The organism is Paenibacillus sp. YIM B09110 (assembly GCF_037167145.1).
GTDB lineage: Bacteria > Bacillota > Bacilli > Paenibacillales > Paenibacillaceae > Pristimantibacillus.
Window position 1 is genome coordinate 1 of the sequence record NZ_JBANSP010000036.1, and the last position, 55,805, is coordinate 55,805.

The 55,805-nt window shown below is 50.8% G+C and carries 38 protein-coding genes and 1 rRNA gene; 4 read left to right on the forward strand and 35 right to left on the reverse strand.

Going from position 1 to position 55,805, the window contains the following annotated elements; translation table 11 throughout:
- A 16S ribosomal RNA gene (locus V8F51_RS28960) occupies positions 1 to 71 on the reverse strand; the annotation flags it as partial.
- A gap of 654 nt (positions 72 to 725) precedes the next feature.
- Between V8F51_RS28960 and V8F51_RS28965 the strand changes: the two genes are divergently transcribed.
- Entirely contained in the window at positions 726 to 2,594 is a 1,869-nt protein-coding gene (locus V8F51_RS28965; protein ID WP_337103989.1) for a sensor domain-containing protein, read from the forward strand.
- 90 nt (positions 2,595 to 2,684) lie between these two features.
- Here the strand turns inward: V8F51_RS28965 and ligA are convergent, their stop codons facing one another.
- From ligA to V8F51_RS29010, 9 genes are all read right to left on the reverse strand, one after another.
- Entirely contained in the window at positions 2,685 to 4,694 is a 2,010-nt protein-coding gene (ligA, locus tag V8F51_RS28970) for an NAD-dependent DNA ligase LigA (protein WP_337103990.1), read from the reverse strand.
- A gap of 50 nt (positions 4,695 to 4,744) precedes the next feature.
- On the reverse strand, positions 4,745 to 7,081 hold the full coding sequence (pcrA, locus tag V8F51_RS28975) for a DNA helicase PcrA (protein ID WP_442956506.1): 2,337 nt from the start codon (positions 7,079 to 7,081) through the stop codon (positions 4,745 to 4,747).
- Positions 7,082 to 7,259: 178 nt separating this feature from the next.
- Positions 7,260 to 7,979: a heptaprenylglyceryl phosphate synthase gene (locus V8F51_RS28980; RefSeq protein ID WP_337103991.1), complete on the reverse strand. Its 720-nt coding sequence runs from the start codon at positions 7,977 to 7,979 to the stop codon at positions 7,260 to 7,262.
- Positions 7,980 to 8,095: 116 nt separating this feature from the next.
- On the reverse strand, positions 8,096 to 9,574 hold the full coding sequence (locus V8F51_RS28985) for a hypothetical protein (protein ID WP_337103992.1): 1,479 nt from the start codon (positions 9,572 to 9,574) through the stop codon (positions 8,096 to 8,098).
- Positions 9,571 to 9,819: a hypothetical protein gene (locus V8F51_RS28990; protein ID WP_337103993.1), complete on the reverse strand. Its 249-nt coding sequence runs from the start codon at positions 9,817 to 9,819 to the stop codon at positions 9,571 to 9,573. The genes V8F51_RS28985 and V8F51_RS28990 overlap by 4 nt, the downstream gene beginning before the upstream one ends.
- Positions 9,820 to 9,862: 43 nt before the next feature.
- A complete protein-coding gene (locus V8F51_RS28995; RefSeq protein ID WP_337103994.1) occupies positions 9,863 to 10,498 on the reverse strand; it encodes an RNA polymerase sigma factor in 636 nt (211 codons plus the stop codon).
- A gap of 114 nt (positions 10,499 to 10,612) precedes the next feature.
- Complete coding sequence (locus tag V8F51_RS29000) at positions 10,613 to 13,135, reverse strand: U32 family peptidase (RefSeq protein WP_337103995.1); 2,523 nt, start codon at positions 13,133 to 13,135, stop codon at positions 10,613 to 10,615.
- A gap of 259 nt (positions 13,136 to 13,394) precedes the next feature.
- A complete protein-coding gene (locus tag V8F51_RS29005; RefSeq protein WP_337103996.1) occupies positions 13,395 to 15,308 on the reverse strand; it encodes a stalk domain-containing protein in 1,914 nt (637 codons plus the stop codon).
- A gap of 47 nt (positions 15,309 to 15,355) precedes the next feature.
- On the reverse strand, positions 15,356 to 16,474 hold the full coding sequence (locus tag V8F51_RS29010; RefSeq protein ID WP_337103997.1) for a S1C family serine protease: 1,119 nt from the start codon (positions 16,472 to 16,474) through the stop codon (positions 15,356 to 15,358).
- A gap of 278 nt (positions 16,475 to 16,752) precedes the next feature.
- Between V8F51_RS29010 and V8F51_RS29015 the strand changes: the two genes are divergently transcribed.
- Entirely contained in the window at positions 16,753 to 17,721 is a 969-nt protein-coding gene (locus V8F51_RS29015; RefSeq protein WP_337103998.1) for a sugar phosphate isomerase/epimerase family protein, read from the forward strand.
- A 149-nt stretch (positions 17,722 to 17,870) separates the two neighbouring features.
- On the opposite strand, the gene V8F51_RS29020 is transcribed toward V8F51_RS29015, so the two are convergent.
- The 4 genes from V8F51_RS29020 to uvrB form a co-directional block, all read right to left on the reverse strand.
- Positions 17,871 to 18,092: a hypothetical protein gene (locus tag V8F51_RS29020; protein ID WP_337103999.1), complete on the reverse strand. Its 222-nt coding sequence runs from the start codon at positions 18,090 to 18,092 to the stop codon at positions 17,871 to 17,873.
- A gap of 312 nt (positions 18,093 to 18,404) precedes the next feature.
- Positions 18,405 to 18,785: a VOC family protein gene (locus tag V8F51_RS29025; protein ID WP_337104000.1), complete on the reverse strand. Its 381-nt coding sequence runs from the start codon at positions 18,783 to 18,785 to the stop codon at positions 18,405 to 18,407.
- A 4-nt stretch (positions 18,786 to 18,789) separates the two neighbouring features.
- The gene (uvrA, locus tag V8F51_RS29030) at positions 18,790 to 21,675 is read right to left on the reverse strand and encodes an excinuclease ABC subunit UvrA (RefSeq protein WP_337104001.1); all 2,886 of its coding nucleotides are present in this window, start codon (positions 21,673 to 21,675) and stop codon (positions 18,790 to 18,792) included.
- A 16-nt stretch (positions 21,676 to 21,691) separates the two neighbouring features.
- Positions 21,692 to 23,692 carry an excinuclease ABC subunit UvrB gene (gene uvrB / locus V8F51_RS29035; RefSeq protein ID WP_337104002.1) on the reverse strand — a complete coding sequence of 667 codons (2,001 nt, stop codon included), beginning with the start codon at positions 23,690 to 23,692 and terminating at the stop codon, positions 21,692 to 21,694.
- Between the two features lie 453 nt (positions 23,693 to 24,145).
- On the opposite strand from uvrB, the gene V8F51_RS29040 reads away from it, so the two are divergent.
- Positions 24,146 to 27,961 carry a collagen binding domain-containing protein gene (locus V8F51_RS29040; protein WP_337104003.1) on the forward strand — a complete coding sequence of 1,272 codons (3,816 nt, stop codon included), beginning with the start codon at positions 24,146 to 24,148 and terminating at the stop codon, positions 27,959 to 27,961.
- A gap of 56 nt (positions 27,962 to 28,017) precedes the next feature.
- Here the strand turns inward: V8F51_RS29040 and V8F51_RS29045 are convergent, their stop codons facing one another.
- The 5 genes from V8F51_RS29045 to ftsE all read right to left on the reverse strand — a co-directional run bounded on the left by V8F51_RS29045 (position 28,018) and on the right by ftsE (position 33,890).
- Positions 28,018 to 29,322 (reverse strand): PDZ domain-containing protein, encoded by a 1,305-nt coding sequence (locus V8F51_RS29045; protein ID WP_337104004.1) that lies wholly within the window; start codon positions 29,320 to 29,322, stop codon positions 28,018 to 28,020.
- Between the two features lie 93 nt (positions 29,323 to 29,415).
- Positions 29,416 to 30,876, reverse strand: a complete 1,461-nt coding sequence (locus tag V8F51_RS29050; protein ID WP_337104005.1) for a S41 family peptidase — start codon at positions 30,874 to 30,876, stop codon at positions 29,416 to 29,418.
- 196 nt (positions 30,877 to 31,072) lie between these two features.
- Positions 31,073 to 32,284: a murein hydrolase activator EnvC family protein gene (locus tag V8F51_RS29055; RefSeq protein ID WP_337104006.1), complete on the reverse strand. Its 1,212-nt coding sequence runs from the start codon at positions 32,282 to 32,284 to the stop codon at positions 31,073 to 31,075.
- 12 nt (positions 32,285 to 32,296) lie between these two features.
- On the reverse strand, positions 32,297 to 33,214 hold the full coding sequence (gene ftsX, locus V8F51_RS29060) for a permease-like cell division protein FtsX (protein ID WP_337104007.1): 918 nt from the start codon (positions 33,212 to 33,214) through the stop codon (positions 32,297 to 32,299).
- Positions 33,204 to 33,890 carry a cell division ATP-binding protein FtsE gene (ftsE, locus tag V8F51_RS29065; protein WP_337104008.1) on the reverse strand — a complete coding sequence of 229 codons (687 nt, stop codon included), beginning with the start codon at positions 33,888 to 33,890 and terminating at the stop codon, positions 33,204 to 33,206. Before ftsE ends, ftsX begins: the two co-directional genes overlap by 11 nt.
- 248 nt (positions 33,891 to 34,138) lie before the next feature.
- Here ftsE and V8F51_RS29070 point away from each other — a divergent pair, with 248 nt between their 5' ends.
- Complete coding sequence (locus V8F51_RS29070) at positions 34,139 to 35,569, forward strand: VanW family protein (RefSeq protein ID WP_337104009.1); 1,431 nt, start codon at positions 34,139 to 34,141, stop codon at positions 35,567 to 35,569.
- Positions 35,570 to 35,731: 162 nt separating this feature from the next.
- Here V8F51_RS29070 and V8F51_RS29075 read toward each other — a convergent pair whose 3' ends face one another.
- The 16 genes from V8F51_RS29075 to V8F51_RS29150 all read right to left on the reverse strand — a co-directional run.
- Positions 35,732 to 37,204: a WG repeat-containing protein gene (locus V8F51_RS29075; protein ID WP_337104010.1), complete on the reverse strand. Its 1,473-nt coding sequence runs from the start codon at positions 37,202 to 37,204 to the stop codon at positions 35,732 to 35,734.
- Positions 37,205 to 37,355: 151 nt separating this feature from the next.
- The gene (gene argH, locus V8F51_RS29080; protein ID WP_337104011.1) at positions 37,356 to 38,771 is read right to left on the reverse strand and encodes an argininosuccinate lyase; all 1,416 of its coding nucleotides are present in this window, start codon (positions 38,769 to 38,771) and stop codon (positions 37,356 to 37,358) included.
- Positions 38,772 to 38,890: 119 nt separating this feature from the next.
- Positions 38,891 to 40,120, reverse strand: a complete 1,230-nt coding sequence (locus V8F51_RS29085) for an argininosuccinate synthase (RefSeq protein ID WP_337104012.1) — start codon at positions 40,118 to 40,120, stop codon at positions 38,891 to 38,893.
- Between the two features lie 35 nt (positions 40,121 to 40,155).
- Positions 40,156 to 41,115, reverse strand: coding sequence for an ornithine carbamoyltransferase (gene argF, locus V8F51_RS29090; protein ID WP_337104013.1), 960 nt, complete (start codon positions 41,113 to 41,115; stop codon positions 40,156 to 40,158).
- Positions 41,116 to 41,190: 75 nt separating this feature from the next.
- The gene (locus V8F51_RS29095) at positions 41,191 to 42,390 is read right to left on the reverse strand and encodes an acetylornithine transaminase (RefSeq protein WP_337104014.1); all 1,200 of its coding nucleotides are present in this window, start codon (positions 42,388 to 42,390) and stop codon (positions 41,191 to 41,193) included.
- A gap of 5 nt (positions 42,391 to 42,395) precedes the next feature.
- Positions 42,396 to 43,199 (reverse strand): acetylglutamate kinase, encoded by an 804-nt coding sequence (gene argB, locus V8F51_RS29100; protein WP_337104026.1) that lies wholly within the window; start codon positions 43,197 to 43,199, stop codon positions 42,396 to 42,398.
- A gap of 31 nt (positions 43,200 to 43,230) precedes the next feature.
- Positions 43,231 to 44,469, reverse strand: a complete 1,239-nt coding sequence (gene argJ / locus V8F51_RS29105; protein WP_337104015.1) for a bifunctional ornithine acetyltransferase/N-acetylglutamate synthase — start codon at positions 44,467 to 44,469, stop codon at positions 43,231 to 43,233.
- 101 nt (positions 44,470 to 44,570) lie between these two features.
- A complete protein-coding gene (gene argC, locus V8F51_RS29110; protein ID WP_337104016.1) occupies positions 44,571 to 45,620 on the reverse strand; it encodes an N-acetyl-gamma-glutamyl-phosphate reductase in 1,050 nt (349 codons plus the stop codon).
- Between the two features lie 369 nt (positions 45,621 to 45,989).
- A complete protein-coding gene (locus tag V8F51_RS29115) occupies positions 45,990 to 47,045 on the reverse strand; it encodes a hypothetical protein (RefSeq protein ID WP_337104017.1) in 1,056 nt (351 codons plus the stop codon).
- 12 nt (positions 47,046 to 47,057) lie between these two features.
- Entirely contained in the window at positions 47,058 to 48,488 is a 1,431-nt protein-coding gene (locus V8F51_RS29120; protein ID WP_337104018.1) for an MBOAT family O-acyltransferase, read from the reverse strand.
- Positions 48,489 to 48,501: 13 nt separating this feature from the next.
- Entirely contained in the window at positions 48,502 to 49,386 is an 885-nt protein-coding gene (locus V8F51_RS29125; protein ID WP_337104019.1) for a polysaccharide deacetylase family protein, read from the reverse strand.
- Positions 49,387 to 49,598: 212 nt separating this feature from the next.
- Positions 49,599 to 50,426, reverse strand: a complete 828-nt coding sequence (locus V8F51_RS29130; protein ID WP_337104027.1) for a YitT family protein — start codon at positions 50,424 to 50,426, stop codon at positions 49,599 to 49,601.
- Between the two features lie 177 nt (positions 50,427 to 50,603).
- A protein-coding gene (prfB, locus tag V8F51_RS29135; RefSeq protein WP_337104020.1) for a peptide chain release factor 2 occupies positions 50,604 to 51,711 on the reverse strand; the annotation gives its coding sequence in 2 pieces (ribosomal slippage) (positions 50,604 to 51,638 and positions 51,640 to 51,711; 1,107 coding nt in all).
- 91 nt (positions 51,712 to 51,802) lie between these two features.
- Positions 51,803 to 54,310, reverse strand: coding sequence for a preprotein translocase subunit SecA (gene secA / locus V8F51_RS29140; RefSeq protein WP_337104021.1), 2,508 nt, complete (start codon positions 54,308 to 54,310; stop codon positions 51,803 to 51,805).
- A gap of 141 nt (positions 54,311 to 54,451) precedes the next feature.
- A complete protein-coding gene (gene hpf, locus V8F51_RS29145; RefSeq protein ID WP_337104022.1) occupies positions 54,452 to 54,997 on the reverse strand; it encodes a ribosome hibernation-promoting factor, HPF/YfiA family in 546 nt (181 codons plus the stop codon).
- Between the two features lie 198 nt (positions 54,998 to 55,195).
- Positions 55,196 to 55,805: IMP dehydrogenase (locus tag V8F51_RS29150; RefSeq protein ID WP_337104023.1), on the reverse strand; the 610-nt coding region annotated here is incomplete at its 5' end.

The following is a 55,805-nucleotide window of genomic DNA, read 5'->3' on the forward strand; positions in this document are numbered from 1 at the left end:
CTCCGCTCGACTTGCATGTATTAGGCACGCCGCCAGCGTTCGTCCTGAGCCAGGATCAAACTCTCCATAAAGGTAGTTCGACTTGCTCATTACTTAACTAGCTAGAAGTTTTCTTTTGGCCGAAGCCAAGAAGAAATCTTCAAATTTTTGTTTGGATTTTGACGTGATCCATTTGTTCAGTTTTCAAAGAACTTGCTGTCACATTTTGTCGTGACAAGAATTCATGATATCAGCTTTCGTCCATCGTGTCAACAGCTTGTTTTACTTTTTTAAAAAGCGTTTCAAACCGTTTTTCGCAATGCCTCCGAAGCGACAAGAAATAATTTAACACATCCGCAAACGAAATACAACTTGTATTTTTTTACAATCGTTTCTATTCGATATGAGATGTATCCTTCATGATCCGCATCCACTAATTGACAATGATTCTCATTGCACATATCATGATGGATAATGCTTGCATCATCTATGATCAGCTCGTCAGTTGGGAGTGTCCTTCATTGCATAACCTCTTTATCAATCCTGTTTCTCAGCTTGTTTTTAACCATATGAATGAAGGGGTCGTGATCTACGATCCGTCTGCCCGGCTCATTCTTTGTAATATAACTGCAGCAAAATACGGATTCGCAGCTACATCGGATAACGCTAACCAGCGTAATCCGCTATTTTTTGAAGTAAACGGTGTAACGCCATTAACAAAAGAGGACCTTCCTCTCCGGCGCCTTATGCACGAGCAGCGAGAAACGAGTCAGGAAATGTGGCTCGTCCCTGAAGAAGGGAAAGCCGGCAGCATCGTTCGTATCGTCGGCAAACCTCTGCTTTCAGAGAGCGGAAGCACTTACGGATATATGCTTGTCATTCATGATATTACGATCAGCAAATGGGCCGAGAAACGGCTTGAAGTAAGCGAGCAACGTTTCAAATCACTATACGACCACAATCCCGATATCGTTTTTTGGTTCGATCTGCATGGACGGTTGCTCAGTGCCAATCCAGCCGCGCAGCGGATAACCGATTTCTCTCAGCAGGAATTGCGAGACAAAACGATAGAGCAACTTCTCGGGGCTATAGGCAGTCAGCATATAAGCAACATTTACGCAAAGGTTCGAGAGGGCAACCCTCTGCACGAGGAGACAACGGTTACCCATTCGAACGGAAGCACTCTTTATCTCCAATCAACGTTCATTCCCATTATGGTGGACGGACAGCTTGTTGGAATCTATGTCATCTCGCAAGATATTACGTCTCAGAAGCAAGCGCTGGAAACGATACGGCGGATCGCCTATTTCGATTCTTTGACCGGATTGCCGAACCGCCATCATTTTTTCGAGCTTCTCACGGATACGATCGTCAATAGCACTTCCCCCTCCATTCGCGATGTTCAGTCTTTCGCATTGTTATTCGTCGACTTGGACCGTTTCAAATGGATCAATGACACGCTTGGCCATCTAGCCGGAGATCTGCTGCTGGAGCAGACCGCCGCAAGGATGAAGCAATGCATCGGTACTCGCGGCGTCATTGCAAGGCTGAGCGGAGACGAGTTCATCGTGCTATTATACGACGCCTTGGGCGAAGAAGCGCAGCATAGTGCGCAGCAATTAATTGAAGCCGTCGCGTCGCCGGTATTCTATGAGAACAATCACATTCATACGACGATCAGCATCGGAATAAGCCTGTATCCCGAGCACGGCTCGTCTGCCGAGGAGCTTATTCAATTTGCCGATATAGCGATGTATCGCGTGAAGGAGAGAGGGAAAAACGGATTCCAGTTGTTCGATTCCGAGATGAATGCCGCCATGGTTCGCAGAGCTTTTCTAGAAAATGAAATGAGAAAAGCCATTCACGATCAACAGTTCACGCTGCATTACCAACCGCAGACGGATGCGCGAAACGGAAAAATCAGCGGTTTCGAAGCGCTCGTAAGATGGCAGCACCCTGGCCGCGGTCTCGTATCCCCGCTCGAATTCATTCCGCTCGCCGAAGAAACGGGACTTATTACGGCTCTTGGCGAATGGGTGCTTCGACAAGCCTGCGTTCAATTGAAACGATGGATTAAGGAAGGTTTCGATTCCGTTACAATGGCTGTTAATATATCAATGAAACAGTTCCAGGATGATCATTTGTTCACGATGATCGAAACGATATTGAAGGAAACAGAACTCGATCCCGCTTTGCTAGAGCTGGAGATCACCGAGAGTATCGGCCTGCAAGGCGCAGACCAAGTGATCAACAAGCTGTTTCAACTAAAGTCGCTTGGCATTCGAATCGCGATCGACGACTTCGGTACCGGATATAGCTCTCTGCACTATTTGCGCAAGCTGCCGCTGGATACGCTCAAGATCGACAAGTCTTTCATTCGCGATATGATGTCCGAAACTAAAGGCAGCTCGATCGTTCATTCTATTATTGAATTGGCGCATAGTCTGCAGCTCGATGTTCTCGCAGAAGGTGTCGAGAAAACCGAGCAGCTAGAGAAGCTCGTTTCCTTCGGCTGCGATCGGCTGCAAGGTTATCTATTCTCGCCTCCCATCCCGCCCGAGCAAGTTCACAAGCTGCTCTTCCCTCCTCAAACAGGGGACCATTCTTCATTCTAAAAACAAAAAGGGTGCAAGGCATAGAAGCCGCAGGACTGGTTCACTACCAGGCTCTGCTAACGCTTCATTGCCATGCACCCTTCTTCATGCTTACTCTTCTCCCAACAATCGAAGAAGCTCCGCTTCATCATCAATAACGGCAATACCCAGCTCGCGCGCTTTGGTCAGCTTGCTGCCGGCGCTGTCGCCCGCTACGACGAAATCGGTTTTTTTCGATACGCTTCCCGAAATCTTAGCGCCGCAGGCTTCAAGTTTCTTAGCCGCTTCGTCTCTCGACATCGTCGGGAGCGTTCCCGTCAGTACTACGGTCTTGCCGCTAAAGATACTGTCCTCGCGAACGACGACTGCCTGCTCGGCTTCCGCCTTCACGCCTAGCTCGCGCATGCGCGCAATACTGGCTGCGATGATCGGATCCGTGAAGAAGCCGACAATACTATCCGCCACGATACCTCCAATGTCCGGGAGCGTAACAAGCTCCTCCGCGGTAGCCGCCATAATCACATCGAGGCTGCCGTAGTGATCGGCGAGCATCTTGGTCGTTGCTTTGCCCGTATTCGGAATGCCTAGCGCGAATAGGAACGATGCCAGCTCGCGGGACTTCGACTTCTCGAACGCATCCAACAGCTTGCGGGCTTTCTTCTCGCCGAAACGGTCAAGCTTAATCAGATCATCATATTGCAAAGCATACAAGTCCGCAGGATCGCGAACTTCGCAATCGGTGTAGAGCTGGTCTGCCGTCATTACGCTGAACGTCTCGATATCCATCGCATCGCGCGATGCAAAGTGTGTAATACGCCCGATAATCTGCGGCTGGCAGCCTAGCTTATTGTTGCAGAACAGATGTGCTCCGCGCTGCTCGAGCTCCGTACCGCAGGATGGGCAAACCGTCGGAAAGACGATCTCCGAGCCCGGTTCGTCGTCGGCTTTGCCTAGTATTTCCGGAATCACATCATTGGAGCGTCGAATGATAACCTGCGCGCCCAGCGCATGCTTCAAGTTCTTGCGTTCAATGTCGCCAATATTGTTAAGGGTACAGTTCTGAACCGTCACACCCGCCAGCTCAACCGCCTCTACACGCGCTACCGGTGTTATTTTGCCCGTGCGGCCTACCTCCCAGGAGACAGACTCCAGCACGGTCGTTGTTTCTTCAGCCTCGAACTTGAAGGCAACCGCCCAGCGCGGGAACTTGTCTGTGTAGCCAAGCGCCTCTCTTGTGCGCATGTCAACAAGCTTAACGACCGCCCCGTCGATCAGGAAGTCCAGCTTGTCGCGCTGCTCCGTAATGCGGCCAAGCTCCTCCTGAACCTCTTCAATGGTCCCCATATAAGTCACATAAGGGTTCACTTTGAATTTGTTATCACGCAGAAACTGCTGCATTTCTCGATGATTCTCGAATGACACGCCGTCCGTGTAGCCCACATTATAGAAGAAGGCGTTAAGCTTTCTCTCCGCCGTCACCTTTGGATTCAAGTTGCGAAGCGCTCCTGCTGCCGCATTTCGGGCATTCTTAAGCGGTTCAACTGCCGTTTCGTTGTACTTGGCAAGTACAGACAGCTGCATAATTCCCTCACCCTGAACCTCAACAATGCCGTTCGTGAAAGGAATCGTCAGCGGAACAGAACGAATCGTTCGCACCTGCGCCAGAATACCTTCGCCGACCGTTCCGTTGCCGCGCGTCGACGCCTGCGTAAGCTGTCCGTCCTCGTAAGTCAAATTAAGCGTTAAGCCGTCGAACTTCAACTCGACAACATAGCTTGGATCGGGGAGCGTTTCTGGATTTTTGGCATTGTAATCGGTGATAGCCTTCACGACACGGGCATTCCATGCGAGCAAGTCCTCTACGTTTTGCGCCTTGTCCAGACTCCACAATCTTGCGCGGTGACGATACGGCTCGAAGCCGGTGAGCAATTCACCGCCAACACGCTGCGTCGGCGATTCCGGCTGTACAACACCCGTCGATGCTTCCAGCGCAACGAGCTCATCATACAATTTGTCGTAATCCGCATCAACAATCGACGGTTCATCCAAGGTGTAATACTTGTAGTTGTGCTCCGTAATGATCGCGATGAGCTCCTGCATTCTTTCTAATTGAGCGCTCATACAGGCGGTCTCCTCTCCTAATAGGCAACTTTCGAATCTATAAACTTAGTCTACACCTTTGTAATCGGCGCGAAACCTGCCAGAAGCCGCTTAATTCCGGTCGGCGCCGGGAAAGCGATCTGCAGCTCCATGTCATTGCCCGTACCCTTCACGGACACAATGACGCCTTCGCCCCACTTGCCGTGCGCGACGCGGTCGCCAGCGGCAAAGCTGCCTGAGGCGGCTGCGCTTCCGCCAGCAGCCGCTCCGCCTTGGGCCGCCTTGGCGGCATCGAGCGGCGTGCTCACGCGCACGCCGGCTCTGCCGCCTGCCGCGGCCGGCCCGCTCCCCGCCATGCCGGGGGAGCGGCCTCCTGCGCTAGGCGTGCCATAGGCTGGCGCGCGCCCTGCGACAGGGCGGATCGCCGCGCGGGCGAAGCTGCCCGCGGCGGACGCGCTTTCCCTCACGGTGTCCGGGATTTCCTGCAGGAAGCGTGAGGGCATGTTCGAAGCCGTGCGCCCGAACAACGTGCGCATGCGAGCGCAGGTCAAGTACAGGCGCTCTTCGGCGCGCGTAATGCCGACATAAGCGAGGCGGCGTTCCTCTTCGAGCTCCTCATTATCGGCAAGAGCGCGGCTGTGCGGAAATACCGACTCCTCCATGCCGATAATGAAGACGAACGGAAACTCTAGCCCCTTCGCGCTATGCATCGTCATTAGCGTCACGGCATCGCTCAACTTCTCCTTCTCTTCCTCGTCTTTGCCAAGCGAATCAATATCGGCAATGAGCGCAAGATCCGTCAAGAATGCGATAAGCGTACGATCCTCGTTGCGCTTCTCGAAATCCATCGTCACCGAGAGAAACTCGTCGATATTCTCGAGGCGGGCTTTCGACTCCAACGTATTCTCGCGCTGCAGCTCCATCCGGTATTGCGATAGCTCCAATATTTTCTCCGTCAGCTCCGTCACAGACAAATATTCAACCATACGCGTTAAGTTATCAATGATGCCGTAAAATTCGTTCAATAGAGTGCGCGTACGCCCGTTCACTTCGACATCGCCGAGATCAGCAAGCACTCGGAATACGGAAGTGCCGCGACGCGCCGCTTCCTCTTCCAGCTTCGATACCGTCGTATCGCCAATGCCCCGCTTCGGCACATTAATAATCCGCACCAAGCTAATATCGTCGTCCGGGTTCGAAATCAGCCGCAAATACGCGAGTATATCCTTAATCTCTTTGCGATCGTAGAACTTCACTCCACCGACGATCTGGTACGGGATATCCGACTTGATCAAAATTTCCTCGATGACCCGGGACTGGGCATTCGTACGATACAAAATCGCATGATGAGAAAACTTCCGCCCTTTGTTCACGTTCTTGCGAATCTCGCCCGTAACGTAGTAACCCTCTTCATGCTCGGAGTCGGCCTGGTACAGCGAAATAAGATCCCCTGCTCCTTGATCCGTCCACAGCTTCTTCGGCTTGCGGCCCGTATTCAGCTTAATGACCGCATTGGCCGCATCAAGAATGTTAGCTGTCGAGCGATAGTTCTGCTCCAGCATGATCGTGCGCGCTTCTGGATAATCGCCCTCGAAGTTCAAGATATTCGTTATGTCCGCGCCCCTCCAGCGATAAATCGACTGGTCGCTGTCGCCGACGACGCAAATATTATGATGCTTATCGGCCAGCATGCGGCACAGCATATACTGGGCTCTGTTCGTATCCTGATATTCGTCGACATGAATGTAGCGGAACTTGTTCTGATAGAAATCAAGCACCTCTGGCTCATCCTTGAACAGCTGGATCGTCATCATAATGAGATCGTCAAAGTCGAGCGAGTTGTTGTTTCTAAGACGCTTCTGGTACTTATCGAAAACTTTGGCTACGATGTCATCAAAGAAATCGCCAACCTTTTCTCCGAAGCGCTCCGGTGTAATGAGCTCATTCTTCGCTCCGCTGATCGCCGCTTGAACGGCCTTCGGTTCAAATTTCTTCGTATCCAAATTCATATCCTTCATGCAGCCGCGAATAACGGACAACTGATCGGACGAATCCAAGATCGAGAAGTTTGTCGTATACCCGATACGATGAATATCTCTGCGCAAAATACGGACACACATAGAGTGGAACGTCGATACCCAAATGTCCCGTCCTGTCGGTCCGACAAGAGCGCTAACCCGATCCTGCATTTCACGTGATGCTTTATTCGTAAACGTAATAGCGAGGATGCTCCATGGAGCTACCCGCTTCTTCTCGATTAAGTATGCTATACGATGCGTGAGGACGCGCGTCTTGCCGCTTCCCGCGCCGGCCATAATCAGCAGCGGTCCATCCGTCGCTTGTACGGCTTCCCGTTGCGGCGGATTAAGCTTCTGCACCGCTTGCTCGATGCCGATATGATTCAACATGCTTTTGCTCCTTTGTTCGCATTTGTTCGCCTATCCTCAGTGTAGACAACGACCTGCCGTGTGTCAATTTGAACCCTCAACTATTTTAGCAAAATAGTTCCATCGGTTGTACCCGTAAAAAAAGGCTGCTACAGTGTCGGATGAGACACGCAAGCAACCTTATCTGTTCTGTTCCTCTTCACCTTTCAACATTCGCTATCAGGTCGACTTCCCGCACAGCCTCGACCGTAGACAAGGCCGCAGCAAGATCGCTGTACACAACATTGCCGACGACTACCGTATGAGCGGCAAGCGCCGCCTCGCGGGCTTTGTCTTCATTGTCGATACCGCCTCCATAGAACAATTGAGCGTCTTCGATAACCGCTTTCGCCCGTTTCACTAGCCGCATATCGCCATACGTCCCGCTATACTCGAGATAGACGACCGGCAGGCGCATAAGACGATCTGCCATCCTCACATGAGCAATGAGCCCATCCTCATCAAGCTCGGTATCCGCTCCGGTCAACTTCGCCGCCGTTGCTTCGGCGTTCAATATAATATAGCCTTGAGCCGCCGTAGACTCCCAAGGCACGAAAGTGCCATACTCCTTCAAACCCTCGGTCTGTCGGCCATTAATCCATTCCGCCCGATCCGTATTTAATACGATAGGCACGAAGTAACCGTCAAAGCCGGGAACGGCGCCTTCCATCGTCGATACTTCAAGCGCGCAATCGACTTCAAAGCGGCGAATTCGCGACATGAGGTCAACTGTATTTTCGAATGTTACACCGCTCGATCCGCCAACAATAATCGCATCCGTACCAGACATACAGATCGCCTCAAGCGCCTCGTCCGACAGCTCGCGCTCTGGATCAAGCTTGAATACATGCCTCCAACCGGAATACCAAGCACCGTTCATCAATAATTACGCCTCGCTTTATTGTAAAATCGCCCTACTCCTAAAGCCTGTATGCTTCTATGCTAAGTCAGGGCGATTAGCGTGTCAAACATTACTCTCGGCAATGAGGCGCCTGCCTATTCCTTCTGCAGTCTTTCGCGAAACTCTGCCTGCAGCTGGCGATCGCTATCGCTCGGATCGACGATTTTGTCCACATATCGTAGCGCTTTGTCCAAATCTCCTTCTTTATCATCAAAGCCGTAACCAATTAGCCGCGCGAGCGCGCGTAGAGCCGCATCTTTGTCCTCGTCTTGCTTATAAGCTTCGATCGCTTCCTCATACCGGTTCTCCATGACAAGCTTATCGCCCTCCAGCATTCCTTCCTCCGATACGGTGAAAAAAGGTGCGGCATAGGTAAGCATCGTGTAATAGCCGCTGGAGCTGGACAGCTTTCGGCCGTCAGCCGTATAAGCATCGACCGACCAAATAAAGTCGCCCCCAGGGTAAACGATGCCTAATATACTTGAATGCCATAGCCGGACAAACCCATTCGCATCGATCGATTTGCCATAGCTGTTAATACTGCCTCGCAGCTCTTCCATCCTATACTCGGCGAACGTTGTCCGGTGGCGATCATCGAGCAGCGGAGATGAGGTCGAGCCCGTGGCGTTGCCTTGTTTATCCCGTGCTATTGTTGTTATCGAAATCTGATAATAATCAGCGCCAGGATAAGCCTCCCATTCAAACCTTAATCTATCCCCGTCAATACGTTCTTTATTTACAGGCGAGACAACCTTAAGTTGCGGAACAAATGCGATATCGTACCGTGGCGCAGCTTGTGCATCGTCCGCAATCGTTGCATAACTTTGCTCAGACTGAGTCAAATAATAGCCATCCACCTGCTCGGGTGTCATGCCAACGCCCAACTCATAGTCGTCAGGCGCTATATCGTAAAAGCGATATTGCCCCCGTTCATCTGTAATAGCCGTCGGGTATTGGCCGTTCACCGACGAACTCCAACCGTTATCGCTTTTCCTATGCAAAATGACGTACACGTCGGTTGCCGGCTCGTCACCAAGCGTTACGGTCCCGCTAATAGACAGCTTCTGATGGTTGTCAGGATCCGAATGGCGCGATTCAAGCGTCTTTAAAAACGATTGCAGCTCGTTTACGTCATAAAAAGCATTTGGCTCTTGCGATAGTTGCCGGAATAACGCTTCAGCCTTATCCCATTGGCCGTCCCACATATAGAGCCTGGCCAAATTGATTTTAACGCCGTTTATATATTTCGAGGTTGAATATTTATGCAGCAATTGCTCTAAACGAGCGGCGGCATCCGCTCTCGCTTCCTTCATTGTTCCGCGGCCGCTTGATGATGTGAAGGACGGGAAAATATAAAGTCGTTCGTCTTCTCCAAAGTCATTCATTTGCAATGCTTCGCCGGAAGCGTAATATAACGCCATACCCGCTTTGTCATCATTAGGAAACAGTTTTAAAACAGCTTCGTATTTGCCGGCATTAAACAACAAGGACGGAAGCCCGTTATAAGCGATAACCAGCGCAAGTATCATAGAAGCGAGTATCAGCATAAGCGTTTTTATTTTGATGCGAATCATTGCGCTCCTCCCCAGCCCTCACGCAGCTCCGATTCATAATACGCGCCGCCCGACATGACGATCAGCCGATCCTCGCGATCTTGACCGATTTGCTCCTCTGCCGCTTTGTGCATTTCCGGTTCTGCCGTCAGCTTCATCCAGCCAAAGATCGGCAATCCGACTAACAGGAGCACAACAAGCGCTGCCGCTTGCCAAGGTATACGCAGCTCGCGGTTCCAAAATGAAATCGGCTCTTTCTTTTCCATAACGGCTTGCATCATGTTTTCATTAAACTGAAAGTCCTTTAGTTCACTTTCCAGTTTGTCTCGCCATAACCTCGATTGTTCCCGCTTCCCGTTCATCGGACCAGCCTCCCTCCTCCAGTTTCATCCTTAACAGCCTACGGCCTCGAAGCAGTTTGCTTTTCACTGTGCCCTCCGGCTCATTCAGCACTTCCGACATCTGCTTAATGGATAATTCCTGATAATAGTACAAAACGATGGCTTCGCGGTAATGCAGCGGCAAGCTGGCAATTGCAGCTCGCAGCGACAGCTTCTCTGCCCATTTCTCCGAACCGGGCACGGTATCCATCATCATCCCTGTACTTGCGGCCGGCCACTCAGGCACAACCTCGATCTCCGAATCGCCGCCGCCCCATGACCGCACGAAAAGTCTGCTCCATGAAGCAAGGCGCATTTTGCCGCGGCAACGATTTATTGTAATTTGCAGCAGCCAGCCGCGAAGGCTTCCTTCGCCGCGAAACTGACTGATCTTCTGATAGGCGGCCAAAAAAACGTCCTGGCTGACATCCTCAGCCAAATGCCGATCCTTAAGCAGCAACGCGGCAGTCCGCAAGATGTCGTTGCCGTATTGCTCCATCAGCCACCGCAGCGCAGTTTCATCTCCGCTTCTCAGCCGCTCGATCGCCTGTCGCTCCGCGCTCATCTCTTCACCTGCCCTCTTACCTATAAAGATGCATGAAGTCCATCAATCGGTTGCATCATAGACCATATAAAAATACCGCCTTCCCATTGAGGAGAAGACGGTAAGCATTTGACTTTATTTATTTACAAGCTGGCCGCGCGTGACGCCGAGTTGATTCGTTGCCTTCAAGCTACGCCATACTTGCGTGCCGCTAATCTTGCCATCCAGCGCGTCGCGGTACAGCGACAGCACTTCCAGTACCTTATCCGGCGTCTCCTCTAGAAACTCGACGCGGAAGTTCGATACGCCAAGTCCGACAAAGTTGCGGATATACTCCGCTCCCGATTGCTCGACGGCGTTGTATACCGTATTACGGCAACCCTCATCGACGCGAACAGGATGCGACATGCCGATCCGATCCTGCAGCGATGCGCGCTGTTCTTCGCATGGACGTCCGCAGTTCGTAAAGTTCGTTCCTTCGCTCATGAAGGTGCAATAAACGCAATGCTCCGTATGGAACATCGGCAAATGCTGGTGAATAACAACTTCCAGCAGCGACGTATCCGAATGATCCAGCAAATCAACCATCTGTTGGATATTGAGATCGTACGAAGGCGTAATGAGATCAAGCCCCGCTTCGGCAAACAGGTTCACCGCTTTGTGATTCGCTACGTTAAGCGAAAAGTCGCCGATGAGCTTCGGAAACGGCTTGTCTGGATTAGCCGCGCGAGCGCGCAAATAATAATAGAGCGCTCCTGTGTTGCGGACGAGTACAGCATCAGGCTGCAATCGCAGGATGTTCGCGTGGTAGCCGTTCTCGCCCGGCATATGAATGCGCGGCGTTGCCAGAGCAATCGGCTTGCCAGCGGCGCGGGCCGCAGCAACGGCTGCCGGGAATTGCTTAATAAATTCGAAGTCGGCGTAAATGTAGGACACATCCGTCTTAACCGCCGCTTCAACCTGCTCAAGACTGCGGCATAATGCGGTCAACTGAGCTTCCTTGCCGCTACGCGGAGCAAGCGCATCCTTGCCGTTAAAGGCATCGTCGTTCACTTTGACTTCGCGCTTCACGTATACAGGCGGCTTCGGGCGCTCTCCTGCAAGCTGATCGACCGCCTCGCGGCGCATCCGGTTCAGCTCGCGAACGGGAACGATCAAATCGCCGTTAAGCGCAACTTCAAGCTTATCGAGCTGATATACCGTCCCGCCGAGTCTGCCTAGTTGGTCTTCCAGCAAGGCGGCGTCCATCGGACGCTTCATTGCTTGTTCAAGCATAAGCTCGGAGACTACCTCTACGGTCGTTCCTTTCTGAACATCGGTCCACCATGTGCGCAGCGGCTCGCCCGCTGTTCCCGTTACTCTTACATGCAGCGGAAATACACGATACGGCTTATCCGTCTCGAACGTTGCGCGAAGGCGCTTGTCGAGCGCAGGATCGCTCGTCTTCCATACGCGGTCGCCAACATGCACCTTGCGCAGGTCAACGTCGTTGCGTCCGGCGACAAGCTCGATTAGCGTGCCTTCCTGCGCTTCGCCCTCAATCTTGACGCCTTGACGGCGAATATCGTAGACGCGGCCGCCTTCTTCCTTCTTCGTCGGGTCGCCTGCGTCGAACACGATGCCGTCGCCGCGCTTCACCGGCGCGTCGAGGCGAAGCGTTACGGCATCGCGCATGATGCGCTCCACTCGGCCGAGGTAAACGCCGCGGCTCTTAGGGAACGTGCCTTCAACCAGCTGCTTGTTGTTCGTTCCATCAAGGAAACCATGCGTGAACCCGCGCGAGAAGCTTTGCTGCAGCTCACGCACTTCCTCCTTCGACGGCTTCGATAGATCGCCGTCGAAATATTTGTCGATCGCCTTCCGATACTTGCTCACGACATTGGCGACATATTCCGGACTCTTCAATCGTCCTTCAATCTTGAACGACGTGACGCCGGCTTGGATCAGCTCCGGAACAATATCAATCGCCGCCAAGTCCTTCGGCGACAACAAATAAGCGATATCGCCCATCGGCTGAATTTCGCCGTCGACCATCAGATCGTAAGGCAGCCTGCACGCTTGCGCGCATTCTCCGCGGTTGGCCGAACGTCCGCCCCACATTTCCGAGGTTAAGCATTGGCCGGAGTAAGATACGCATAACGCACCGTGCACGAATACTTCCATCGGAAGCTTCGCCTGTTCGCCGATCGTCTGGATCTGCTTCAAGTTGTTTTCACGGCCAAGCACGACACGTTCGATGTTGAACGGCTTCGTAAATTCCACCGCTTCCGGCGACGTAATCGTCATTTGCGTCGATCCGTGAATCGGGAAATCCGGAGACAGCTCGCGAATAAGCTTCACGAGTCCAAGGTCTTGCACGATAACGGCATCGACGCCGGCATCGATACACATCTCAATCAGCTTCTGAGCATCCCTCAGCTCGTCCTCGAAGACGAGAATGTTGAACGTCAGGAAACCTTTTACGCCGTAAGTATGCAGGAAAGCCATAATTTCCGGAAGCTCTTCGCTGCGGAAATTGTTCGCTCTTGCACGCGCATTAAACTTCTCTACGCCAAAAAATATAGCATCCGCGCCATTCGCTACAGCTGCGCGCATACATTCCCAATCGCCGGCCGGGGCCAGCAGCTCTATATCCGATCGTACTATTGTATCTACCATATTAACGTTCATTCCCTCGCATTCTTTGAAACTGCTGCTATTATCTTATCAAACCGACCGCAAGTAATCCACCGTACATATATGGCATTGTCTCCATCAACAAGGTGAAACGGCTATCGCCATCCTTTGGCGGTGCAAGCGCGTTTCATTCCGGAGAAATATAGGGACACAGTATAATGTGAAAACATATACGTTCCTATATTTAAATAAAAGACCGGCTTCCGCTCGCGGAAGCCGATCTTTGAAAGGTATTCCTTAATTAGTTAAAACGAATCGATTGCAAAGCATCCTCAATCCGCTTCAAGTTCGGCTCGGTCGCATTAGCGTCATTAATATCGAACACAAACACCAATGACCCCTTCGCCGTATCGAATACATAAGAGTACTCCGTATGCGCGAATCCGTAATCCTCTGAATTCGTGTGAACAACGGCTTTATAAGCAGTCTTGCCGTTGATCGTAACATTCGTGCTTTCTTTCAGAACCATTCCTATTTCTTTACCCATTTCAGAATCCACGTACGATCGCAGCAGTTCCTCATAATCGCTCGCTTTCAATTCCTCGTCGAACACGATTTGCATCGATCCGCCTTGATAGGTGTAATAGACTTCCGTATCGTTGAAGTCCTTCGAGTAGCCGTACCAGAATGCCGGAAGCTCAATGGAATAGCCATATTCGGTGCTGCGTTTGGTCACCTTCTCCGTACGATTGTCGGCCGAAGTGGATGTATCTTGCTTATAACCGAAGTTGCTGTCGATATATGCCGTATCGATATCTACGCTGCCGATAATTCGGTTAAACGACAACGTGCTGGAAAGAGCTGTTTTTGCATCATAGCTGTAAGTAATCAAATATTTGTAGTCGCCCGACACGAACATGACTTCTTTATACGTATACCATTCCTTCTGATCAAACGACATTTCGTATGTCATTACGATTGCATTGCCGTCCTGCAGCTTGAGTGGAGCGGAAGACACGTTGCGCAGATAGCCGCTCACGAAGTCAGCCTTCAACGTGCTTTCATTGCGAGCAACCCACTTCTCCAAGGAATCGCCCTCTTCGAGCGAAGTAAAGGAGAATTGCAGATCGTCATCATCGCTCATGAAATATGGCTCATCTCCATCACTGTCATAATACCAATCGGCAGGCAGCTTCACCGTGAAGCCGTAGTCTTCGTCCGCGTAGGTAATAAAGCCGTCCTTCACCTTCGTTATATCTTTAAGCGCTTTGTCCGCTTTGTCGAAAGAAGGCTTGAAGCTGTCAAGCAAGCTTTGGTATCCGTTTAGCGCGGTCTTATCCGTTGCTTTGACACCAACAATGATAATGTAGAACGTATCGCCTTTCTGAATAGCGCGATATTCGTAGAACATTTTGCTGTCCTTCGTTCGCGTAATGATTTTCTCAAAGCTGTAATCTCCGACTTTAACCGTTCTCTCGTCAAGAGAATACTCGTCATAATCGTAGTACAGGGACAGCTCTTCGCGCACTTCGCTGGACGACAATTCGTTTTCAATTGTATCCGTCATAATAATAACTTGCGCGTCTTCCTTCGCATCTGCCCATTTGACATAATCGCCGCTGTCGCTTTGATCTACCTGCACAAGAGCCGCAGGATAATTCAACGACCAGTTGTGATAGCTGTCGCCGACCTTAGTCTTGCCGTACTCGGAATCAATGGAAGTGCTTCCGCCGCCTGTCGTTTGCGCACGAACACCTTTAATGGTTACTTCGCTCGTCTTCTTGTCGATACTGATTGTCGCGCCGAACGCTTCAACGATTATACGAAGCGGAACCATCGTCGAGCCTTTTATAACGATTGGAGCTACTGCTACTGTCTTTGCGATGCCGTTGACTTTAACTGTTTTGCTTCCAAAAGTAAGCTCAACCTTGCGGTCGTTATACGTCAATGTAATCCCGTTGCCGTTCTCCAGCTTAAGCGCCGCGCCAAAGGCGTTTGTTATAATTTTGAGCGGCACCATTGTCGTACCGCTTGCCACGTAAGGAGCCTGAACAACGGTAGGTTTCCCGTTAATATTGACAGTCGTATTGCCAGAAGTCAGCTTTACAACTACATTGCTCGCATCTGCCGCAAAAACGGCTGCCGGCATTAATGCCGCTACAAGCAGTACAGCCATAAGCAAGGCGACTATTTTTTTCGATATAAAATGGTTCATTGGTTATCATTGCTCCTTCTTAATAATAATGTTGTAGGCCGGGCCTTCTAGCCTTTCGCTAATGTAATCTTCTTCGTCACAAGGTCACCGTCGATTTGCAGCATCACTTCAACCTGCTGACCCGGCAAGTAGGTTTTCAACAACTCATTAATTTCTACAATCGTCGATACTTGCTTACCTGCTACTTTATACAGTTGCTGGCCGCTTTCGATGCCTGCCTTCTTCGCCGATTCCGAATCCACCGTCTTCACGGTAAGCGGATCAGAGCTTGGAATGCCGATAATGGCCGACCAGCTTTCCTCAAGCTGCAAACCTAATGAAGGTCGATTCACATAACCGTATTTGAAGAAATGATTCGTTACATAAGTGACGGTATCGGCCGGTATGGAGAAGCCAAGACTCTCAATGCCTACTTCGACGAACTTGAGCGAATTGATGCCGATAATCTCGCCTTTCATATTAACGAGCGGTCCGCCGCTGTTGCCTGGATTGATCGCCGCATCGGTCTGCAGCAAATTGTAGGCAGAAGAAATGCTGCGATTCATGCCGCTAAGAATGCCGCTTGTCGCTGTATTGCGCAGCGAGAAATCTACCGGTGTACCGATCGCGATAACCGTCTCGCCGATGGTTACCTTGAGCGGTGACGGTGCAAGCTTCGCAATCGGCAGCTTTGTCGCTTTGATCTTCACTAACGCGAGATCGCTTGCTTCATCATAGTGCGTTCGTACCGCATCGTATTGTTTCCCATCCGCCGTTACAACGACAAGATTGGTCATATCGTCTACAACATGCGCATTCGTGACAATCCAGCCGTCAGCCCGGATAATAACGCCTGTACCATGAGCCAGCGCGTACCTAGGGTCAGCGTTGCCAATATCGTTCGGCTTGCCGATAATCGCTACGACCGATGGCGATACTTTCTTAATAACCGATGAAATATCGGCTGCTGGCGTATAGGAATAAGTGCTCGTTTTGGAGTCGAATGTTCCCGTACCGCCCAGGCTGCTCGTTAAAGAGCTTGCCTTAACATAAATTTCTCCATTAATATTTTTGGCGTTCAGCACAATGGCTGACGATGCGCCGTTCCCTGCAGCCCATACAGTTCCTGCTACCGCTAAAGCCCCAAGTACAATCAGGCTGCCTATGCGCAGCATTCTACGATTCATATTGCAAACACCAGCTTCCATATAAATTTTGTTGCTATCAATCTATTAAACTATTGCGATTGGGAAATTAAGTAATCAGATTTCAATGTATCACGTTTACAAATATTTAACAATAATATAGGAGCTATTATCCTTATCGACATCCTCCTCTTGTTTGCTTAGTTATTATGCGATTTTGTCAAATGCACCTTGACATATGTGTTGTCCGCTTAGAAGTGATATAATGAATGAGACTTAGAATACAATCCATTCGATGGATTCAGGAGGTTATTTTCCAAATGAAATTAGGTGTATTCAGCGTACTGTTTGCACAGAAGTCGTTTGAAGAGGCGCTCGACTATATCGCTTCCAAAGGACTTCAAGCGATCGAGATCGGAACCGGCGGCTACCCAGGAAACGCGCATTGCGACCTTGACGGCCTGCTGGCTGACAGCGGCAAATTGAAAGCGTATAAACAAGCGGTAGAATCGCGCGGACTCATGATCAGCGCACTAAGCTGCCACGCGAATCCGCTTCACCCGCAAAAAGCGATTTCGACTGAGCATGATGAAGTGATCCGCAAAACGATTGAGCTTGCCAACCGTCTTGAAGTATCTGTCGTTAATACGTTCTCCGGCTGCCCTGGCGACCACGAGGATGCTAAATATCCGAACTGGCCGGTAGCACCTTGGCCGAACGATTACCAAGATATTCTCAAATGGCAATGGGAAGCAAAAGTTATTCCATATTGGTCCGAGATCGGCAAGTTGGCTACAGATGCCGGTATCAAAATCGGTCTTGAGCTGCACGGCGGCTTCTCTGTACATAGCCCGTCCACTCTGCTTCGTCTTCGTGAAGCGGCAGGCAATGCGATCGGAGCCAACCTTGACCCGAGCCATATGTGGTGGCAAGGTATTGATCCCGTTCAAGCCGTTCATATTCTTGGCCGCGCTGGCGCCATTCACCACTTCCATGCGAAGGATACAACGATCGATCCGATTAACGTCAATCATCACGGCGTAACGGACATGCAATCTTACTCCCTCATGCTTGATCGCGCATGGCAGTTCCGTACGGTCGGCTTCGGTCATGATCTGAAAACATGGGCTGATATCATTAGCGCCCTCCGCCTTGTTGGCTACGACTATGTCGTAAGCATCGAGCACGAGGACGGTTTGATGTCGGTTGACGAAGGTTTCACGAAAGCTGTTCAAAATTTGCAGCAAGTACTGATCCGCGAGCCGCTTGGCGAGATGTGGTGGGTTTAATCCGTTAGACGTTTTTAAATTAGAAGAGGCGCACAGGATCATACTGGTCCTTGTGCGCCTCTTTTTTACTTGCAGACAAAAAAAAGAGGTTGTCCGGTAAGCGTTAACGCTTCCCTGGCAACCACGATCTCACATGCGCTGATGGCCTGTTAGGCGAACCAGACTTTCACAATCATTATGTAGTCGATTACCAGGAATAAAGCAAGCGACACAAAGGTAAAGCCGATTGCAAAATAGTTTTTCTTCGGGCGTGTATTCAGCAAACGAATAAACCCGATGAGGATAATAACGGTGAATGCAAGCATGAACCAGTCGAACGTATTAATTTTGCTGGCTTCTTTTGCCGCTTCTTCTGCTGCCAAGAAAAACATGAGGGGACCTCCTTTTATTCGCACGTAGCCTAATATTACTCTATGTTAGCTTCAAGTGGCCGTTGATGCAAGCCTGAAACGTGATTCGTAACAAGTTTGTCACGATTTTTCCATGATCCCTGCACATATAAAATGTCCATCTCTGCTATTATCTATAACCTGCTGCATACAGAAATTGTGCTTATCCTTAAATAAGAAACAAAACCGCTTCGCCAAAGCGCTAGCTCTAGAGCACGAAACGGTTCCGTTTTTGTTTATTTACAACCTAAATGTTTAACAGCATCAGGCAATGTCGCCCACTCTAACGCACGGCTATTCACTTTGCCATACTATCAAGTGGTTTCCGTCAGGATCAAGCAGCTTAAAGCTCTTACCGGAACGTCCATGATCAACTATTGCACCGACACGAATACCGCTTAGCTCAAAGTATTCATGAAGTTCTTGCACATCCTCACACAAGAAGTTCATCATCGGAATGACGTCTCCGTCCTGCTTCAGCTGGAAGCACTCATCGACGCCTATTAGGGTAATGTCCGGTCCGCCTGTCAGCTTCAACTGAGCGAGCCCATCAGTGACCATATCGCCATACTCGCAGCCCATATACTTTACATACCAGCTAGCCGCACGCTTTACATTTTTGACAGGGATGCAGCAATTCACTTCTGGGTTGGCTTTGGAACGTTGCGCACCCATAAAATCACTCTGCTGCAGCGCCGACGGCATTCTCTAGCCGCTTATGAAGAGCGATCGTACGCTCGCGGTCACGTTCCATGATCGGCTTCAAGTATTTTCCGGTATATGACTGTTCGACTTTGACGACCTGCTCCGGCGTGCCTGTCGCTACGATCGTACCGCCGCCATTGCCGCCCTCCGGACCTAGATCAATCAAGTAGTCAGCCGTCTTAATAACGTCGAGATTGTGTTCGATAACGAGTACCGATTCACCTGAATCAACGAGTCTGTGAAGGACTGTCAACAGTCTATCGATATCATCCACATGAAGACCCGTTGTCGGCTCATCAAGAATATAGAGCGTCTTGCCCGTGCTCCGGCGATACAACTCGGCAGCGAGCTTCACACGCTGCGCTTCGCCGCCCGACAGTGTTGTCGCCGGCTGGCCAAGCTTCATATATCCGAGGCCTACATCGAGAAGCGTCTGTACTTTGCGGTGGATCCGCGGAATGTTCTCGAAGAAGATGCAGCCGTCTTCGATCGTCATCTCCAGCACTTCAGCAATGTTCTTGCCCTTGTACTTCACTTCAAGCGTTTCGCGGTTGTAACGCTTGCCTTTGCAAATCTCGCAAGGCACATACACGTCCGGCAGGAAGTGCATCTCGATCTTGATGATGCCGTCGCCTCTGCAAGCCTCGCATCTGCCGCCCTTCACGTTGAAGCTGAAGCGGCCTTTCTTATAGCCGCGCACCTTAGCCTCGTTCGTGCTTGCGTACAAATCGCGAATATCATCAAAAACACCTGTATACGTAGCCGGGTTAGAACGTGGCGTACGCCCAATTGGCGATTGGTCAATATCGATGACCTTCTCCAAATGCTCCAGCCCGCGCATTTCCTTGTATTGTCCGGGGCGAACCTTCGCTTTGTTCAGATCGCGTGCAAGCGTCTTATACAAAATTTCGTTGACGAAGGTCGACTTGCCTGATCCCGATACACCCGTTACCGCGGAGAATACGCCAAGCGGAATCTTTACATTCACATTGCGGAGGTTGTTCTCCTTCGCACCGCGAACCTCAAGCCACTTATCGCTCGTTGGACGACGCTCTCCAGGCACTTGTATGAACTTGCGTCCGCTCAAGTATTGACCCGTAAGCGAGTTCTCGTCCTCCATGACTTCCTGCGGCGTGCCTTGTGCAATTATGTTACCGCCATGAATGCCGGCGCCCGGTCCAATATCGATAATATAGTCCGCAGCCAGCATCGTATCCTCGTCATGCTCGACGACGATCAATGTATTGCCTAGATTGCGCATATGCTCAAGCGTCTGAATCAAGCGGTCGTTATCGCGTTGATGCAAGCCGATGCTCGGCTCGTCCAATATATAGAGGACGCCCATAAGGCTCGAACCGATCTGCGTGGCAAGCCTGATTCGCTGTGCCTCGCCGCCCGACAACGTGCCCGCTGCACGGCTAAGCGACAAATATTCGAGTCCTACGTTAACGAGGAAGCCCAGTCTGCTGTTAATTTCCTTCAAGATCAGATTGGCAATCGTCATTTCCTTCTCAGACAGCGACAGACCGTCAAAATAACGGTTCGCTTCGCCAATCGACAGCGACGTTACATACGCAATGTTCTGCGAACCGACCGTAACAGCCAAGCTTTCCTTGCGCAGACGCTGACCCTTGCAACCTCCGCAAGGCTTAGCACTCATGTAACCTTCGATATGCTCTCTCATCATATCCGACGCGGTGTCGCGATACCGCCGTTCGAGATTGTTGACGATGCCTTCGAACGGTACAAAAGCTTCCTTCCGATGGCCGAAGTCGTTCTCGTATAAGAAGCGAACCTTCTCGCCGCCCGTTCCGTATAACAGCTTCTTCAGTTGCTCCGGCGTCAGCTCTTCGACTGGTACATCTTGCGGAATATGGTAATGCTCGCAAACCGCGCTCAGGAATTGCGGATAGTAGTTCGACGTGCTTCCTGCCCAAGCAAGGAATGCTCCTTCTCGAATCGACTTGCTGCCATCCGGCGTTAGCAGGTCGGGATCCACAATCATCTTCGCTCCGAGACCGTCGCATTCCGGACATGCCCCGAAAGGACTGTTGAACGAGAACATGCGCGGAGCAAGCTCTTCTATGCTGAATCCGCATTCCGGACATGCCAGATTCGAGCTGAACAAGAGCTCCTCCTGGTCGATAATATCGACCAGGACACGGCCCTCAGACAGCTTCAAAGCTGTTTCCAACGAATCCGCCAAGCGGCTGTGTACGTCCGACTTAACGACGATACGGTCGACAACAACTTCTATGCTATGCTTCTTGTTCTTCTCGAGCTCAATCTTCTCGCTAAGCTCACGAAGCTCGCCGTTAACGCGCACACGCACGAAGCCTTGCTTCTGAATGTCGGCCAGCAGTTTCGTATGCTCGCCCTTGCGCCCCGAAATAATCGGAGCAAGAATCTGAAGCTTCGTTCTCTCGGGATATTCCATGATCCTGTCAACCATCTGCTCGACGGTCTGGGAGGCAATTTCGGTGCCATGTTCCGGGCAATGAGGCTTGCCGATCCGCGCGAACAACAGACGTAAATAATCGTATATTTCGGTAACCGTACCAACGGTCGAACGCGGATTGCGGCTCGTCGTCTTCTGGTCAATCGATATCGCCGGCGACAGCCCCTCTATGGAATCAACGTCCGGCTTCTCCATCTGGCCGAGAAACTGGCGCGCATAGGCGGACAACGATTCTACATAACGACGCTGCCCTTCGGCATAAATCGTATCGAACGCCAAGGATGATTTACCCGAACCGCTAAGCCCGGTTAGAACAACGAATTTATCGCGCGGGATCGTGACGTCAATTCCTTTGAGATTATGGGCACGAGCTCCCTTAATTACTATTTTGTCGCTTGCCAATCGTTTCTCCCCCTACTTATTCCAATTCTGCCCGAAGCTCTAGAAGCGCATCGCGAAGCTCGGCTGCACGCTCAAACTGCAAGCTCTTCGCCGCTTCCTTCATCTCTGCTTCCAGCTTCTGCAGCAATGCCTGGCGTTCCTTCTTCGTCAGCTTCTCCGTGCCGACGCCGGTCAAGTAATCGGACTTCTGTTCGGCGACCTTCGTCGCTTCGATTACGTCGTGCACCTTCTTGCGTATCGTCTGCGGTGTAACACCATGCTTTTCATTGAATGCCAGCTGGATCACACGGCGACGTTCCGTTTCCTTAATCGCGCGGTCCATCGAATCCGTTATTTTGTCAGCAAACATAATGACGCGTCCCTCGCTGTTCCTTGCCGCACGTCCTATCGTCTGTATAAGCGCACGGTCGGAACGCAAGAAACCTTCCTTGTCGGCGTCGAGGATTGTGACAAGCGACACCTCCGGTAGATCAAGACCTTCCCGGAGCAAGTTAATTCCTACAAGCACATGGAATACACCCAGCCGCAAGTCGCGCAATATAGCCAAACGTTCTAATGTCTTTATATCCGAATGGAGATAACGAACCTTGATTCCGACCTCTTTCAAGTAATCGGTCAAATCCTCCGACATCTTCTTCGTCAATGTCGTAATAAGGACGCGTTCATCCTTGGCAACTCGATCTCTGATCTCCGTCAACAGAACGTCTATCTGGCCTTTCGTTGATCGAATATCGATAATAGGATCGATAAGACCGGTTGGGCGAATGATCTGCTCCGTCATCGTCTCGCAATGCTCTAGCTCATATGGTCCCGGCGTCGCGGAAACATAGATGAGCTGCTTCGTCTTCTGCTCGAACTCCTCGAAGCGCAGCGGTCGGTTATCCATCGCCGATGGGAGACGGAAGCCGTGATTGACGAGCATTTCTTTCCTCGCTTTATCGCCGTTGAACATGGCTCGAATCTGAGGCAACGATACATGCGACTCGTCGATGACGACGAGCATATCGTCCGGGAAGAAGTCGAGCAGCGTGTAAGGCGTTGAGCCCCGCTCCCGGAACGTTAGCGGACCGGAATAGTTCTCGATACCGGAGCAGAAGCCCATCTCGGCCATCATCTCAAGGTCATAACGAGTTCTCTGCTCCAACCGCTGCGCTTCCAGCAGCTTGCCTGCATCGCGCAGCTCGGTAAGCCGCTCCTCTAGCTCGCGTTCAATATTAACAATAGCCAGCTTCATTGTTTCCTCATGGGTAACGAAGTGAGAAGCCGGGAAGATCGAGATATGCTCACGCTCGCCTACGATCTCTCCAGTAAGGACGTCAATCTCCGAAATACGTTCAATCTCGTCGCCGAACAGTTCCACTCGAATGGCCCTCTCATTATTGGCAACAGGGAATATCTCAACGATATCGCCTCGTACGCGGAACGTTCCGCGCGTAAAGCTAATATCGTTCCGTTGGTATTGAATATCGACCAGCTTATGAAGAATCGCATCACGCGGCTTCTCCATGCCTACTCGAAGAGACAGAACAAGACTGCCGTACTCCGAAGGAGAACCGAGGCCGTATATACACGATACACTCGCTACAATGATGACATCCCGGCGTTCGAACAAGGCGCTCGTAGCCGAGTGGCGCAGCTTATCGATCTCATCGTTGATGCTTGAATCCTTCTCAATAAACGTATCCGTTGAAGGTATATAGGCCTCCGGTTGATAGTAATCGTAATAACTTACGAAATATTCGACCGCATTATCGGGAAAAAACTGCTTAAACTCGCTGCACAATTGAGCAGCCAACGTCTTGTTATGGGCAATAACGAGCGTGGGCCGGTTGAGCTGCGCGATCGTGTTGGCAATCGTATACGTCTTCCCCGTCCCGGTTGCGCCAAGCAACGTCTGGTGCCGCTTGCCTGCTTCAATCCCTTCAAGCAGTTCAGCAATCGCCTTCGGCTGATCGCCCTGCGGCGTATATTCCGATTTCAACTCAAAAAGCTTCGTATTCTTCGCGATCTCATTCACGCCTTATCTCCACCTCCGGCAGTCCATTTCTATATTTATCAGTATAGGCAATTGTATCCGTTTCAAGCGTAAACGACCGACACCTTGCATGAGGGCATCAAACAATCGTTTCGCATCCTTATGAGAATATGTGTTCTTATTTATTATAGCTTCTAATGCCCTCCGTTGCAATGACAGGGCAGGCTGTTCAGACTTTATTTGGCAAATAACGTTCGATCAGCAAGTCTTATATCCTATTGACTTCTGCCGATATAGTATGAGAGACTCATAATTTGAAGGTAAAATAAGCCAGTATAAATAATTAGACCGCAACAACTTGATGATATGCCAACAATTCGATGGTCCGTGCTTTATTTCATACAGGCATTCTATTGAAAAAGGAGGTTAAAACTAGCTTTTTTCCAGAACCCAAATAAAAAAATTTACTTTTAGCTCGAATGGAGGTTAACAAATATGAAAAAAAAAGTCGCAGCGATGCTCGTCGCCTTTTTCGTTATTTTCCAATACGTTAATATTGGCGGCATAACGAAGCAAGCGAACGCCTTAGCTATCGCAGATAACATCATTACGAGTATCACGTTGTCCGACGTCCTGACTCAGAACGTAATCGCGATAATCGACCAGGCTGTATCCGAAGCATCCGAGGACATCCAGGTTGAGCTCGGACAGAGGCTTAATATTGAATACACGTATAAACTAGATGCTTCAAAGGGATTCCAAGACGGCGACACGTACGAGTTTCAGCTGCCGTCTGAACTAGTTGTCTATACGCCGCTTAATGATAAACCCCTCGATGACGGCGACGGCGGAACTGTAGGTACATTCGACGTCGATCTGAACGGCAAAGTCACGATGACCTTCAACGAAAACATCGTTGGCAGCGACGTCGAGGGATCATTAAGCTTCTGGACCTTTTTCTCCAAAGCAAGCGTCAACAACAAAACCGAAGTACCGGTAGAGTTCAGCATCGGAGACGAGGTCATCATTCATATTAAACCGAATGTGAGCAAATCGACGACGAAGGACGGCTCGACCGACAAGGCGATCAATGCGCAAAATATTTCGTGGAGCATCGATGTCAACAAAACGCTCAAAAAGGTAACGAATGCGAAAATCAGCGACGTTATTCCAACGGGTCTTACGTTTACGAACGACGGAACGCTGACGCTCGAGAAGCTCGATATCGATACGGACGGCGTTGCATCCAATCCCGTTCTCGTTGATCCAACGCAATACAATGTGACGGCGCCAGCGGCTCCGGACAACGAATTGGTTATTGAGCTGGGAGACATCCATTCCGCTTATCGAGTCACTTATTCCACAAGCATCGACAGCACGCATACAAACACGCCAAGCTTTACGAACAACGTAAACTTTACGGGCGACAACATTAACCCGACTTCAGCTACGAAAAAGATAGACAATAAGCGCGGCGAGCTTTTGAAAAAAACGTCCACAGGCTATAGCGAGACGACTCAACTCGTCGATTGGCAAATCAAGTATAATTTTGGAGAAAACACGATAGACCCTGCGTCAATTACCGATTTATTCGATAATAAACATAAGCTAGTAGGTGGATCGATTAACGTATACGAGGTTCCAGACCCTAACACAGGCGCGAAGGGCAGCCTCGTGCCGGCAGACGATTATACGGCAGCCGCCCATAATGCCGCCGGCAAAAACGGTTTCATTATAACGTTCGACAGTGAAATTAGCAGCGCCTATATCATTGAATATCAAACAGAGCCGACTGCCAACGTCTATAAGAACGAAACCATTAACAACGACGCAACGACCGATGGCGGTTCAGCTTCCGGCTCACGGGATATCGTACAAAAGTTTTTCACGAAGAGCAATTCCGGCTTCAATTATGCTACTAGAACAATCGAATGGTCGATCAGCATAAATGGCAACGGCTATGAGTTGTACGATCTGCTGTTCGATGACACTTTCGGGATCGACGGACAGAAGCTGGATGCAAGCAGCATGAGAATTGACGGCGAAACCGTAGCTGACAGCACTTATACCGTTAATTATAAGCCAGATAATTCAGCAACCGATACGGTTCAAGGCTTCTCCATCGACTTCGGAGATGGAAACCAGCCACATGCGATCACGTATACGACGAAGTACGATTATGCAGACGGCTCGTATGCCACGAATAAATCAAGCTATACCAATACAGGCGGTCTGAAGTGGAAAGAAGAAGAGAACGGAACAGAGCTCAGCAAGACCGCAAACTCTGATCCTGTTTCAAATCTCGAGACTCGCGACAACGGCTTCAAGAACGGACGTTATTACGCCGATACGAAAGAGATCGTATGGGAAGTCGGCATCAACTATAACAGCAAAACGCTGCCTAATGCACTCGTTACGGACAAGCTCACCTCTAAGCAAAAGTATGTTGCCAATTCACTTGAGGTACGCCATATGACCGTAGCAGCCAACGGTTCCACGAATACGAACGGCGCTATCGTTGATCCTGATCTCTATACGCTCACCGTTGAAGACGATGCAGATGGACAGAACCTTATCGTCGATTTCGGCAATATAACAAGCCCCTACTATTTGACATTCCGCACGGAGCTTGAAGACGAATTCATTGACGATAAAAATATTGAAAACAACGCCATTCTGACAGCAGACGGCTATGATCCGAAAACACTATCCGAAACCGTTCAAATTCCGAAAGCAGGCGAGTATGTAGCGAAGAGCGGCGATCAGAACGACAGCGATCCGAACGTGATCGACTGGACCGTCTACATTAACCGAGGCCAATCCACGGTAGAGAACGCGAGCATCATCGACACGCCTAGCAGCAAGCAGGTTATCGTCGATGATTCATTCGTCCTCTACGACACATCCGTTGACGAGGATGGCAATGTAACGAAGGCGGGACCGACCGATGCCAGCTTATATGAGGTTAACGTTGAAACGAATCCTGATCCAGATGCGGGCGAAGGCGATAGCATCTTCACTCTCACTTTTAAATCCGTTATTAAGAAACCGTATATTCTAGAATACAAAACGATTATCGACGCGGAGGACGGAGACAGCTTGGCAAACAGCGTTGCGTTTCGCGGCAACGGCGTTGACCTTGTTACCATTGAAGAGCCGTCCGAAGTCGAAGTGAAGCTGTCGGGAGGAGCCGGTACAGGCAGCGCTTATAAGGGAAGCTTGAAAATTACAAAGGTAGATTCGAGCAACAATGCGATTACCCTTGCAGGCGCAGCATTCGAGCTATACCGGGCTTCCAACAACCAGAAGGTCGGTGACACGGAGTACAGCGGCAATGATGGCATCGTTCAATTCAACAATTTGAAATACGGTCAGTACACGCTCAAGGAAGTAACTCCGCCAGTCGATTATTCTATCGTCAGCACAGGCGAGTACACCATTACGATCAATTCCAAAGGTGTCCAAGAAATTACGATTGCGAACGCCAAGTTAACCGGAGACCTAACAGTTACAAAAGTCGCAGCAGGCAACGCCGATAAGTTGCTAGCAAATGCTGTTTTCGATCTCTATGACAGCACGATGACGACGAAGCTGCAGCGGGTTACAACGGATGCAGCAGGCAAAGCAGTGTTCGTCAACATCCCTTATGGCGATTATATTTTGAAGGAATATAGAGCTCCTTCGGGTTATAAGATCGATGGTGAGGGCGAATACCCGATCACGATAAACGAAGATAACGAAGCCTTTACGGTTGCCAATCAAAAACGCATAATCGTGCCCGAACCGGAAGCGACGCCAAGCCCGACACCTGTCGCTTCGCCTGAACCAACCCCGGTTGTGACGCCAGCGCCTACGCCGTCCGCGACACCTGTGCCAAGCGAAACGCCTTCGCCAACGACTAAGCCGTCGTCTACTCCTCCAATCGAGAAAGAAATAACGAAGGAAGAGAAGCCGATCGAAGATAAGGTTGATGTTCCGAAGAATGGCCATTCAAAACCAGGCAAGCAGCCAGAGAACGGCAAAGTAACCGTTTCGCCGGATGGCAAATGGGTGTATACGCCGAATCCGGGTTTTATCGGCAAAGATAAATTTTCGATCATCGTTACGAATGGGAACGGAGAAGAAGAAGAGCTATTCTTCGAAATCGATGTAGAGGAAATACCGCAGGGCGGGCTCGAGGGAACGCCTCAGACGCCTGATGTAGACCAGCTGCCTAAGACAGGCGAATCGAGCAATCTGCCTTTCATGGCGCTAGGAGTATCTCTTGTCCTAATCGGCGCAGCGCTCCGATTAAATAGAAAAAGTAATTAAACAAAAGCGGTTGAAGGGAAGTGTTCCCTTTCAACCGCTTTTGTTTTCTATAGTTGTTAAACGTCGTGAATTTCACTGGCTGCCGCCGCTTCGCTACCGCGCTTATTGGCCGTTCTCGAACGCAAAAGCTCAAGCAACGATGCCGGACCTGCAGCGGCATAATAATTGGCTTGCTCATCCGGCGCCAAGATGACGCCAAGCTGATGATGCTCGCCCGCATAACGCGCGCGCTGCGCAAACTTGATCTCACCCTCGAAGTTCAACACTTCGAGCTTGCAAAATGCGGGATTCTGCCGCAGCGCTTCATACATCTCTTCTTTGTTCTTGATGCGAATGCCGTTCACCTTATGAATCACTTCACCCGGCAGAAGCCCCATCGTCTCGGCGGGAGTGCCCGGTACAATCCCCAATATTCGCAAGCCGCGCGAATCATTCACATACAGCGGCGATCTCCGCGCTTCCGATGCGGTGCTGCGCCATACAAGCGCCTCATGCAGCAGCAACGTTGCAACTGCTGCTAGCGGAAGCAAAACCGGAAATTTCCAGGCCGCAAGCGCGGTCGCAGCTACGATAACGCTGTATAGCAGCAGCCCTTTAGCAGCATGCTTCGCCTTCTGCTTCGGCAGCAGCGAACGCGTCATTTCCGTAAAGCCGATCACCATCGGCAGCGCTATGACTGACCATCCTTGCGTCCAGTCGGCGCCGAAGAGCGGCGTCCATGGCAGCGCCGTCTGCGACATTCCGCCTCCAGCGACCGGGACGATCATGAGCAACGGTACCGGCCAGAAGCCTTGCAGCATATAACCGCCAACAAGCTTGCCCCGCTTCCCTTCCACGAACAGCGGAGTGGACAGCTTGTCTCCCTGCCACCGAACGAGTGCGGCCTCCGCTAAATGGAGAAGGGCGACGATTACCAGCAAGCCCGCAGCATCGATCTTAGCGAGCGATGCCGATAACGAACCGATCCAGTCGGATCGTTCGGCTAGCGTTGTGAAGCCAATTCCCCACTGAAGCAATGCGATAATACCTGCGCTGTAGGCGAAGCACAAGTACCGAATGCGAATGAGCATCAATAGGACAGCTATTGCCCAAAGCCATAACACCGCTTCTCCCGTCAACGCTGTTCCAATAAAGGCGCCAACCGCCGATACGACGAGCCCTACCGCCAAACCTGCCACCATCGCCCGCAGCACAAGCGCAGGCCAATTATGAAGCTTAACCGCAAACAGCTGTCTTTCCATCCGAATCTGTCTTGTATATTGCAAAATAATAAATAAAACCGAAATATAATAAAAAGGCTGCGCTAATAGTTGTATGGCTGCCTGCCCGAACGCTTCCAGCAAATCAATCAACGTTGCCAATCTCCACACTCCTCCGCTTACGCGATTTCGCAAAAAAAATAAAAGGCCGGCTCCACGATAGAGCCAACCTCTTATTCATTCGACGCCAATGATTTATTTCCTGCCTGACACCTTGATTGCTTCATGCAGTTGAACGTCATTGTTCTCGTCTTGAATCCACTTAACTACCGCTTGTTCAAGCGTTTCTGCGGTCTTCACATCAACCTTGCCTGTTGCCGGCATGTTATGCTCCGACTGGAATCGCTTGACTGCCTCGGTCGTTTCCTGCCCGAAATATCCGTCCTCGCGCTTCGGTTCATAGCCTAAGCCATGAAGCATAATTTGAACGCTGCGGACCTGCTCGCCGAGCATATCCTGTTGCAACGTCTCGGACATACTCAGTCTTGCTACCGTATAGAGATCCGGAGGCAGTACTTCAATATCCGGCTTAATGCCTTTCTCATGAATCCAGTTGCCGTTAGGCGTCAGCCACTTCGCAATCGTCATCTTGACGAGACTGCCATCGCCAAGCGCTTTGTTGTAGCTGACTTGCACCGTACCTTTGCCAAACGACGTCTCGCCGATCAGCTTCGCGCCAGCTCCCTCTTGGAGTGCGCCCGCCAGTATTTCCGATGCGCTTGCACTGCCTTTGTTCATGAGCACGGTGATCGGGTATGTCTTGCTTTGACCTTCCGATAACGTTTTCTCGCGTTCGCCGCTACGGTCCTCAACTTGAACGACTGTCTGACCTTTGGCAAGGAACGACTCAGCAATATCAACGACAACGGGAAGAATACCCCCAGGATTGTTGCGCACATCGATAACTAATCCCTTCATCCCCTGCTGCTCCAGCTTGGCGAGCTCTTCCTTGAAGCGCTCTGCCGTATGAAGCGAGAACTGCCGTATCTCAATGACTCCGACACCGTCCGATCGCAAATTCGCATAGACGGTTTCGACATCGATATCGTCTCGAATCAGTACGAGCTGCACCGGCTCATTAAAACCGCTGCGAATCACTTGCAGCTTCGCCTTCGTACCTTTAGGACCGCGAATCTTAGCAACTGCATCCTGAAGGCTCAAACCGTCAAGCTTCTCGCCATTCACAGAAATAAGGACGTCCTTGGCCAGTAAGCCTGAACGTTCGGCTGGCGATCCTTTGATCGGCGCGACAACGACAATCTTGCCATTCTCCATCGTCACCTCGGCGCCGATTCCGGTGAACGAGCCTTCGATCGACTCGGAGAAATGCTGCGCCACTTCCTTCTCCATGTAGACGGAATACGGATCCTCCAGCGAAGACATCATGCCGCTTACCGCACCATCCACCAGTTCGTGACGATCGACCTTCTCATAATACTTCGTCTCGATCAGCTCAAGCACGGCGTTCAGCTTCGTTAGCTCATCTTCCTTCAAGCTGTAGCGGCTTGTACCGCCTTCCGCCGCCGCAGCGGTGAGCGCAGCTTCCACGTGTTCCTTCGGATTAATAAGCTGGTCCGCGATCGTCAGCGTTACGAGCACAGAAGCGAACATCGTCAGCATCACGAACGCGAACACTGTGCGTCCTTTGAATTGCACCCTTCTACACCACCTTCATATTTTCCCAGTATTGCCTGTGCCGAACCTGGTCGCAGGCTTGGCTCACTTCCTAATACCGTCCTAGTATATGACAAGCGGCTTACAATTATTTGCAAGGGCACCGTTTAAAAACAAGGGCAGCCATTTGGCTGCCTCTTGGTTGTCTACCTATAAGTTATCGATAATGCTTATCGAACTATTTTAAGTAACCGCCTGGGTTGACGGCAACCTCATTCTTACGCACCTCGAAGTGAAGATGCGGTCCGGTCGAGTTGCCTGTGCTTCCGACTTCAGCGATCTTGTCGCCTTTCTTGACCGTATCGCCCTTGCTGACTAGTCGGCCGCCCTTGCGTATATGGCCATACAGCGTCCACAAGCCGTTGCCGTGGTCGATTACGATACACTCGCCGTAGCTGCTCCAGGTTTGCGAGATAATAACGACGCCGCCCTCTGCCGCATAAATATCCGTGCCCTGCGGCGCAGCGAAATCGATACCTGTATGCGTATGCTTCTTGCCTGTGATTGGATGCGTCCGAGTGCCAAAGTTTGAGCTAATCCGGTAGTTGTCTTTGATCGGCATACCGAGTCTGCCGCCGTTATACGGATTGGAAATCCGGTTCTTCTCGGCATTCAGCTTGGACACCTTCGACGCAAGTTGCATCAACTCTTTCTCTGCTTCTTCTCCAATATCCTCAAGCTGCTCCAGTTCCGAATCGAGCTCTTGTAGATTGCTGTTGTAGCTGGCAATCAATTGCTCCTTCTCATGCTCCTTGGCGATGAGCGCGTTCTCGTACTTCTCCAACTTTTCGTACATGGTCTTAACCTCGGCGAATTGCTTCTCTACCTCGGCTTTCTTCTGAACGACAAGCTCCTTCTCTTGCTTCTGCTCTTCGAGTATATCGTGATCCTGACTGAGGATCGACTGCAGCGCATCGAAACGATCGATGAAATCGGTGAAGCTCGTTGCGCTTAGCAAGACGTCCATATACGACACGAATCCGTTCGTATACATAAGACGCATACGCGATTGCAGCAGCTCGTCGCGCTCTACGACACGTTGCTCGGCTTGCTCCAGCTGAGTGCCTGTCTGCAGCAACTCCTCCTCCTTCGCATCAACCTCTGCCTGCGTATTCATTTTGTTAACCGTTACATTGTCGATCTCCGCAAGTATATTCTGAATCGAGGCCTGTGCGTCGGACTTCTTCACTTCAATGTCCGATTTCTGGGAATTCGCATTAGCCGCCGCCTTCTGGGCTTCGGCTGCCCGTCTCTCGGCATCCCGCATTTCCTTCTTCGCTTCCTCGATCTGTTTCTTGATCTGACTAAGCGATGCCGCTTCTCCGCTTGCCGGGTGTAACATAAATACGGTAAGCAGCGTTACTACAATAACGCCAGCTATTCTCCTCATTGCCATCATCACCTACACTTTCAAATACTTTCGTACCGAAATGGTGCTGCCCCAAATGCCTAACAATGTTCCTAGTCCGATCAATAGCAGCGCGACCATTCCAGCCACTTCCTTAAACGTGACGAGCTTAATCATCATGAGAGCCAAATCCGTTTCCGTAAAGCTAACAAATTGCGAGTAAGCGACCAAGATGACAGCCGTAGTCAATACAGAGCTAATCAGCCCGATTAAGGCGCCTTCGATAAAGAACGGCCAGCGGATGAACGAGTTCGTCGCACCTACAAGCTTCATAATGCCAATCTCACGGCGTCTGGCGATTATCGTCATCTTGATGGTGTTCGAGATGAGGAACATCGCGGTAATGCCTAGGCCGATAACGACTACGAAGCCGATGTTGCGCACCACGTTCGTTATAGTGAACAGCTTCTCGACTGTGCCTTGACCGTACTTGACCTTCGCAATCGGCAGCGACTCGTCCGCCTTGTTGATGGCTTCGATCTGCGCGACCGCCGTTTCGATTGATAGCGGATCGTAGACCTCGACGGTAAAGGAGTCTGGCAGAGGGTTCTTCTCATTCTCGTAGCCCTCAATCAAATCTTCATTCTCCTTGCCAAGGCTTTCGCGCAAAATTTCAAGTCCTTCTGCCTTCGACACGAACTTCACTTTGCTTACTTCCGTTATGTTGCCGATCTTGTTCTGCAGCTCTGTCATCTTGGTTTGATCGACCTTCAATTGCAAGTAGACCCGAATTTGAACCTGGCTTTCTATCTGATCCGCCATTGCGTTCACGTTCAATGCAAGCAGCAGGAAAACTCCTAGTATAAATAGCGAGATGAACATGGAGCTCATCGAAGCGAACGACATCCAGCCGTTGCGGATAATGTTCTTCGCGCCTTCGCGCATATGCCGGAGAATCGTACTAAGCTTCATAGCCGTACTCTCCTCTCGCCTCATCGCGAACGATGTTCCCGTTCTCGATGGCAATAACGCGCTTGCGCATGGAGTTGACGATGTCCTTGTTATGCGTAGCCATGACGATTGTCGAACCGCGGAAGTTAATCTCTTCAAGCAGGTTCATAATGCCCAGCGACGTCTCGGGATCCAGGTTGCCTGTCGGCTCGTCCGCGACAATAACCGACGGATTGTTGACGATTGCGCGGGCAATGGCGACACGCTGCTGTTCGCCGCCTGATAGCTGCGCCGGCAAGGAGGCGTGCTTATGCTTAAGCCCGACAAGCTCTAGTACCTCCATCGTGCGTCTCTTAATGACTCTGCGTGGCGCCTCGATCGCCTCCATGGCGAAAGCGACGTTTTCGAATACGGTAAGCTTCGGAAGCAGTCTGAAATCCTGGAAAATAACGCCGATATTGCGTCTCACGTATGGAATCTTGCGAGGCTTAAGCTTGCCAATGTTAAAGCCGTTCACCGATATTTGCCCTTTGGTCGGCACTTCCTCACGGTAAATCAACTTCATAAAGGTCGATTTTCCTGCGCCGGAAGGTCCTACGAGGTATACAAATTCATTACGATCTATTCGAACGGAAACGCCGCGAAGCGCATGTGTGCCATCCGCATACGTCTTCCAAATGTCCTGCATTTCAATCACATTCATCACATCCTGTTAATAGTCAGCTTTATGTAATTCGACAGGTTGCCACGAAATCCTTCAAAATGGGCTTTGTTTCCTCATATTTTCACAATTCTAATAATGGAGTCCTATGTCGAAAAGAGCGTTTGACGCGCTGCAATAGGGCTTTCAGCCCGCTCAAGACAAGAACGGCTCCGCAGATGCATATAGTTGGTTAACGGGTTAGTTTTCATTATTTTTCAAATTTGGAAAGGGTGTTGTTCATTTTGAAGCGAATTTATCTCGGCTTGGTCATATCGTTGGTAATATTGCTTGCAGCGGCAGGTGTCGGATGGGCGTTGCTGTGGAACTATGCTACGCAGGATACCGTGCCCGAAGGCGTTGTCGTGGGGGGCATTCCGATTGGAGGCATGACGATTAATGAGGCGCTTGGCTTATTGGATGATTACGAGCAGTCCCTCCAAAAACGGACCATTACGATAAACGCGAATACCGAGACCGGCGACAACAAGCAATGGGCGGTAAGCGAGCTAGGATACAAAGCCGAGTTCAAAGGCGTGAAAGAGGCGCTGCTTAAGCTGCGTGATGGACGTATATGGGAGCGAGCCGAATACCGTTACCGCTTTCCGAAGTCTTACTCGTTATCGCAGAGCTGGGAGCGTGATACGTTCGACTCGGCCGTTCGCAAGCAATGGGGTTGGATCGAAAAAAACGAACCAAAGGATGCCTCCCGTACAATTACGGATAAAGACGAAGTGCTTTATGTGCCGCATGTCGACGGCTATCGAATCCAGCTTGAATCGTTGTCCGAGAAGGTCAATGGGTGGGTATGGATTGATGAGCAGGAGCTGACGAAGCCGATTGAACGAACATTCGCCGATGAGCTTCCCATTACGGCGATACACCCGAAGGTGACGCTGGCGGCATTGAAGGAGGAAGGCATTGATCGCAAAATCGTCGAGTTCTCGACCGATTTCAAGACGAGCGCGGAAGGACGCGCCCATAATGTAACGATTACGGCGGAAATGTTAAACGACACCCATCTCGCTCCTGGCGATGTGTTCGATTACGATAAGCTCATAACGGCAACGGAGAAGGAGCATACGTATCGGGAAGCTCCCGTTATTCTGAACGGCAAGCTTGTGCCCGGTATCGGCGGAGGCATCTGCCAAGTATCGAGTACACTGTATAATGCTATTTTGCGAGCAGGACTTGAAATCGTAGAACGGCGCAATCACTCGATTCCCGTCGCGTATCTACCGCTTGGGCAGGATGCGACATACTCCGGCGGGGCGATCAACTTCCGTTTCAAAAACACGACCGGCAAACATCTCATCATTCGTACAGAGGTGAAGGATCGAACGGTGACGATCAAGCTCTTCGGCACAATGGACGAAAGCCTTCGTTACGATGTTGAATCGGTTACTACGGACACCCTGTCACCAAAGATCGTGGAGACGGTGAACGCTTCGTTGCCTACCGGCAAGCAGGTCGTCGTTGACAGCGGCAAACAAGGGTATGTTGTAGACACGTTCCGCATCCTCTATAAAAACGGCAAAGAAACGTCCCGCGAGAAAGTCTCGCATGATACGTATCGCGCGCAGCCGACGATCATCGAGCGCGGACCGCAGCAGGGCGAGAACTCGCCGGCACCAACGCCGACTCCGAAAGATTCGGTCGTGGAGGACGGCATCTAGGACTGGGAGGCTGAGGCATTCCTACAATAACGAAAGTTTTTTGCGCTATCTGGCATTCACTTGGTTGTGTGCTCGAAATAGCGATACGTTTTTCCGTTATTTGGGCGAATGGGAATAAGAAAGCCCCGCGCAGCTGTGCTGTGCGGGGCCTTGCCGATTGTTCTATTCCGTATACGGGAGACTTGTATCGATGCCGATCGTGCTGGTCGATGCATCCCATGTCACGCCGATGTTGAACACTTTAGCGATATCTCTTAGCTTGAAGTAGTTGTTGCCGCCAATGTTATAGGCTTTAAGCGGTGCTTCCGCGCCATCAACATAGATTGTGGATGCGGTAGGCGAAGCAGACTTAACGGCTTGGCTTGTTCCAGCAGCTAGCTCGCCGCCCACTGGCGTATAGGCTTTGTTCGCAAGCAGATTGACTGCATTTTTAGCTTTGTCAAAGCTGACTTCGAAGTTTTTGTCCGTACCGTTAACCGCTAGAGCCAAATCGCGAAGCTTAAAATAGTTGTTGCCGCCGATGTTGTACGCTTCGAACGATACCGCCTTGCCGTTCACCATCACTTTGGATGCCGTCGGTTTCGCGGAAACCGGTGCAAGCAGCGGGCTCTTTAGGAAGTAATACGATTGGTCGTCGCCGTCGGATGCAATGGCGTAACCATTCTCGAAGCTGCCGCCCATAAAGTTAACGGCAAACTTCGTAACTTCTTTGCCTGTAGCGTCGATATAACCTCGCGCCGTTTCTTCATCGTTGATGTACCTGCCTACAATAGCAAGTCCCTCATTAAATTCAAAATATACTTCGTCATATTTCGGTTTCACGATCACTTTGCCGCTCTTATCGATGAAGCCCCACAGACCGTCTTTCATGAAAGCAGCCAAGCCTTCGTTAAACGAATACACATCCTCGTATTGCGGCTTAATGACCTCCTTGCCCGTCGTATCGATAAAGCCCCACAGATCGCCCTTGAGAACCGGAGCGAGTCCATTTTGGAACGGGTAAGCCAAATCGTACTTCGGTGCAACTATTTCCTTGCCAGTCGCGTCGATGTAACCCCAATAATCGCCTTCGTTATAGATCGCAAAACCTTCCAAGAAATTATAGATCGTGTCATAATTCGCTTCGAAAACTTGCTTGCCCGTCGTATCGATATAGAATGGCTTGCCGTCCAATACTACAGGCGCAATCCCGCTGCCAAAGCTGGATGCCGATTCGTACTTCGCCTCAATAACGAGCTCGCCCGCTTTATTAATAAAGCCCCACTTCTCGCCTTTAGCGACTAACATCAGGCCATCGACGAATTGTTCGCCAATCGAGTCGTAGCTCGGCTGAATAACGATCTTTCCTGTCTTGTCGATCATGCCCCACTTCTCGTTCAGCATAACTGGAGCCAAACCGTCGTGGAAGTTCATTACCCAGTCATACTTGGCAGGGACGACTACTTTGCCTGCTGTATTGATAAATCCATAGCTTTCGACGTCCGCGCTTTCATCGTATTCCAAATACCATGCCAAACCTTCGCTTAATTCGCCAACAGTTACATATGGTAAATATTTGGCGGCATGTACACTTGATAATGGAATCATAACCGCGATTAATGCAATACTTAACCATAAACTTAACGCTTTTTTCATACTCGATACCTCTCCCCTGAATGATTCGAAAATAGTAATAATAAAAATCTATATTATTTATCGGATAAACGAGTCGAAGTTTTTAGCAAAATAAGGATTGGAAACAAAAAAAAGAAGAGGGAGCTCCCTCTTCTTCCTATATCATCAGTGCTTAGCGACTGCGCTCGACGTACTCCGTCACCCATGCAGCCGTCTCCGCAAGCGCGGCATCGGCGCGGCCGATTGCGTCTTGGACTTGCGTCTTCGCCGTGCCGCCGTATACATTGCGCGCATTGACGACTTGCTCCGGCTGAAGCACCGCGTAGATGCGGTCATCGAACAATTGCGAGAATTGCTTGAATTCATCAAGCGTAAGGTCGAGCAAGTATTTGTTTTGCTCGATGCAATACAATACCGTCTTGCCTATGACCTCATGCGCTTGGCGGAATGGCAAGCCCTTGCCAACGAGGAAGTCGGCGATGTCGGTTGCGTTCGAGAAGTCTTGATTGACCGCTTGTCGCATCCGATCCTTGTTGACCTTCATCGTCGCGATCATCGGCGCGAACAATTGAAGCGCGCCTTGCAGCGTCTTCACGGTATCGAACATGCCTTCCTTGTCCTCCTGCATATCCTTGTTGTAAGCAAGCGGAAGCGACTTCAGAACCGTCAGCAAGCCTACAAGATTGCCGTACACGCGCCCCGTCTTGCCGCGAACAAGCTCCGGCACGTCCGGATTCTTCTTCTGCGGCATAATGCTGCTGCCTGTGCAGAATGCGTCATCCAGTTCAACGAAATGGAACTCCGTGCTCGACCACAGGATCAGCTCTTCGCTTAGGCGCGACAAATGCATCATGATGATCGAGGCGTCCGACAGAAACTCAAGAATAAAATCACGGTCGCTTACCGCGTCTAGACTGTTCTCGTACACACGATCGAACTTCAATTGACTCGCCACGAAATGGCGGTCGATCGGGAACGTCGTGCCGGCCAAAGCGCCCGCTCCAAGAGGGAGCACGTTGATCCGTTTGTAGCTGTCTTGCAGACGCTCGATGTCGCGTCCGAACATGGACACGTACGCCATGAGATGATGCGCGAACAAGATCGGCTGAGCCCGCTGCAAATGCGTGTAGCCCGGCACGATTGTGTCGATGTTTGCCTTCGCTTGCTCGATAAGCGCGGATTGCAGCTTATGAAGCATATCGACGAATTCAACAACGCGTTTGCGAAGCCAAAGATGCATATCCGTCGCGACTTGGTCGTTGCGGCTGCGTCCGGTGTGCAGCTTGCCGCCTACCGTGCCAACATCGTCGATCAGCGTTTTCTCGATATTCATATGAATGTCTTCGTCGCCGATCGAGAATTCAATATCGTCGCGCTTAATGCGCTGAAGAACGCGGTGCAAGCCGTCCTTGATTTTCTCCACGTCATCGGCAGGCAAGATGCCTTGCTTACCGAGCATTGTTACATGCGCCAAGCTGCCTTGAATGTCTTCTTCGGCAAGCTCTTTGTCGAACATAATCGATGCTGTATATTCTTCAACCAATTGGTCTGTCTTCTTCGTAAACCGACCGCCCCATAGTTTGCTCACTCGCTTATACACTCCCTGCCGGAGAAACGGACGAAAAGCATGACGCAGCACCCCTCGGCGCCGCTGCTACTGCCGCTGCGCCAAGTCCTCTGCCTCATGCTTCCGCCAAGCTTCCGGATTTATTTGTTGTTAACTGCCGAAGATACTTTCAGACGAAGCGCGTTCAGGCGGATGAAGCCTGTTGCGTCGCCTTGGTCGTATGCTTGGGAAGGGTCTGCTTCCATCGTCGCGATGTCCGGGTTGTACAAGCTGACCGGGCTTTTCACGCCAGCGCCGATTACATTGCCTTTGTACAGCTTCAGTCGAACAACACCGCTCACGTTCTTCTGCGATTCTTCGACCAGCGCTTGCAGGGCAAGACGCTCAGGCGCGAACCAGAAGCCGTTGTATACGAGTTGGCTGTATTTGGCGATCAGGGAGTCGCGAAGGTGCATAACTTCGCGGTCCATCGTGAGCGATTCCATTTTGCGATGAGCAGTGAACAGAATCGTGCCGCCCGGGGTTTCGTACACGCCGCGGCTCTTCATGCCGACAAAGCGGTTCTCCACCATGTCGACACGGCCGATGCCATGCTTGCCGCCAAGCTCGTTCAGCGTCTCCATGATTGCAAGCGGGCTAAGCTCTTGGCCGTTAATAGCCGTACAGTTGCCTTGATCGAACGTAAGCTCAACGTATTCCGCTTTGTCCGGCGCTCTCTCCGGGGATACGCTCAGCACGTACATGCTCTCGTTTTCCTCCGAGCTTGGGTCGAACCATGGATCTTCGAGCATGCCGCTCTCGAAGCTGATATGCAGCAGGTTGCGGTCTGTCGAATAAGGCTTAGCTGCCGATGCCGTAACCGGAATACCATGTTTCTCGGCATAAGCGATCATCTCCGCGCGTCCAGGGAACTGCTCGCGGAACGCTTCCAGACGCCAAGGCGCGATTACGCCGATCTCGGGAGCAAGCGCTGCAGCCGTCAGCTCGAAGCGGACTTGGTCATTGCCTTTGCCCGTTGCGCCATGCGCAATCGCCGTAGCGCCTTCAGCGCGTGCGATGTCAACCATGCGCTTAGCGATAAGCGGGCGGGCGATCGATGTGCCGAGCAAGTATTGGCCTTCGTACAATGTTCCTGCTTGGAACATCGGGTAAATAAAGTCCTTCGCGAATTCATCGCGCAGGTCGTCGATGTATACTTTCGATGCGCCTGTAGCAAGAGCTTTCGCTTCGAGGCCGTCCAGCTCATCCTTTTGGCCGATATCAGCCGTGAATGCGATAATTTCCGCGTCATACGTTTCTTTCAACCATTTTAGGATAACCGATGTGTCCAAGCCGCCAGAGTAGGCAAGCACGATTTTTTCTTTTGCCATAACGAGTATTTACTCCCCTTCAAATGAAATTTCTATTAAGACATAATAGCAGCCATGATGGCTTTCTGAGCGTGCAGACGATTCTCCGCTTGGTCGAAAATAACCGAATTCGCGCCGTCAATAACGCCTTCGCTCACTTCTTCGCCGCGGTGTGCAGGCAAGCAATGCATGAACAGGTAATCTTTCTTCGCATATTTGGTCAAAGCTTCATTGACTTGGAAAGCGGCAAAAGCAAGCTCGCGTTCCTTCTGCTCGGCTTCTTGCCCCATGCTCGCCCATACGTCCGTGTAGATGACATCGGCATCGGCAATCGCTTCCTTGGGATCACGGCCGATCTGGATGATCGAGCCTGTCTCTGCAGCCGTGCTCATCGTTTGCTTAATGATGTCCGCATCCGGCTCGTACCCCTCGGGTGTAGCGACCGACATATTCATGCCGAGTTTGGCAGCGCCCATCAGCAGCGAATGAACCACATTGTTGCCGTCACCGACGTAAGCCACTTTCAGCCCTTCGAGGCGGCCCTTGTGCTCAAGCACCGTTTGATAATCAGCAAGCGCTTGGCATGGGTGCGACAAATCTGTCAGTCCGTTAATGACCGGTACCGTTGCTCCGCGAGCAAGCTCAACCACTTTACGATGCTCAAATGTGCGGATCATGATGCCGTCGAGGTAGCGGGACAGCACTTGCGCCGTATCCCAGATCGGCTCGCCGCGTCCGATTTGCAGGTCACTGCCGCTTAGGAACAGCCCTTGGCCGCCCAATTGGTAGATGCCTACTTCGAACGAAACGCGCGTACGCGTGGATGATTTCTCAAAAATCATGCCGAGTGTTTTGTTTTTCAACAGTTGATGGGCTTCGCCCGCCTTCAGCTTCTTCTTCAAATCGATAGCTAGGTCGATCAAATACCGGATTTCCTCCGGCGTGTAGTCGACCAGCATAAGGAAGTCGCGCCCTTTCAGGCTTAACGCCAACTCCTCGTTAACCGTTCCTTGCATGCGTTTGCCCTCCTTCAAGCGAAACCTATCGGTTCGCTGCGTCGTTGTTACGATTGCTTATATATCCAATTCCAATTAGTTCGGACGTTTCGTCTCCAGCAGCTCAGTCAGAATAGCAACAGCGCTGTCGATCTCCTCTGTCGTTACGAGCAGATTCGGCAGCAAGCGGATGACATTCGGCCCTGCGGAGATAACGAGCAAACCCTTCTGCTGTGCTTCCACCAGGATCGGTGCAATCGGCTCTGCGCATTCAATGCCGACGAGCAGACCGAGTCCGCGCACATCGCGTACAAATCCATTGCCTTGCAGCTTCTCACGCAGCTGCGCCATTAGGTATTCGCCTTGCCCGTCAGCTCGTGCCGGCAAACCGTCACCTACAATTTCCTCCAACGTCGCTTTCACGACAGCCGTCGCAATCGGCGTACCGCCGAACGTCGAGCCATGGCTACCCGCCGTGAACCCTTCGCGAAGCTTCTCCTTCGCGACCATGGCGCCGACCGGGAAGCCGCTTCCGAGACCTTTGGCCAATGTGAAAATATCCGGCTCAATGCCAAAATGCTCGTATGCGAACAACTTGCCCGTCCGTCCGATGCCCGTCTGAATCTCATCGACAATAAGCAGAATGCCATGTTTCTCGCATAAAGCCTTAGCCGCTTTGATGTAATCCTTATCAACCGGATAAATGCCGCCTTCGGCCTGCACCATCTCCAGCATAATCGCAGCAGTCGTATCCGATATAGCCGCTTCTAGCGCCGCAAGATCATTAAACGGAATCGTCTTGAAACCTTCGGGCAGCGGTCCAAAACCTTCTTTTACTTTCGCTTGGCCGGTAGCCGTCAGCGTCGCAAGCGTCCGACCGTGGAACGACTGCTCGAACGTAATAATTTCATAACGTCCGTTCTTCTGTACGAGCTGCTGGTAACGACGCGCCAGCTTAATGGCCGCCTCGTTGGCCTCAGCACCCGAGTTGCCGAAAAACACGGCATCGCCGCAGCTATTATCCGTAATCAGCTTCGCCGCTTCCTCCTGGTTCGGAATGCGGAACAGATTGGACACATGCCACAGCTCGTCGAGCTGCTTTACAAGCGCTTCCTTGACCCGCTTCGGCGCATGACCTAGATTCGTAACGGCAATGCCGCTCATAAAATCGAGGTAGCGGTTGCCTTGATCGTCCCACAGCCAGCTTCCTTCGCCCTTCACCAGAGCCAGCGGATACCTTGCATATGTAGGCAATAGGGATTGACCGGCATCCACTGCCGTCTTTGTCTCGCTCATCGTCATTACACCCGCCCTTCGCTTGTTTGTACGATTCGTGTGCCTACGCCGCCCTCGCGGACAGCCTTCGTCAATACGCCCGGCTGCTCGCCGCTAACGATTACGACCTCGCGCACCCGTCCTTGTATGCACTGAATAGCTGCACGCACCTTCGGAATCATGCCGCCGTATATTTCACCGCTTGCGATCATCGCTTCGATCTCTTCAACCGTCACTGTGGGCAATACCTGCTTCTCGCCGTCCACCGTCTTCAGTATGCCCGGCACGTCCGTTACGACGATCATCCGTTCAACCCCGAGATGGGAAGCAACCGCTCCTGCTGCCGTATCCGCATTAATGTTATAGCGCTGTCCAGCCGCATCGATACCTACGGGAGCAATAACCGGAATGTAGCCCATCCCCATTACGCCCTCAATGACAGCTGCATTCACGTCCGTTACGTCGCCCACGAAGCCGATCTCACTGGCGTTCGCAACAGGCTTTGCAAGGATCAGCTTGCCGTCTACGCCGGACAGACCGAGCGCTTGTGCGCCTCGCGTCTGAATCTTGCGGACGATCTCTTTATTAATACGTCCTGCCAGCACCATCTCAACGACATCAAGCACTTCGTCGCTCGTCTTACGCAAGCCGTTTACGAATTCAGATTCAATGCCTAGCTTCGACAGCGTCTCGGATATAGCAGGTCCGCCGCCGTGCACGATAACCGGACGTACGCCCGATTGCTGCAGCTCGCGCAGCTCGTCGAAGAAACCATCAGGAAGCGCCGCTAACGTGCTGCCTCCGCATTTCATAACAAACCGTTGCTCTATCAATGTATTATGCCCTCCAACGTTAGACTCTCTATGTCCGATATGCCGCGTTAATGCGGACATAATCATAGGTCAGATCGCAGCCCCAAGCCGTTGCTTGCCCATCCGCCATATGAAGATCGACGAGGATAACGACCGTGTCGCCCTTCAAATATTCCAAGGCAGCCGCTTCGTCGAATACGACGGGACGCGACTGCTCCAGCGTAACAATGTCTCCTAGTCGAATATCGACTGTCTCTGGATTAACCGGCTGACCGGCGCGGCCCACAGCTGCAATAATACGGCCCCAGTTCGCGTCAGCGCCAAATACGGCAGATTTCACAAGCGACGAGCCAATGACCGTCTTCGCAATGGCTTGCGCAGCATCATCGCTCACCGCTCCGCGCACTTGAACCTCAACGAGCTTCGTCGCGCCTTCGCCGTCGCGCGCGATCGCCTTAGCGAGCACTTCGCATACATAGCGAACAGCGGCAGCGTATGCTGCCCAGCTCTCGTGCTGCGGTGTCAGCTCGTTGTTGCCGGCAAGTCCGCTTGCCATCGCTACGAGCATGTCATTCGTGCTTGTGTCTCCATCAACCGTGATCATATTGAACGTAAGGTCAGTCGCCTGACGCAGCAACTGCTGAAGCGCCTCGCTGCCGATTGCCGCATCCGTCGTAACGAAGCCAAGCATGGTCGCCATGTTCGGATGAATCATGCCAGATCCCTTCGCCGCTCCCCCAACGCTTACTCGCTTGCCGTCAATCTCGAGTTCTACGCACACCATCTTCTGCACAAGATCAGTCGTTAAGATCGCTTGGCAGAAGTCATCCGCACCTGCACGGTCTCCAGCAAGCTTTCCTGGCAACCCATCAATGCCGCCTCTTACTTTGTCCATCTTAAGCAGCTCACCGATAACGCCGGTAGACGCTACGGCTACATGATCGGCCGACACGCCGATTGCCTCTGCAAAACGGGCGCGCATCTCATAAGCATCCGCTTCGCCTTGCTTGCCTGTGCACGCGTTCGCGTTACCGCTATTCACGAGTACCGCGCGGAGTGTGCCGCCAGAGCCAATGCTTTCGCGCGTCACTTGCAGAGGCGCTGCTTGAAATACATTCGTTGTATATACGCCAGCTGCCGCCGCGGGCACCTCGCAGACGATCGCGCCAAGATCATGGCGTGTCGATTTTTTCAGTCCGCAATGCAATCCGCCTGCCGTGAAACCGATAGGCGTCGTTATCGAGCCGTCTTCGACGACCGAGAACAGTGAATGATTACCCTGTCCCATAATAAGATCGTTTCTCCTTCATCTGATCGAATATTATAAAGTAACAAGCGTATGAGTCCGTTGTCAGCTCTCTTATTATTGCTTGCATGCAAAAAATAACCTTACGGGTATGCAGGAACGAATTGCAATCCTAGCGTCTCGTCCCAGCCCATCATCATATTCATATTTTGGATCGCTTGACCCGCCGCGCCCTTGACCAAGTTGTCAATGACCGATACGATCGTAATCCGACCCGTGCGCTTATCAACAGCGAAGCTAATATCGCAATAGTTGGAGCCCCATACTTCCTTCGTCGACGGCAGCTCGCCCTCTGGACGAATGCGCACGAAGCGGCGTCCTTCATAATAACGCTGGTACAGCTCGATGAAGTCGCTTGCGCTTCTCTCGCCTTGTACCGTTGCATACATCGTCGACATAATGCCGCGAGTCATAGGCACTAGATGAGTAGAGAACGTCGTCACGACAGGTTTGCCCGCCGCATCCGAAAGCACCATCTCAATTTCCGGAATATGCTGATGCTTGTTCAGCTTGTAAGCTTTGAAGTTTTCGTTAATTTCCGCATAATGATTGCCAAGCGATAGACCGCGGCCCGCGCCGGAGACGCCGGACTTCGCATCAATAATAATCGTTGCCGGATCGATCCAGCCTTCTTTAACGGCAGGAACTAGACCGAGCAGCGTCGCAGTCGGGTAACAGCCCGGATTAGAGATAAATGCCGCATCGCGAACATTGTCGCCATATACTTCGGCAAGACCGAATACGGCTTGCTCCAAGTAACGCGCGTCTGCCGCCGGCTTCTTGTACCACTCTTCGTACAGCTCAGGCGATTTCAAGCGATAGTCGCCAGATAAGTCAATGACTTTAAGCCCGACCTCCAGCAGCTGCGGAGCAAGCTTCGAAGCTACGCCAGCAGGCGTGGCCAAGAACACGACATCCGCTTTCGCTTTTATAATCTCAGGCGTCACATCGTCAAGCAGTTCTTCATGAATGCCCGTCAGATGCGGAAAGCCTTGCGAGATCGGCGTTCCAGCGCTCGAGGACGAAGTGACCGATGTCACTTCCGCGCGCGGATGGGAGGCCAACAGCCGAATCAATTCAACGCCGCCGTAGCCGGTTGAGCCTACAATTGCTACTTTCAACTTCGTTTCCATTATTTACATCTCCCCGTTACCGGCGGCTACCCCATGGCAACCTGTGCCAATGCTTCGTACAGCCGCTCTATCTATTGCTCATTCCGCCGTCCGTCAACGGTTACGCCATCAGGCACGTGCGGTAAGGTTGTCTACATCCTCAACATATTATTTTACAACATTGTGTTGTCCATGAAAACACGCAATCGATTTTCGTATTATTATACATTTCTATTCATAAAAATACAACGAATAAAATATGCCTCTTTTTTGCTGATCCGCAGGCTCAAATCGCATCTCTGCATAGTGTTATGACGCACGACAGCCCTCCCTATGACGCAGAACCCAGACGGGAAAACTGCTGCTATGGGAAGGGCTGTTAATGGCTGATTACTTCGGCCGCGTGAACACTTTCTCTGCATGCTCGACTACATTTTCCTTCGTCGTATAGTGTCCGAAGCCTTCCGGCACTTCGACATCGGGATCTTTGAAAATATAGCCTAACATCATGTTGCCGACATGATTCCGATAATGCATGACGTCATAGAAATTTCGAGGGTCATTACTAACCGGCGTGAAGCCTGTAAAATCCCAAAAATCCGTAACCTCGGCTATTTTGGCCCAATACGTCTTCAGATCATCGAGCTTGTAGCTCTTCATCTCGAGCTGATAGGTAGCACCGGTAATGAGTCTAAAGCTAATATTCCTCGCTTCGCAATACTCCTTCATTCGGCGCAGAGCATCCACGTTCTTATCAAGCGCCTCTGACGTAATCGGACCGAAGCCTGCTTTGAACTGAGGATTGACCTCCAAATATTTATCCAGATCGCTCAAATCCTCCGCGTCTCGCCTTACCTTATTATACACGCCGCTCTCCGGAATGATTTGCGAGTACTCGAAGGAATCGATTGCGCGCTTCGCATATCCCTCTAGCTTCTCGTAACCGTAAGTCGGGTTGAGCGTCAAGTACTTCAGATAAAACGGGATAAGGGGCTCGTTCAGCACTTTCGCATGAAGCGACTTCTTAATTTCGGAGCGTGTTTCATGGAAATGTCCGATTTCTTGAAGACTCATGTGAATAACGATATTTTTGGGCTTGTAGTTATCCACGATATAATAGAGCGTCTTCTCGTAATCATGGAAGTCTCCGCCGTACATGAGCATGCTGTAGAAACTCGCCCCGCCGTAATAGTCATTAAGCAGCGCCGGCGAAATGGAGCTCGATTTCGAGCCGCCGATGACATAAGAATCGTAACGGTCGTGGAACTGATCCAAATAGGCGATCTTCGACACCCTTGGATTGTTGACCATATCGTAGGAGTACCACTTCAGTACTTTATCGCCGAACACACCGAACGGGTCTACCACATAATTGAATCCACCAAGCAAAATAGCGGCAAGCACGAGGCTGCTGCAGAACATTGTGATCCATCTACGAAACTTCATCGTACTTCACCTCTAGAATTGGAAATATAGAAAATCAGAAACTTCCTCCATTTGGGACAACGCCAAGCCGAGCAATAACGCCGATGCCAGCGCGTATTTGAAGTTCGGCTTAAAGTTTTGCTTAATTTCGCCGGTATTCTTGAAGAAAAACGCAATGCACGATGCGACGATCAATAATACGATCGTATATAAATGATAAGCCGCGTAAGTAACTGTATCAGTAAAGATCTCTTTCAGGCCAAGACCCGCAAACTGATGGAAGTCAAACAACATGCGGATGACATCCATGGTCTGACCTATATCATCAGAAACGAACAGAATGCGCGTACCGACTACGCCTGCGAAGGTAAGAGTCCAAGCTATAGCGAACGGCATCGCCAATTTGTTTCGAGACATAAAATGAGAAGCACAGACGAATACGCCGTTCAGCACCCCCCATATGACAAACTGCCAGCCCGCACCGTGCCAAATGCCCGACACGAGGAAGGTTACCATAACGGCTGAATAGAAATTGAAGCTGCCGCTGCCTCTTTTGTATACCCCGCGGAATATATAGTCGGACAAGAAACGGGATAGCGTCATATGCCATCGCTGCCAATACTCGCGGAAGTTTCTCGCCTTGTAAGGCGAATTAAAGTTTTCCGGCAGCTTCACATTGAACATCAAGCCAAGCCCGATCGCCATATCGGCGTAACCGGATAAATCGAAATAATAAGATATCGTGTAAGCCAGCACCGCAATCCAAGCCGTGTAGAAATCGCCCGCGGCGATATTCGCATAATAACCTTGGGCAAACGTCGTAAGCGGGTCGGCAAGCGATACCTTCTTCGCGGCCCCGATCGAGAACAAGAACAGCCCCAGCATGAAATTGTCTTTGTTGAACAATCGCTGGCTCTTCTCTTCCAGTTGCGGAATGATTTCTCCGTGATGAACGATCGGACCGACAACCAGCTGCGGGAAAAAGGTCGTGAACACTAGAAAGTTAATGAACGAAAACTCATCTACTTTGCCACGATAGCAATCGACCAAATAAGCGATCAATTGAAAGGTGAAAAACGAGATGCCGAGCGGCAAGGCGATTTCCATTAACGTATAAGGACGGCCCAGCGCCGCATTCACATTTTCCAAGAAAAAATTCGTGTATTTGTAGTAGCCCAGACAACCGACGTTCTGGATCAAGCCAATGGTAAGCATTAGCCCCGCAAGGAAACCTCGCCCCGACTCCTTGGCCCGTACGATCATCGTTCCTACAAAATAATTAAACAATACGATCGCAATGAATATGCCAATGAACTTGCCACTGCCTTGCGCATAGAAGTACAAGGAGGCTAATACGAGCCAAAGCTTGCCGTAGAAGCTGTTTTTCAGCAGACTCAGCACCCGGTACCCAAAAAAAGTGATGGGCAAAAACATTAATATAAATGTATAGGTTGAAAAAACCACGATAAGGACTCCTTTACTTCAGCGTATTTATGGATGCCATGAGTTGATCGCCGCTGTAGTTCGGTCTTCCGGCATTAAGACGATACACTTCATGCTCGCCTGTCTTGTTTAACCCTTCCTTCGTCGTAAAAAACAGCGAGATCCCCGCTTTCTCCGCTTCCTCAATAACCATTTCGTTATAAGATCCATATGGGATAGCCATTATGCCATCCGATTTCCCAAGCTCATTCGCCAGACGCTTCTCCATAAAGGCCATGTCGCTGTAAATTCGCTGCTTATACTCATCCGGCGTTTCCATGCGCTTCTTATAAGCCAGATACAGCGGATACGCTAGCGCCGGCTTCATCTGCCCGTCTATCGTTGCCGGACCATAAAAGTGCGACTTATAGGTATGGTTGTATACTCCCATTCCGTTCTTGTCCAGCTCCCTCATCTCGTCCCATGTCAGATGGGGAAGGGCATCCGGATTGAACATATCCGAAGACTCTCCGATTACGAATACCGAAGCGGTAGCGCCCTCTTCCTTGAGCGCCGGATACGCCAGCGAATAAAACGATTGATAGCCGTCATCGAACGTCAGCACGACCGACTTGTCGGGCACGGACTTTCCATGATGCACGAAATCGTAAAACTGCTCCATGTTAATAATCGTGTAGCCGTTGTCCTTCAGCGTGCTCAAGTGTTCCTTGAACTTCTCCAGCGAAATTGTCGCTCCCCGGTCCGCCGATTCTTCCATGGCCACATCATGGTACATCAGGGCAATCACCCGTTGTTCATCGATCGGCTTCTTCGAAACACCCGATATCGGACCCGTGCAAGCCGTTATAAATAATAAATTTACCATTGCGATTAAGAGAACCGAAAGAAAGGAATACCTATTGGAAAACGTTCGACGCATCGCGTAATCTCCTACTATATCATCTATTTTTTCGACATTTTTCTTACAACTAGACCTTTAAAATGATACCCCGCGGTGCAAAACTATGTCAATCTATGACCTTCATTTGGTAGATCGGAATCCGCTCTATTCATAGAGTTCGGAAAAGCAAAAAAAGGGCTTGTGCGTTATCGCACAGACCCTTGCCACTATAATGATGACGAAACGGAGCATCATCCCGGTAACTTAAACCCTTGACCGAGCACTTCTGCCGTATTGCTGAGAATAACGAACGCATTCGGGTCAATCGCCCGTACGAGCTGCTTCAGCTTCGGCACCTCGTTCTGCGACACGACAACCATCAGCACCGTTCGACCGGCACCGGTATAACCGCCATGACCGTCCAGTCGTGTAAGTCCGCGGTCCAAATCATGCAAGATCGCATCGGCGACCTGCTCCGACTGCTCGCTAATAATGAAGGCGACCTTGGACAGTTGAAGGCCCGTCTGAACGAAATCGATGGTCTTGCTTGTTACGAATAAAGCAATAAGCGCGTAAAGCGCAACTTCCGGTGAAATAATAATGCCCGCCGCCGCAATGACACAGCCGTCGAAGCAAACGACCGCAAGGCTGAGCGGCAGCCCCGTATACTTATGTAAAATCTGAGCGGCCAAGTCGACACCCCCGGTCGAGCCTCCCCCGCGGAACACAAGCCCGAGGCCAAGCCCTACACCGATACCGCCATAAATAGCCGCCAGCAGCGGATTATGCGTCGGTGAATGAATGCCGTCCGTGAACAGGACGAACAGCGGTAGCAATACCGATCCGAGCGCTGTTTTCAAGGCAAACTTCCTGCCAAGCAGCCATAACCCCGCTAGAAACAACGGGATATTAATCGCCCACTGCGTTATCGCCGGCGTAATATCCGACAGCCTTTGTACAAGTATCGATAAGCCGGATACTCCTCCGGAAGCGATGCCGTTCGGCACCATGAACATATTGAAGCTTACAGCTACGATCGCAGAACCGATTAACAGTTGTATAATCTGCCAGGTCAGCAGCGCTTTTGGATGAAGCGGCTCTCTGCCCTTTCTTCGTTTAACCCTACCCTCCGTCAAGATGTCATCTCCTTTGTCCAGTAAACGGTGTATGGTTCTATGTAAGCTGCAAAAAGAAGAGTTCCACACCTATTCAGTGTTGGAACTCTCCGCTTAACTTATGCAATTAAGTGCTTCGCACTATTCGTGGCGAATCTGATTGCGCAAGTATCCGTCGATAAAGGCATCCAGGTCGCCGTCCATAACCGCACCGATATTACCTGTCTCGACACCTGTCCGATGGTCCTTGACCATGCTGTATGGATGAAATACGTAAGAGCGAATCTGGCTGCCCCAAGCAATATCGGATTGCTCGCCGCGAATCTCGGCTAGATGCTTCATCTGCTCCTCGATCTTACGCTCGTAGAGCTTGGAACGAAGCATCTTCATCGCACGGTCACGGTTAGCGATCTGGGAACGTTCTTGCTGACAAGCCACGATGATTCCCGATGGAATATGCGTGATCCGAATCGCCGACTCCGTCTTATTGACGTGCTGGCCGCCTGCGCCGCTGGCACGGTACGTGTCGACCTTCAGATCCTCAGAGCGAATCTCGATCTCGATATCGTCATCGATCTCCGGCATTACATCGCAGGATGCGAATGAGGTATGCCTTCTGCCAGCCGAATCGAACGGCGAGATACGCACAAGGCGGTGGACACCCTTCTCCGCTTTCATATAACCGTAAGCGTTATGGCCTTTGACAAGAATCGTTACGCTCTTAATCCCGGCTTCATCCCCAGGCAAATAATCCAGCAGCTCGACCTTGAAGCCCCGTTTCTCCGCCCATCGTGTATACATCCGGTACAGCATCATTCCCCAGTCCTGCGACTCGGTGCCGCCAGCGCCCGGATGCAGCTCGACGATTGCATTTAAACGGTCATACGGCTGATTAAGCAACAACTGCAGCTCGAAGTCGCTCAGCTTGATATTCAACGTCTTGACGCCGCTAACGAGATCGGCTTCCAGCGATTCATCGCTCTCTTCCTCTGCAAGCTCCAGCATCATTTGCAGATCTTCTTGATCCGCATTCATGCGGTCATATTCCTCGACCACCGACTTCACCGCGTTCAGTTCAGATATAATTCCTTGCGCTCGGTCATTGTCATCCCAAAAGTCCGGCGATGACATCTTCTCCTCAAAGTTCGCGATCATCTCTTGCTTAATATCTAAGTCAAAGAGACCCCCTAAGTTCTTGGAGTCGTTTCGCCAGTTCGCGCAGGTCTTGTTTCACCGTTATGTCTAACATAGCGTCTGCTTCACCTCATAATAATGGTTGTTGCCAATAGAACACGATATTCGCAGGACGCGAATATCGTGTGTTGGCGTACTGTCTTCTATTACTTCCCGTGGCACTGCTTATATTTCTTGCCGCTGCCGCATGGGCATACATCGTTGCGTCCAACGCGCTCTTCACGCTTCGCAGGACGTTTCTCAGCAGCCTCTCCGCCGCCGCTCGTGCTCGTCGTTTGTCCTTTCACAACCTCTTGACGCTCCAGGTTGCTCTCGACGCGAGCTTTCATAATATATTTCGATACTTCCTCTTGAATGTTCTCGATCATTTCCTTAAACATCTCGAAGCCCTCGAATTGGTATTCGCGAAGCGGATCCGTACCGCCGTAAGCGCGGAGATGGATACCTTGGCGAAGCTGATCCATCGCATCGATATGATCCATCCACTTGCTGTCTACTGCGCGCAGCACGACAACCTTCTCGAATTCACGCATCGTCTCTTGACCAAGCTCTTCCTCGCGTTGGTCGTAGTATGCAACAACTTTGCCGTAGATGAAGTCGACAATCTCTTCCTTCTCCTTGCCCCAGATCTGATCACGAGTAATCGAGCCTTCCTCTAGGAACGTTGCTTGCACGTATTCCACAATTGCTTCCAAATCCCACTCTTCCGGAATATCCTCCGAGCAGTGCGCTTCAACAATTCGATCGATAACCGGCTTAATCATATCCATAACCTCTTGGCGGATGTCTTCCGAGCCAAGAATATCGCGACGCTGTTTATAGATGACTTCACGTTGCTGGTTCATCACATCGTCATATTGCAAGACGACTTTCCGCGTATCGAAGTTGTTACCCTCTACGCGCTTCTGTGCCGATTCAACCGCCTTCGAAATCATGCGGCTCTCAATTGGCTGATCCTCGTCCAAACCAAGACGGTCCATCATGCCCATGATGTTCTCAGAACCGAAGCGGCGCATGAGTTCATCCTGCAGCGACAGGTAGAATTGCGACGAGCCTGGGTCGCCTTGACGTCCTGCGCGTCCGCGAAGCTGATTATCGATCCGGCGGCTCTCATGGCGCTCCGTGCCAATGATGTGCAGACCGCCAAGCTCGCCAACCGTTTCTCCTAGCAAAATATCGGTACCGCGGCCGGCCATGTTCGTTGCGATCGTAACCGAGCCTGCTTGACCAGCGCGGGAAATAATCTCTGCTTCCTCCGCATGGAACTTCGCATTGAGCACCTTATGCGCAACGCCTCTGCGCTTCAGCATGTCGGAGAGCTTCTCGGAGTTCTCGATCGAGATCGTACCTACGAGCACCGGTTGGTTCTTCGCATGCCGCTCTACGATCTGCTCGACAACGGCTTTGAACTTGCCGTTCTCGGTTTTATAGACGACGTCCGGAAGGTCGTTCCTGACCATTGAACGGTTCGTAGGAATCTGAATAACATCCAGACCGTAAATCCGCTTGAACTCTTCTTCCTCCGTCTTAGCCGTACCTGTCATGCCTGCCAGCTTGCGGTACATACGGAAATAGTTCTGGAACGTAATCGTCGCCAGCGTCATACTCTCGTTCTGAACCTTCAGTTGCTCTTTCGCTTCAATCGCCTGGTGCAAGCCATCGCTGTAACGGCGTCCGGACATCAGACGACCCGTGAATTCATCGACGATTACGACTTCGTCCTCTTGGACAACATAATCAACGTCGCGTTTCATAATAAAGTTCGCTTTCAGACCTTGTTGCACGTGATGATTGATAAGAATATTATCATGATCGAACAAGTTATCAATGCTGAACGCACGTTCTGCCTTCTCTACGCCTGACTCCGTGAGCGTCACGTTGCGAAGCTTCACGTCGATCGTAAAGTCTTCCTCTGGCTTCAGACGGCTTACAAAGCGGTCAGCCGCGTAGTAAAGCTCCGTCGACTTGGCAGCTTGTCCCGAAATAATAAGCGGCGTACGCGCTTCGTCGACCAAGATGGAGTCCACTTCGTCAATGATCGCGAAGTAAAGCGGGCGTTGAACCATTTGTTCTTTATAAAGCACCATGTTATCGCGCAAATAGTCGAAACCGAACTCATTGTTCGTTCCGTACGTAATATCGCAAGCATAAGCTTCCTGCTTCTCATCATGCGACAAGCCGTGCAGGTTACAGCCTACAGTCATGCCCAAGAAGTTGTACAACTGCCCCATCAGCTCGCTATCGCGCTGAGCCAAGTAGTTATTGACCGTAACGACATGAACGCCTCTGCCGAGCAGCGCATTCAAGTACACCGGAAGCGTACCGACGAGCGTCTTGCCTTCACCGGTCTTCATCTCCGAGATCTTGCCTTCGTGAAGCACCATGCCGCCTAGCAACTGAACGTCGAAATGACGCATGCCCAGCACACGCTTGGATGCTTCCCTTACTGTCGCGAATACTTCAGGCAGCAGCTCTTCAAGCTCCTCGCCTTTCGCGATTCGCGCTTTGAATTCATCCGTCTTCCCGCGAAGCTGATCATCGCTCAGCGCAGTAAATTTGGATTCCATTGCATTTATTTCATCTACCGTGCGCATGAGCCGTTTCACTTCTCGCTCATTGGCATCGCCAAATATCTTTTTCACTAATCCGAGCATATTGTTCCCCTTTCGAATTACGACTCTTTGCCTTAAATTGTAACAGTTTGTAGACACCTCCGCAACGGATGCCCTTGAAACGAAAAACACCCCTTTCCCACTAGGGAAAAGAGGTGCTTTCCGCTTCCGTATATGGTTACATTATCCTTGTTCAATTAATCCATATTTGCCGTCGCTGCGCTTATACACGACGTTAACTTCCTTATTGTCCACATTAGCGAAAACGAAGAAATTATGGCCTACCATATTCATTTGTAAAATAGCTTCTTCCACATCCATAGGCTTCAGAGTAAAGCGCTTCGTGCGCACGAGCTCCAGCTCATCTTCCTCATCCAATACGGATACAGCCGATCCTTCCTCTCGGAACAATGCGCGTACCCCGCTATCTTGCCTGAATTTACGATTCACCTTTGTTTTATGTTTTCGAATTTGACGTTCCAGCTTATCCACTACAACGTCTATGGATGCATACATATCCTCGCTCTTCTCTTCGGCTCTAAGCATAACGCCGACGAGCGGGATTGTCACCTCTACCGTGTGCTGACCTTTGGTCACTGATAAGGTAACGTTGATTTCGGAGGCGACTGGCGTTTCAAAATACCTTTCCAATCGGCTGAGTTTCTTCTCGACGTAGTCTCTCAAAGCATCTGTAACTTGAAAGCGTTGACCTCGAATGTTGTACATCATGGGGAACTCCTCCTTTACATGCTCTTATTATATCATATGCAGGAAGCGAATACAAAATTGTTTTTAGTTTATTTAGAATTTTCAGATAAAATTAATAGATTGCATTAAGTTAGAATAAAAAAGAAAAACCTTGGCTTCCGCATGCACATGCATCCAGAAGCCAAGGCAATTATTGATTATTGCTTATAGAAAATATGATTATTCAGCGATGTAGTCTTTTACTACACGGGTACTTTCTTGCTTTTGCCCTTTTGTAATCGTGACATAGACTTTGCCTGCTCCAACGGAAAGTTGCGTAATTTTTACGTTAATCGATGTTTTCCCGTTAGCTACAGTCGCTGTTCCAAGCAATGTTCCGCCAGTTGCCGAGTCGTAAATGTTCACGACGTCGCCTTCTGCCAAGCCCGTAACTCTGACGATATCATCTTCGCCATCGTTGTTCAATACAGCAATGTTTGCCGCAAGCACTGGAGCTGTAAGCTCAGTATCATAAGCTGCCGCCGTTCTTGTGCTCACTAGCTTGTCTACGCTCTTCACGCTGACATATACGCTGCCTTTAGCTACGCCAAGTTGTGCAAGCGAAACCGTTGCTGTTGTTTCGCCTTCTTCAACCGTTGCTGTTCCAAGCAGTGTTCCTGCTGTTGCAGCGGAATACACGTTTACAACGTCGCCTTCGATCAAGTTTGTTACTGTAATCGTATCATCTACGCCTGCTTTGTTGTTGGCAACTGCAATGTTAGCCACTGCTGGTGCTACCGACACAGGTTCAGTTAGATACGTTTTAGCTGTGCGCGTGCTTTCCGCTTTA

What these genes read in the sequence shown, in the direction of transcription:
- V8F51_RS28965 (WP_337103989.1), top strand. Translation starts at nt 726, where the DNA reads ATGCACGAGCAGCGAGAAACGAGTCAGGAAATGTGGCTCGTCCCTGAA.
- ligA (WP_337103990.1), bottom strand. Translation starts at nt 4,694, where the DNA reads ATGAGCGCTCAATTAGAAAGAATGCAGGAGCTCATCGCGATCATTACG.
- pcrA (WP_442956506.1), bottom strand. Translation starts at nt 7,081, where the DNA reads ATGTTGAATCATATCGGCATCGAGCAAGCGGTGCAGAAGCTTAATCCG.
- V8F51_RS28980 (WP_337103991.1), bottom strand. Translation starts at nt 7,979, where the DNA reads ATGAACGGTGCTTGGTATTCCGGTTGGAGGCATGTATTCAAGCTTGAT.
- V8F51_RS28985 (WP_337103992.1), bottom strand. Translation starts at nt 9,574, where the DNA reads ATGATTCGCATCAAAATAAAAACGCTTATGCTGATACTCGCTTCTATG.
- V8F51_RS28990 (WP_337103993.1), bottom strand. Translation starts at nt 9,819, where the DNA reads ATGGAAAAGAAAGAGCCGATTTCATTTTGGAACCGCGAGCTGCGTATA.
- V8F51_RS28995 (WP_337103994.1), bottom strand. Translation starts at nt 10,498, where the DNA reads ATGAGCGCGGAGCGACAGGCGATCGAGCGGCTGAGAAGCGGAGATGAA.
- V8F51_RS29000 (WP_337103995.1), bottom strand. Translation starts at nt 13,135, where the DNA reads ATGGTAGATACAATAGTACGATCGGATATAGAGCTGCTGGCCCCGGCC.
- V8F51_RS29005 (WP_337103996.1), bottom strand. Translation starts at nt 15,308, where the DNA reads ATGAACCATTTTATATCGAAAAAAATAGTCGCCTTGCTTATGGCTGTA.
- V8F51_RS29010 (WP_337103997.1), bottom strand. Translation starts at nt 16,474, where the DNA reads ATGAATCGTAGAATGCTGCGCATAGGCAGCCTGATTGTACTTGGGGCT.
- V8F51_RS29015 (WP_337103998.1), top strand. Translation starts at nt 16,753, where the DNA reads ATGAAATTAGGTGTATTCAGCGTACTGTTTGCACAGAAGTCGTTTGAA.
- V8F51_RS29020 (WP_337103999.1), bottom strand. Translation starts at nt 18,092, where the DNA reads ATGTTTTTCTTGGCAGCAGAAGAAGCGGCAAAAGAAGCCAGCAAAATT.
- V8F51_RS29025 (WP_337104000.1), bottom strand. Translation starts at nt 18,785, where the DNA reads ATGGGTGCGCAACGTTCCAAAGCCAACCCAGAAGTGAATTGCTGCATC.
- V8F51_RS29040 (WP_337104003.1), top strand. Translation starts at nt 24,146, where the DNA reads ATGAAAAAAAAAGTCGCAGCGATGCTCGTCGCCTTTTTCGTTATTTTC.
- V8F51_RS29055 (WP_337104006.1), bottom strand. Translation starts at nt 32,284, where the DNA reads ATGAGGAGAATAGCTGGCGTTATTGTAGTAACGCTGCTTACCGTATTT.
- ftsX (WP_337104007.1), bottom strand. Translation starts at nt 33,214, where the DNA reads ATGAAGCTTAGTACGATTCTCCGGCATATGCGCGAAGGCGCGAAGAAC.
- V8F51_RS29075 (WP_337104010.1), bottom strand. Translation starts at nt 37,204, where the DNA reads ATGAAAAAAGCGTTAAGTTTATGGTTAAGTATTGCATTAATCGCGGTT.
- V8F51_RS29085 (WP_337104012.1), bottom strand. Translation starts at nt 40,120, where the DNA reads ATGGCAAAAGAAAAAATCGTGCTTGCCTACTCTGGCGGCTTGGACACA.
- argF (WP_337104013.1), bottom strand. Translation starts at nt 41,115, where the DNA reads ATGCAAGGAACGGTTAACGAGGAGTTGGCGTTAAGCCTGAAAGGGCGC.
- V8F51_RS29095 (WP_337104014.1), bottom strand. Translation starts at nt 42,390, where the DNA reads ATGAGCGAGACAAAGACGGCAGTGGATGCCGGTCAATCCCTATTGCCT.
- argJ (WP_337104015.1), bottom strand. Translation starts at nt 44,469, where the DNA reads ATGGGACAGGGTAATCATTCACTGTTCTCGGTCGTCGAAGACGGCTCG.
- argC (WP_337104016.1), bottom strand. Translation starts at nt 45,620, where the DNA reads ATGGAAACGAAGTTGAAAGTAGCAATTGTAGGCTCAACCGGCTACGGC.
- V8F51_RS29115 (WP_337104017.1), bottom strand. Translation starts at nt 47,045, where the DNA reads ATGAAGTTTCGTAGATGGATCACAATGTTCTGCAGCAGCCTCGTGCTT.
- V8F51_RS29125 (WP_337104019.1), bottom strand. Translation starts at nt 49,386, where the DNA reads ATGCGTCGAACGTTTTCCAATAGGTATTCCTTTCTTTCGGTTCTCTTA.
- secA (WP_337104021.1), bottom strand. Translation starts at nt 54,310, where the DNA reads ATGCTCGGATTAGTGAAAAAGATATTTGGCGATGCCAATGAGCGAGAA.
- hpf (WP_337104022.1), bottom strand. Translation starts at nt 54,997, where the DNA reads ATGATGTACAACATTCGAGGTCAACGCTTTCAAGTTACAGATGCTTTG.